The 57463-nt window shown below is 61.0% G+C and carries 57 protein-coding genes and 1 riboswitch (2 of these 58 only partly in view); of the genes, 11 read left to right on the top strand and 46 right to left on the bottom strand.

What is annotated here, in order from left to right:
* On the bottom strand, positions 1 to 757 hold the 5' portion of the coding sequence (locus tag BWP39_RS01430) for an 8-oxoguanine deaminase (RefSeq protein ID WP_096716594.1). 629 nt of this gene lie to the left of the window's left edge; 757 of the gene's 1386 nt are visible here — the first part of the coding sequence; the start codon lies at positions 755 to 757; the stop codon falls past the left edge of the window.
* A gap of 527 nt (positions 758 to 1284) precedes the next feature.
* Between BWP39_RS01430 and uraH the strand changes: the two genes are divergently transcribed.
* The 4 genes from uraH to BWP39_RS01450 all read left to right on the top strand — a co-directional run bounded on the left by uraH (position 1285) and on the right by BWP39_RS01450 (position 5367).
* Entirely contained in the window at positions 1285 to 1638 is a 354-nt protein-coding gene (gene uraH / locus BWP39_RS01435; protein ID WP_096716595.1) for a hydroxyisourate hydrolase, read from the top strand.
* Between the two features lie 225 nt (positions 1639 to 1863).
* Complete coding sequence (locus tag BWP39_RS01440) at positions 1864 to 3057, top strand: urate hydroxylase PuuD (protein WP_096716596.1); 1194 nt, start codon at positions 1864 to 1866, stop codon at positions 3055 to 3057.
* Between the two features lie 277 nt (positions 3058 to 3334).
* A complete protein-coding gene (locus tag BWP39_RS01445; protein WP_096716729.1) occupies positions 3335 to 4357 on the top strand; it encodes a ParA family protein in 1023 nt (340 codons plus the stop codon).
* A 50-nt stretch (positions 4358 to 4407) separates the two neighbouring features.
* Positions 4408 to 5367, top strand: a complete 960-nt coding sequence (locus BWP39_RS01450) for a PDDEXK family nuclease (RefSeq protein WP_096716597.1) — start codon at positions 4408 to 4410, stop codon at positions 5365 to 5367.
* Positions 5368 to 5685: 318 nt separating this feature from the next.
* Here the strand turns inward: BWP39_RS01450 and BWP39_RS01455 are convergent, their stop codons facing one another.
* From BWP39_RS01455 to BWP39_RS01550, 19 genes are all read right to left on the bottom strand, one after another.
* Positions 5686 to 6198: an ureidoglycolate lyase gene (locus tag BWP39_RS01455; RefSeq protein ID WP_096716730.1), complete on the bottom strand. Its 513-nt coding sequence runs from the start codon at positions 6196 to 6198 to the stop codon at positions 5686 to 5688.
* A 5-nt stretch (positions 6199 to 6203) separates the two neighbouring features.
* Positions 6204 to 7214, bottom strand: coding sequence for an allantoicase (gene alc, locus BWP39_RS01460; protein ID WP_096716598.1), 1011 nt, complete (start codon positions 7212 to 7214; stop codon positions 6204 to 6206).
* A gap of 91 nt (positions 7215 to 7305) precedes the next feature.
* Positions 7306 to 7827 (bottom strand): 2-oxo-4-hydroxy-4-carboxy-5-ureidoimidazoline decarboxylase, encoded by a 522-nt coding sequence (gene uraD / locus BWP39_RS01465; RefSeq protein WP_096716599.1) that lies wholly within the window; start codon positions 7825 to 7827, stop codon positions 7306 to 7308.
* Positions 7824 to 8774 carry an allantoinase PuuE gene (gene puuE, locus BWP39_RS01470; protein WP_096716600.1) on the bottom strand — a complete coding sequence of 317 codons (951 nt, stop codon included), beginning with the start codon at positions 8772 to 8774 and terminating at the stop codon, positions 7824 to 7826. The genes uraD and puuE overlap by 4 nt, the downstream gene beginning before the upstream one ends.
* A 155-nt stretch (positions 8775 to 8929) precedes the next feature.
* Positions 8930 to 9775 (bottom strand): aspartate/glutamate racemase family protein, encoded by an 846-nt coding sequence (locus BWP39_RS01475; RefSeq protein WP_207556527.1) that lies wholly within the window; start codon positions 9773 to 9775, stop codon positions 8930 to 8932.
* Between the two features lie 13 nt (positions 9776 to 9788).
* Positions 9789 to 11282: an NCS1 family nucleobase:cation symporter-1 gene (locus BWP39_RS01480; protein WP_096716601.1), complete on the bottom strand. Its 1494-nt coding sequence runs from the start codon at positions 11280 to 11282 to the stop codon at positions 9789 to 9791.
* 309 nt (positions 11283 to 11591) lie between these two features.
* The gene (locus tag BWP39_RS01485; RefSeq protein WP_096716602.1) at positions 11592 to 12308 is read right to left on the bottom strand and encodes a GntR family transcriptional regulator; all 717 of its coding nucleotides are present in this window, start codon (positions 12306 to 12308) and stop codon (positions 11592 to 11594) included.
* 368 nt (positions 12309 to 12676) lie between these two features.
* Positions 12677 to 13603 (bottom strand): muramoyltetrapeptide carboxypeptidase, encoded by a 927-nt coding sequence (ldcA, locus tag BWP39_RS01490; RefSeq protein WP_096716603.1) that lies wholly within the window; start codon positions 13601 to 13603, stop codon positions 12677 to 12679.
* 24 nt (positions 13604 to 13627) lie between these two features.
* On the bottom strand, positions 13628 to 14215 hold the full coding sequence (gene tadA, locus BWP39_RS01495; protein WP_235851362.1) for a tRNA adenosine(34) deaminase TadA: 588 nt from the start codon (positions 14213 to 14215) through the stop codon (positions 13628 to 13630).
* A 104-nt stretch (positions 14216 to 14319) separates the two neighbouring features.
* The gene (locus BWP39_RS01500; protein ID WP_096716605.1) at positions 14320 to 14727 is read right to left on the bottom strand and encodes a DnaJ family domain-containing protein; all 408 of its coding nucleotides are present in this window, start codon (positions 14725 to 14727) and stop codon (positions 14320 to 14322) included.
* A 446-nt stretch (positions 14728 to 15173) separates the two neighbouring features.
* Complete coding sequence (locus tag BWP39_RS01510) at positions 15174 to 15785, bottom strand: 2'-5' RNA ligase family protein (protein WP_096716607.1); 612 nt, start codon at positions 15783 to 15785, stop codon at positions 15174 to 15176.
* A gap of 54 nt (positions 15786 to 15839) precedes the next feature.
* Positions 15840 to 16667 carry an alpha/beta hydrolase gene (locus BWP39_RS01515; RefSeq protein ID WP_096716731.1) on the bottom strand — a complete coding sequence of 276 codons (828 nt, stop codon included), beginning with the start codon at positions 16665 to 16667 and terminating at the stop codon, positions 15840 to 15842.
* 57 nt (positions 16668 to 16724) lie between these two features.
* Positions 16725 to 18407: a tetratricopeptide repeat protein gene (locus BWP39_RS01520; protein ID WP_170043819.1), complete on the bottom strand. Its 1683-nt coding sequence runs from the start codon at positions 18405 to 18407 to the stop codon at positions 16725 to 16727.
* Positions 18408 to 18646: 239 nt separating this feature from the next.
* On the bottom strand, positions 18647 to 19075 hold the full coding sequence (locus BWP39_RS01525) for an ACT domain-containing protein (RefSeq protein ID WP_096716609.1): 429 nt from the start codon (positions 19073 to 19075) through the stop codon (positions 18647 to 18649).
* A 29-nt stretch (positions 19076 to 19104) separates the two neighbouring features.
* Positions 19105 to 19701: a DJ-1/PfpI family protein gene (locus BWP39_RS01530; protein ID WP_096716732.1), complete on the bottom strand. Its 597-nt coding sequence runs from the start codon at positions 19699 to 19701 to the stop codon at positions 19105 to 19107.
* Positions 19702 to 19802: 101 nt separating this feature from the next.
* Complete coding sequence (locus BWP39_RS01535) at positions 19803 to 20348, bottom strand: GNAT family N-acetyltransferase (protein ID WP_096716610.1); 546 nt, start codon at positions 20346 to 20348, stop codon at positions 19803 to 19805.
* Between the two features lie 11 nt (positions 20349 to 20359).
* The gene (locus BWP39_RS01540; protein ID WP_096716611.1) at positions 20360 to 21133 is read right to left on the bottom strand and encodes an ATP-binding cassette domain-containing protein; all 774 of its coding nucleotides are present in this window, start codon (positions 21131 to 21133) and stop codon (positions 20360 to 20362) included.
* Positions 21130 to 22104 (bottom strand): ABC transporter permease subunit, encoded by a 975-nt coding sequence (locus tag BWP39_RS01545; protein ID WP_096716612.1) that lies wholly within the window; start codon positions 22102 to 22104, stop codon positions 21130 to 21132. The genes BWP39_RS01540 and BWP39_RS01545 overlap by 4 nt, the downstream gene beginning before the upstream one ends.
* A gap of 83 nt (positions 22105 to 22187) precedes the next feature.
* Complete coding sequence (locus BWP39_RS01550) at positions 22188 to 23168, bottom strand: ABC transporter substrate-binding protein (RefSeq protein WP_096716613.1); 981 nt, start codon at positions 23166 to 23168, stop codon at positions 22188 to 22190.
* A 482-nt stretch (positions 23169 to 23650) separates the two neighbouring features.
* A riboswitch (cobalamin riboswitch) is annotated at positions 23651 to 23854 on the top strand.
* Positions 23855 to 23943: 89 nt separating this feature from the next.
* Here BWP39_RS01550 and BWP39_RS01555 point away from each other — a divergent pair.
* Positions 23944 to 25935: a TonB-dependent receptor domain-containing protein gene (locus BWP39_RS01555; protein WP_096716614.1), complete on the top strand. Its 1992-nt coding sequence runs from the start codon at positions 23944 to 23946 to the stop codon at positions 25933 to 25935.
* 127 nt (positions 25936 to 26062) lie between these two features.
* Here BWP39_RS01555 and BWP39_RS01560 read toward each other — a convergent pair whose 3' ends face one another.
* The 9 genes from BWP39_RS01560 to BWP39_RS01600 all read right to left on the bottom strand — a co-directional run bounded on the left by BWP39_RS01560 (position 26063) and on the right by BWP39_RS01600 (position 34893).
* Positions 26063 to 27259, bottom strand: coding sequence for a type II toxin-antitoxin system HipA family toxin (locus BWP39_RS01560; RefSeq protein WP_235851349.1), 1197 nt, complete (start codon positions 27257 to 27259; stop codon positions 26063 to 26065).
* Entirely contained in the window at positions 27256 to 27732 is a 477-nt protein-coding gene (locus tag BWP39_RS01565; protein WP_096716615.1) for a helix-turn-helix domain-containing protein, read from the bottom strand. Before BWP39_RS01565 ends, BWP39_RS01560 begins: the two co-directional genes overlap by 4 nt.
* A gap of 141 nt (positions 27733 to 27873) precedes the next feature.
* Entirely contained in the window at positions 27874 to 28668 is a 795-nt protein-coding gene (gene hisN, locus BWP39_RS01570) for a histidinol-phosphatase (protein WP_096716616.1), read from the bottom strand.
* A 63-nt stretch (positions 28669 to 28731) separates the two neighbouring features.
* Positions 28732 to 29118, bottom strand: a complete 387-nt coding sequence (locus BWP39_RS01575; RefSeq protein ID WP_268877159.1) for a TIM barrel protein — start codon at positions 29116 to 29118, stop codon at positions 28732 to 28734.
* A 111-nt stretch (positions 29119 to 29229) separates the two neighbouring features.
* A complete protein-coding gene (locus BWP39_RS01580) occupies positions 29230 to 30246 on the bottom strand; it encodes a glycoside hydrolase family 3 N-terminal domain-containing protein (RefSeq protein ID WP_235851351.1) in 1017 nt (338 codons plus the stop codon).
* Between the two features lie 2 nt (positions 30247 to 30248).
* Positions 30249 to 31295 carry a glycoside hydrolase family 3 N-terminal domain-containing protein gene (locus tag BWP39_RS01585; RefSeq protein WP_096716733.1) on the bottom strand — a complete coding sequence of 349 codons (1047 nt, stop codon included), beginning with the start codon at positions 31293 to 31295 and terminating at the stop codon, positions 30249 to 30251.
* A 188-nt stretch (positions 31296 to 31483) separates the two neighbouring features.
* Positions 31484 to 32065 (bottom strand): DUF1349 domain-containing protein, encoded by a 582-nt coding sequence (locus BWP39_RS01590; RefSeq protein WP_096716618.1) that lies wholly within the window; start codon positions 32063 to 32065, stop codon positions 31484 to 31486.
* Positions 32066 to 32104: 39 nt separating this feature from the next.
* Entirely contained in the window at positions 32105 to 33565 is a 1461-nt protein-coding gene (locus BWP39_RS01595; protein WP_170043820.1) for an amino acid permease, read from the bottom strand.
* Between the two features lie 38 nt (positions 33566 to 33603).
* Entirely contained in the window at positions 33604 to 34893 is a 1290-nt protein-coding gene (locus tag BWP39_RS01600; RefSeq protein WP_096716620.1) for an aspartate aminotransferase family protein, read from the bottom strand.
* 160 nt (positions 34894 to 35053) lie between these two features.
* Between BWP39_RS01600 and BWP39_RS01605 the strand changes: the two genes are divergently transcribed.
* Positions 35054 to 35962 carry a LysR family transcriptional regulator gene (locus BWP39_RS01605; RefSeq protein ID WP_096716734.1) on the top strand — a complete coding sequence of 303 codons (909 nt, stop codon included), beginning with the start codon at positions 35054 to 35056 and terminating at the stop codon, positions 35960 to 35962.
* Positions 35963 to 36003: 41 nt separating this feature from the next.
* Here BWP39_RS01605 and BWP39_RS01610 read toward each other — a convergent pair whose 3' ends face one another.
* The 4 genes from BWP39_RS01610 to BWP39_RS01625 form a co-directional block, all read right to left on the bottom strand.
* Complete coding sequence (locus tag BWP39_RS01610) at positions 36004 to 38223, bottom strand: xanthine dehydrogenase family protein molybdopterin-binding subunit (protein ID WP_170043821.1); 2220 nt, start codon at positions 38221 to 38223, stop codon at positions 36004 to 36006.
* The gene (locus BWP39_RS01615) at positions 38220 to 38681 is read right to left on the bottom strand and encodes a (2Fe-2S)-binding protein (protein WP_096716622.1); all 462 of its coding nucleotides are present in this window, start codon (positions 38679 to 38681) and stop codon (positions 38220 to 38222) included. Before BWP39_RS01615 ends, BWP39_RS01610 begins: the two co-directional genes overlap by 4 nt.
* 105 nt (positions 38682 to 38786) lie before the next feature.
* Positions 38787 to 39278: a RidA family protein gene (locus BWP39_RS01620; protein ID WP_207556529.1), complete on the bottom strand. Its 492-nt coding sequence runs from the start codon at positions 39276 to 39278 to the stop codon at positions 38787 to 38789.
* A 91-nt stretch (positions 39279 to 39369) separates the two neighbouring features.
* On the bottom strand, positions 39370 to 39810 hold the full coding sequence (locus BWP39_RS01625; protein WP_096716623.1) for a DoxX family protein: 441 nt from the start codon (positions 39808 to 39810) through the stop codon (positions 39370 to 39372).
* A 267-nt stretch (positions 39811 to 40077) separates the two neighbouring features.
* On the opposite strand from BWP39_RS01625, the gene BWP39_RS01630 reads away from it, so the two are divergent.
* On the top strand, positions 40078 to 40581 hold the full coding sequence (locus BWP39_RS01630) for a MarR family winged helix-turn-helix transcriptional regulator (protein WP_096716624.1): 504 nt from the start codon (positions 40078 to 40080) through the stop codon (positions 40579 to 40581).
* A gap of 90 nt (positions 40582 to 40671) precedes the next feature.
* A complete protein-coding gene (locus BWP39_RS01635) occupies positions 40672 to 41448 on the top strand; it encodes a DeoR/GlpR family DNA-binding transcription regulator (RefSeq protein ID WP_096716625.1) in 777 nt (258 codons plus the stop codon).
* Positions 41449 to 41769: 321 nt separating this feature from the next.
* Here BWP39_RS01635 and guaA read toward each other — a convergent pair whose 3' ends face one another.
* From guaA to guaB, 3 genes are all read right to left on the bottom strand, one after another.
* On the bottom strand, positions 41770 to 43353 hold the full coding sequence (gene guaA / locus BWP39_RS01645) for a glutamine-hydrolyzing GMP synthase (protein ID WP_096716627.1): 1584 nt from the start codon (positions 43351 to 43353) through the stop codon (positions 41770 to 41772).
* Between the two features lie 194 nt (positions 43354 to 43547).
* Positions 43548 to 44234, bottom strand: a complete 687-nt coding sequence (locus BWP39_RS01650) for a hypothetical protein (RefSeq protein WP_096716628.1) — start codon at positions 44232 to 44234, stop codon at positions 43548 to 43550.
* Between the two features lie 6 nt (positions 44235 to 44240).
* Positions 44241 to 45701, bottom strand: coding sequence for an IMP dehydrogenase (gene guaB / locus BWP39_RS01655; protein ID WP_096716629.1), 1461 nt, complete (start codon positions 45699 to 45701; stop codon positions 44241 to 44243).
* Between the two features lie 326 nt (positions 45702 to 46027).
* On the opposite strand from guaB, the gene BWP39_RS01660 reads away from it, so the two are divergent.
* Positions 46028 to 47002: a DMT family transporter gene (locus BWP39_RS01660; protein ID WP_096716630.1), complete on the top strand. Its 975-nt coding sequence runs from the start codon at positions 46028 to 46030 to the stop codon at positions 47000 to 47002.
* A gap of 34 nt (positions 47003 to 47036) precedes the next feature.
* On the opposite strand, the gene BWP39_RS01665 is transcribed toward BWP39_RS01660, so the two are convergent.
* Positions 47037 to 47369 carry an RnfH family protein gene (locus BWP39_RS01665; protein WP_096716631.1) on the bottom strand — a complete coding sequence of 111 codons (333 nt, stop codon included), beginning with the start codon at positions 47367 to 47369 and terminating at the stop codon, positions 47037 to 47039.
* Positions 47366 to 47803 (bottom strand): type II toxin-antitoxin system RatA family toxin, encoded by a 438-nt coding sequence (locus BWP39_RS01670; RefSeq protein ID WP_091013789.1) that lies wholly within the window; start codon positions 47801 to 47803, stop codon positions 47366 to 47368. Before BWP39_RS01670 ends, BWP39_RS01665 begins: the two co-directional genes overlap by 4 nt.
* A 100-nt stretch (positions 47804 to 47903) precedes the next feature.
* On the opposite strand from BWP39_RS01670, the gene smpB reads away from it, so the two are divergent.
* Positions 47904 to 48350 carry an SsrA-binding protein SmpB gene (smpB, locus tag BWP39_RS01675; protein WP_091013792.1) on the top strand — a complete coding sequence of 149 codons (447 nt, stop codon included), beginning with the start codon at positions 47904 to 47906 and terminating at the stop codon, positions 48348 to 48350.
* A gap of 132 nt (positions 48351 to 48482) precedes the next feature.
* Here smpB and BWP39_RS01680 read toward each other — a convergent pair whose 3' ends face one another.
* From BWP39_RS01680 to ppsA, 3 genes are all read right to left on the bottom strand, one after another.
* Positions 48483 to 49412, bottom strand: coding sequence for an SPFH domain-containing protein (locus BWP39_RS01680; protein WP_091013795.1), 930 nt, complete (start codon positions 49410 to 49412; stop codon positions 48483 to 48485).
* Positions 49413 to 49479: 67 nt separating this feature from the next.
* Positions 49480 to 49926: an NfeD family protein gene (locus tag BWP39_RS01685; RefSeq protein ID WP_096716632.1), complete on the bottom strand. Its 447-nt coding sequence runs from the start codon at positions 49924 to 49926 to the stop codon at positions 49480 to 49482.
* 147 nt (positions 49927 to 50073) lie between these two features.
* The gene (ppsA, locus tag BWP39_RS01690) at positions 50074 to 52479 is read right to left on the bottom strand and encodes a phosphoenolpyruvate synthase (RefSeq protein WP_096716633.1); all 2406 of its coding nucleotides are present in this window, start codon (positions 52477 to 52479) and stop codon (positions 50074 to 50076) included.
* A gap of 360 nt (positions 52480 to 52839) precedes the next feature.
* On the opposite strand from ppsA, the gene ppsR reads away from it, so the two are divergent.
* On the top strand, positions 52840 to 53655 hold the full coding sequence (gene ppsR, locus BWP39_RS01695) for a posphoenolpyruvate synthetase regulatory kinase/phosphorylase PpsR (protein WP_091013804.1): 816 nt from the start codon (positions 52840 to 52842) through the stop codon (positions 53653 to 53655).
* 15 nt (positions 53656 to 53670) lie between these two features.
* On the opposite strand, the gene BWP39_RS01700 is transcribed toward ppsR, so the two are convergent.
* The 5 genes from BWP39_RS01700 to fabZ form a co-directional block, all read right to left on the bottom strand.
* On the bottom strand, positions 53671 to 54453 hold the full coding sequence (locus BWP39_RS01700) for a TrmH family RNA methyltransferase (RefSeq protein WP_096716634.1): 783 nt from the start codon (positions 54451 to 54453) through the stop codon (positions 53671 to 53673).
* A 57-nt stretch (positions 54454 to 54510) separates the two neighbouring features.
* Positions 54511 to 55215 carry a ribonuclease HII gene (gene rnhB, locus BWP39_RS01705; RefSeq protein ID WP_096716635.1) on the bottom strand — a complete coding sequence of 235 codons (705 nt, stop codon included), beginning with the start codon at positions 55213 to 55215 and terminating at the stop codon, positions 54511 to 54513.
* Positions 55212 to 56390, bottom strand: a complete 1179-nt coding sequence (gene lpxB, locus BWP39_RS01710; RefSeq protein WP_096716636.1) for a lipid-A-disaccharide synthase — start codon at positions 56388 to 56390, stop codon at positions 55212 to 55214. The genes rnhB and lpxB overlap by 4 nt, the downstream gene beginning before the upstream one ends.
* Before the next feature lie 3 nt (positions 56391 to 56393).
* Positions 56394 to 57182, bottom strand: coding sequence for an acyl-ACP--UDP-N-acetylglucosamine O-acyltransferase (lpxA, locus tag BWP39_RS01715; protein WP_096716637.1), 789 nt, complete (start codon positions 57180 to 57182; stop codon positions 56394 to 56396).
* 100 nt (positions 57183 to 57282) lie between these two features.
* Positions 57283 to 57463: the end of a 3-hydroxyacyl-ACP dehydratase FabZ gene (gene fabZ / locus BWP39_RS01720; RefSeq protein WP_096716638.1), read on the bottom strand. 287 nt of this gene lie beyond the right edge of the window; 181 of the gene's 468 nt are visible here — the last part of the coding sequence; the start codon falls outside the window, past its right edge; its stop codon occupies positions 57283 to 57285.

Genomic DNA, 57463 nt, shown 5'->3' on the forward strand with positions numbered 1-57463 from the left:
GGCTATACGCGATGTCGTTGACGTTCTCCGCGAGGTGCGTATGCAGCGACACGCCATACTGCCGAGCCAGCGCCGCCGATTCGCGCATCAGATCGCGGCTCACCGAAAACGGCGAGCATGGCGCGACGACCACCCGCAGCATCGCGTAGCGGCCTTCGTCGTGATACGTCTCAATGAGCCGCTGCGTGTCCTTCAGGATGTCGGCCTCGCGCTCGACCACCGAATCCGGCGGCAAACCCCCGTCTTTCTGTCCCACACTCATGCTGCCGCGGCTCGCATGAAAGCGCATACCGATGCGCTGTGCGGCGGCGATGCTGTCGTCGAGCCGGCTGCCGTTCGGATAGATATACAGATGATCGCTCGACGTCGTGCAACCGGACAGCAGCAGCTCGGCCATCGCCGTCAGCGTCGACACCTCGATCATCTCGGGCGTCAGATGCGCCCACACCTTGTAGAGGCTCGTCAGCCAGCCGAACAACTCGGCGTCCTGCGCAGCCGGAACCGCCCGCGTTAGACTCTGATACATGTGGTGATGCGTGTTGACGAGCCCCGGTATCACCAGGTGCCCGTGCAGGTCGAGCACGTCGTCCGCTGTCTGCGGTAGTTCAGCCGTCGGACCAACCGCGACGATCCGGTTGTCTTCGATATACAGGCCGCCGTCGCGCAACTCGCGCCGTGCGCCATCCATCGTCACCAGTACATCGGCATGTTTGACCAGCATCGTCTTGCCGCGGGTGTTCTGCTGCGCCATCGTCATTCGTTTCTCCGCCTGATTCGTGCCGCTCCGGCAACTGCCGCAGCGACGGGTGCAAGGCGCACCGAACGCGATGGGGCGAGCACGCACCGTGCCGCCGCGTCCGTTCAGACGCCGGGGGCCCGGTTACCCGGCGTGCTGCGCCGTCTTCGGGACACGCAGCGGGGCTGCGCATGGGCATAACCTTCGCGGGCCAAAATTGCGCTGACAACACGCGCCGGTGCGATACCGGGATTCACGCTGCCGATATAGTGGGTCATTCTGGCGCCGGTACGATCGGTATGGCGCATAAATCGTGTCGTCACGCCGTTACTGCAGGGTTCAGCTTTCAGCAGACTGTCATGCGTCAGGCTTTATCTTTCCTATCGCTCGTGCGCGAATGCGTTCATCCTTTTTACAATGGCAGCCACGGCGCTCGCTTCGATCCGCCGACGGGTATGTAGCCACTGACGTGGAGCCTCGATCCGCCGCACACGCATCATGGATCGGGCCGTCGCTGAAACCTCGCATCGATACAAGGAAAATTGCGAATGGGAAAGCTCACTACCCACGTGCTCGATACCGCGAACGGCCGGCCCGGTGCCGGCGTCAAGGTCGAACTCTACGCGCTGGCCGGCGACATGCGCCGCCTGCTGAAAACCACCGTTACTAACCACGACGGCCGCTGCGATGCACCGTTGCTGGCGGACGATACCTTCGTGACCGGCGAATACGAACTCGTGTTCCATGCCGGCGACTATTTCGCCGCCGCGGGCGTGCAATTGCCGCAGCCGCGCTTCGTCGATCGTGTCGTGCTGCGTTTTGGCATCGCCGATGCGGGTTCGCACTATCACGTGCCGTTGCTCGTGTCGCCGTGGTCGTACAGCACGTATCGCGGCAGCTAATACGGCAGACAGCGCGGCAGATAGCGCAGAACCCGTCGCAGTTCGTGTCGTCCATGCATATTGCAGACGACGAGGAGACACCTGCGAAACGCCGAACGACAGCTGCATCCGAACGGCTACCGCATACCCCCATACGGCGCCAGACGCGCCTGACGCAGTCCGCGCGCCGGCCACCCGACGAGCCGCGCCGCAACGCGTACAACGAACAGGAAGTGGAGGAGTTTCATGGAAGGATTTATCACCGACTGGCTGAATCTCGCGATTCGCTGGTTTCACGTCATCGTCGCTATCGCTTGGATCGGCGAGTCGTTCTACTTCGTGGCGCTCGATAACAGCCTGAAACCACCGCAGGACGCGAACCAGCGCAAGCGCGGCGTGTTCGGCGAACTGTGGCACGTGCACGGCGGCGGCTTCTACAACATGCAGAAGTACACGGTTGCGCCGCCCGAAATGCCCGACGACCTGCACTGGTCGAAGTGGCCGTCGTACACGACGTGGCTCTCGGGCTTCGGGCTCTTCACCGTGCTGTATCTGTTCGCGCCGAACACCTATCTGATCGACAAGAACGTGCTCGATATGGGACCGGTCGTCGCGATCTTTTCGGCGCTCGGTTTTCTCGCGGCTGGCTGGATCGTCTATGACTCGCTATGTCGTCTGCTCGGCACGAGAGACAAACTGCTCGGCATAAGCGTTGGCCTGTATGTGCTGATCGCCATCTGGCTCGCGTGTCATATCTTCGCGGGGCGTGCTGCGTATCTGATCACCGGCGCGATGCTCGCGACGATCATGTCGGCGAACGTGTTCGTCGTGATCATTCCGGGCCAGCGCAAGATGGTCGATGCGATGTTGAAGGGCGAGACGCCGAATCCGATCTACGGAAAACGCGGCAAGCAGCGCTCGGTGCACAACACCTACTTCACGCTGCCGGTGGTGTTCGCGATGCTGTCGAACCACTACGCGATGACTTATACGCATCCGTACAACTGGGCCGTGCTCGCGATCATCATGCTGGCCGGCGCGCTGATCCGTCAGTTCTTCGTGATGCGGCATCGCGGCCAGGTGCTGTGGTATCTGCCGATCGGTGGTGTGGCGCTGATGGCTGCCGCACTCGCGTGGACCATGCCGAAGCCGGTCGTGCCGCAGGCGCAGGCAGCGAACCAGCCCACGCTGAAGGTGGCGGACATCGCACCGGTGCTGCAGCAGCGTTGCATCGCGTGCCATTCGTCGCATCCAACGATGGTGGGTAGCGCCCCCGCCGGTGTGATGTTCGATACGCCCGACGAGATTTCGCAGAACGCGCAGCGGATCTATAACCAGGCGGTGACGCTGAAGGCGATGCCGCTCGGCAACGTTACGCACATGACCGACGATGAACGGCAGAAGATTGCTGCGTGGTTTCAGGCAGGGGCGGAGAAGTAAGTGATGAGGTGATAGTCGCTAGTTTGTGATGGCCGGCGGCGGCGTTGATTCAAAACCGGCTGTGCGCACTGTGCAATACGCTGCAGAGGACGTGCGCCAAGCCGGACGTTTGACAACTCGCTGTGGACTAACCCAGCAGCGAGGACCGAAGCGTTAAGCCGTAAGCCCCTTCGTTCGATCACCACCGGTCGATCTATCGCACACGAAGACTTGTCAAAGTCCATTTTGGACATTAATATGTCCACTATTGACAATGCAACGGCCTATGGAGCGAGCGGTGGACATCAAATACGCGTACTGGAATAACAAGGGCGGCACTGGCAAGACGAGTCTGTGCTTTCAATCGATCGTTCGCTACGCAGAGAAACACCCGAAAAAGCGTATCCTGGCGGTCGACATGTGCCCGCAGGCTAACCTGTCCGAATTGATGCTTGGGGGGCTGAACAACAAGGGCAGCGAGAAGCTGCTGGAGCGACAGGGCTTGGTTCCCAGATGCAGCGTGGGTGGGTATTTCCAGCTCCGTCTGCCTGCACCGTACGCTCCGCCAGTGTTTAACGCGCACGATTTCATCACGAAGCCGAATAGCTACAACAAGGGTGTGCCCGCAAATGTCGACCTCGTCTGTGGCGACCCAATGCTGGAACTCCAAGCGAACGCTGTGAACACACTTGCCAACAATCAGATCCCTGGAACGAATCCGTGGATCGCGGTTGTTGACTGGCTGAAGGATTTCCTTGATCAGCTTGCCGACGAGTATGAGGTGGTCTTCCTCGACTGCAATCCTAGCTTCTCCCTCTACACGCAAATCGCGCTCTCCACGGCAGATCGTATCGTTCTCCCTGTGATGGCGGACGATTCCTCCCGTCGTGCAATTCAAAATGCATTCTCTCTCGTCTATGGTCTGAAACTACCGTCGGAAATCTACGCTGCCTACGCGTTCGCAACAAAGCTGAAGGAGGCCAAGCGTCCCCTTCCCAAAGTCCACCTGATCGTCAAGAACAGGCTGACTCAGTACATGGGCGCCGCTTCGGCCTACGCTGCGGTATTGCACGCGATCGAGAGCGACGTAGGCAAACTCTTGAAGTCAAACCCTGAGATATTCGACTTCAAGAAGCTAGACGCCGGGTTCACGGAAATTCGAGACTTCCAGACAACCGGCGTAGTAGCTTTCGCAAAGGGGCTTCCGTTTTCAAAGCTCCCCGTTGGCAAGCAAACCATCAATGGCCATCGTGTGCAGGTAAAGGAGGATTACCTCTTGAACGCCAAGACGGCGATGGACGACCTAGTCGCGAAGTTGTAATTTTTGGCTTACTAGCCGTAGAGCGGACATGGCAACTCAAAGGTGATCCGATGGCCGAGACTTTTCACTACCCGCCAGAGCTGTTTGAGCTACTCGTTGAGACCATCGCCCGTCTCAATCGAGCGAAGAAGGGTGTCGTGCTATTCCTGCGGGGCGCTGGCGTTGCCGACGAAGATCTCGCCGAGGTGGAACGCGCTGTAACGACAAGTCCAAGCTCCATCAACAAATTCGAAATCGTCCGCAAAGTGCTTACAAAGGTCAATGCGCGGGGCGACAGCGGTTTGCGTCCACGGCGCGAGATCATCAAACGCGTTGTGGAGTTCGAGAGCTTCGAAACTTGCTGGCCGGAAGACCAGATGAAAGCAAAGGGGCTCGTCGCAAGCGTCCGAGAGGCGGTTGACGCAAAGGACTCGTTCACGCGGATGAGACAAGAACGAGATGCAGAACGTGAAGCAACGCGGGCACATCAGCGCGCGGAGCAGGCAGTCGCGGCAGACCGGCGCGCCAAGATCGAAGAGGTGAATGCTCGACTTGCTGCGTTGTTCGGCATGGGCGACCAGCCCCATGAACGCGGCAAACTACTTGAAAGTGTTCTAAACGACCTGTTTAACGCTTATGGAATTCTCATCCGAGAGGATTTTCGCCGCAAAGACCCGGACACATCGACTGTGCTCGAACAGATTGACGGTGTGATCGAATTCGACGGCGCGGTACACCTCGTTGAAATGAAGTGGCTCAACTCGCCAGTTGGCATCGGTGAGTTCTTCCCTCACCTCAGTCGCTTGTTCCTCCGCGCGAACGCTCGCGGCATCTTCATCTCGTCCTCAGGTTTCACCGAGCCTGTGGTCAAGGAATGCGCAGGCGCGCTCGCTCAAAAGACGATGCTGCTCTGCTCGCTGGACGAAATCGTCATGCTATTGCAGCGACGCGACGACTTGATCTCATTCCTGAAGAAGAAGTCGCACGCTGCCATTGTCGACAAGAACCCCTTCCTGCACATTCTCTCGTAGCTCGTGTTGTCCGAGGATCTCCGCCGCAGGCGCGACTTGGGCCGCATTATGCGATCGGGACCGTGGCGACGTTGTAACGACTGTTCTCCGCGCCGCGCACTGATCGTTTAGCCCCGGCTGAACCCGGAAGTTCAAGGAAGGATGGTGTCCGCCCCGGAGCGCCCCTTCAGTTTGATGGGTGTAACAACGAAACCGTCGTTAACGTGACTGTATGGACCAACCTCCCAGCCCTACAACCCACCCTTCGGGTGTAAGCCAACAAGGCGCCCACCGCAGTCGCAATGGACGCCTTGTTTCACTGCGTTCGACTGCGTGACATCAAACCACGACCGCCTGCAACGCCTCCTCAGTCAACCACACCGATTCATCGAGATCCTGCTCGTTGAGATTGAGCCCATCACCACCCCGATCGACGACGACAAAATCGCTGACTTCGCCGAGCGCGATCAGCGGATGGTGCCACACGCCCTTCGCGTAATTCACCCCCTGCCAGCCGCTCGTGACGAACGCGCGGATCGCACCGGAATCGAGTTCGCCCGCCGGCGCAACGACAACCAGATACGGCTTGTCGTTCAGCGGCACGAACGCCTGGCTGCCGAGCGGATGTCGTTCGAGCATCTTCACTTCGAACGGCAATGTGCGCGGCTGGCCGCGAAACAGGTTCACGAGCGCACGACCGCCTTCATCGACGACATCGACGCGCGCAAGATCGTGGTAACGGATCGTCGTGCCGAGATTGATCGGAATCTGCTTTGCGCCGTCCAGTTCGATCACCTCGCCGAACGGGGCGAACGCGGTGCGGGTCAGCGGTTCGATAACGAGCTTGTTCATCGTGATCAGGCGAGCGTGCCCCACAGACGCAGGCGCGATACGCCGCCGTCCGGGATGATGTTAAAGCGCACATGCGTGACCACGCCGAGCGCTGCCAGTTCGCTTTCGAAATGATGCTGCCGATCCATCTGCAGTTTCTGTTCGCCGAGCAGCACGGGCCAGAACATCGCCTGCGTCACCAGTGAACTGTCGGTGCCGCCCGTCACGCGCGCGGCCTGGATCGAGCAGCGATCCGGATAGTTACCCTTGAAGTGCGCGGTATCGACTTCGATCTTGCGGATCACACCCGGCTGCGCGAGCGCGACGATCACCCAGTCGTTGCCCGGCTCGCGACGGCGCCGCGTTTCCCAGCCGTCGCCCATGTTGACGCCGCGACCCGGCATCAGCAGCGTCGAGGCGGCACCGAAGTGCTGGTTGTTCGCGCCGACCAGGTATGCGCCGTTTTCCATCGCCGCCAGATCGAACAACTCAGTGCGACTTGCACCGGCCCAGTCCACCTGCGGCTGGCCGTATACGCGCAGACGCGCGATGCCGCCGTCCGGATAGATGTTCACGCGCAGATGGGTCCACGCGTTCGCACCCGTCACGTCGAGATAGTGATGGCTGTTGCCCTGCAAGGTGGTCGACGGGACGATCTCGGTCCACTGCGTCGAAGCATCCGGTGCGCCGTCGACGACACGCGCCGCCTCCACCGATGCCGCCGGCGGAAAGTTGCCGGTGAAGTGGCTCGTGTCGAGATCAAGTCCTTTGATCACGCCCGGCCGCGCCAGCTTCACGACGCACCAGTCGTAGCCGCTCGAACGCTTGCGACGGGTTTCCCAGCCGTCCATCCATTTGCCGTTGTCGTCGTACTTGCCGGGAATGAAGACGGCCGGTTCCGGGTTCAGCATGCGTTCCTTCGGCGCGAAGAAATCGTCGCTGGCCTCGAGCGCCTGCGCGCCGAGACGCGGGTCCGCCAGGTTCACATAGCGACGCGTGAAGTCCGGTGCGTTAGGGTCGAGAATCGGGAGTGCCATCGTTGTCTTCCTTTCTGTCTATGGATGCCGGCGTCTGCGGCCGGCGGTTGCAATGTCGGGTCATGCGTGTGCGGTGCGTGACGCTCAGGATCTACGCTTCGATCAGATCGTCGAGCCTGAAGCGCGCGATCCGGTAGATCTGGTCGAGGCTCGCGCGCAATTCTTCGGCACGGGTGTGACTCACGCGCGCTTCGAAGTTCGCGATGATGCCGTGACGGTCATAGCCACGCACCGCGAGAATGAACGGAAAACCGAACTTCTCGCGATACGCCGTGTTCAGGCTCACCAGCCGCGCGAATTCTTCGCGCGTGCATTGATCGAGTCCGGCGCCGCTCTGTTCTCGCGTCGACTCTTCCGTCAGCTCGCCGCGCACCGCCGCCTTGCCGGCCAGCTCCGGGTGGGCGTTGATTAGTGCGAGCTGGATCGCTTCGTCGGCGCTTTCGACTGCATGCGTCATGGTCGCGTGCAGCGCGTCGATGCTCGCAAACGGCCGCGCGCCAGCGGCAACTTCGGCCACCCACGGCGAATGCTCGAAGATGCCGGACAGCGCCGCGACGAACGCGTCGGTTGAACTGTGATTGAGCTGGTCGAGTGTGTAATGCATCGCCTTCATGCCGCGGCCCCGCGGGAAAGGGGTTGATAAGGATGATGATCGCGCCAGTGCCGCGCGATATCCACGCGCCGTGTCACCCACACACGATCATGCTGTTCGATGTGATCGAGAAACCGCTGTAGCGCGCGGAATCGCCCTGGGCGACCGAGTAACCGGCAATGCATGCCGATCGACAGCATCTTCGGTGCTTCATCGCCCTCTTCGTAGAGCACGTCGAACGCGTCGCGCAGATAGGTGAAGAAATGATCCGCGGTATTGAAGCCCTGTGGTGAGGCGAAACGCATGTCGTTGGTATCGAGCGTGTACGGCACGATCAGTTGCGGTACGTTGACGCCGCCTGTCACTTCGACGTCGAGCCAGAACGGCAGGTCGTCGCCATAGTTGTCCGAGTCGTACAGGAAGCCACCGTATTCGGCGACGAGCCGGCGCGTATTCGGACTGTCGCGGCCGGTGTACCAGCCGAGCGGCCGTTCGCCGGTCACGCGCTCGATCGCTTCCATGCCGAGCCGCATGTGTTCCGCTTCGCGCTCAGGCGACATGTCCTGATAGTGAATCCAGCGGTACCCATGACACGCAATCTCATGCCCAAGCTCGACGAACGCGCGTGCGAGTTCCGGATGCCGCTCGATCGCCATGCCAACGCCGAACACAGTGAGCGGCAGGCTGCGTTCTTCGAATTCGCGCAGGATGCGCCACACGCCGGCGCGCGATCCGTATTCGTAGATCGACTCCATGCTCATATGCCGCGACGGATAGGCCGCCGCACCGACGATCTCCGACAGAAACTGTTCCGACGCCGGATCGCCGTGCAGCACGCAGTTCTCGCCGCCCTCTTCGTAGTTCAGTACGAACTGCACCGCGACGCGTGCGCGCCCCGGCCAGTTCGCCTGCACCGGATGGCGGCCGTAGCCGATCAGATCGCGCGGGTAATTCGAGTCGAATGACATGGTATGGACGAAAAGCGGTCTGGCGACGCAGTGAAAAGAGGCGTGGAACGCGGGATACCGACATGCATCCCCGACGTTCGAATACAGACGCCACGATGCAACGAGTGTAGCGAAAACGCCCGGATGCGCCCATACACACGGGCAGATAGTACGAGTCAGACCGGGTGTATGTGCGGCTGCCGCTGCGGCTCGGCGCCGGGTGCGGCTTCGCTCGCGTTTACCCGACCTGGTACGCCAGTTGGCCCGCTGGATGGCGCGCCGCCGGCCAGCCCAGGGCTGAAGCGCTCGAATTCACCGTCGTAGCGTTTCGGTAGCGGCCGCGCATAGTCACCGCGTTTGGCGGTCGCGAGGCGCAGCGCAACCAGCGCCTCGACCCATTTCACCGCCGCCGTCACGCCTTCGATCACCGGCGCGCCCAGCGCATCCTCGATTTCCGCGCACAGCTCAGCCATCCCCGCGCAGCCGAGCACGATCGCGTCCGAGCCGTCTTCATCGAGCGCGCGGCGACATTCGTCGAGAATGATCGCGCGTGCCGCCGAGCCGGGCCGGTCGAGATCGAGCACGGCGACGTCGGTGGCGCGTACGTTGCGGCAAAAGCGCGTCATGCCGTAACGCTCGGCGAGATGCCATGCCATGCCGCGCGTACGGGCCAACGTCGTCACTACCGAAAACCCCGGCGCGAGCACGCTCGCCGCGTGCATCGCCGCTTCCGCGATGCCGATCACGGGGCCGCGCGCCAGTTCGCGTGCGGCGTAGAGACCGGGATCGCCGAAGCACGCGATCACGTAGCCGTCGCAGCCTTCGCGCTCGCCCGCAGCGATTTCGGCGAGTAGCCCCGGCGTGGCGAGCGCCTCGTCGTAGTAGCCTTCGATCGATGGCGGGCCCATCGGCGGGCTCACGGCGATCAGCTCCGTGCCGGGCGCGACGACCTCGCGTGCACAACGCGCCATCGCGTCGGTCATGCGCCACGTCGTGTTCGGATTGATCAGTTTGATACGCATGTCTGCTCCTGCTTCAGTTGCGCGTGAACATCATGTAGAACCCCGCGCCGAGTGCCGCGCCAATAAACCACGAGAAATTCGCGAGCGCGTTCAGTCCCGGCACCAGCACACAGACAATCGCAATCACCGCTGCCGGCAACAAAGCCGCGACCGCCTTGTAGTTCACACCGCCGCGATACCAGTAGCTACCCGATTCGGACACGGTGTACAGATCGTCGAGCACGATCTTCTGCCGTTTCACCAGGTAGAAGTCGATGATCAGCACGCCGTACAGCGGCCCGATGAAACTGCCCAGCACGTCGAGCGTGTAGTGAATCACCTCGGGGTTGTTGAACAGGTTCCACGGTGTGATGAAGATTGACGCGACCGCGGCGAGCATGCCGCCCGCGCGCCAGCTAATCAGCCGCGGCGCAACGTTCGAGAAATCGAATGCGGGCGACACGAAGTTCGCCACGATGTTGATGCCGATCGTCGCGATCGTGAACGTCAGCGCGCCGAGTATCACCGCAGTCGGATAGTCGATGCGGCCGACCGTTTCGACCGGATCGGTGATCAGTTCGCCGAACACCGGTAACGTGGCCGCCGTCGTGATCACCGTGACGAGCGAGAACGCGAGGAAGTTGACCGGCAAGCCCCAGAAATTGCCGCGCTGTACGCTGCGAAAGCTCTTGCCGTAGCGCGAGAAGTCGCCGAAGTTCAGCATCGGCCCCGAGAAATACGACACCACGAGCGAGATCGCCGTGATCATCACCGGCACGACTTCGAGCCCGTGATACTTGACGCTGCCCAGGTTGATACCGATGTTGCGCCAGCCCGCGCGCCACACCATGTAACCCGCGAGTATGAACATCACGATGTAGACGGCCGGGCCGGCGAAGTCGATGAACTTCTTGATCGTCTCCATGCCGTTCCAGAACACAAGCGCCTGCAGTACCCAGAGCAACATGAAGCCGGCCCAACCGATCGTCGACAGACCCATGAAGCCGTGGTGATGCACGTCCGCATACGGGATCAGTTGCGGGACAAACTTCAGCACCACGATGACGAGCGCACTCGACGCCAGATAGGTCTGAATGCCATACCACGCAACCGCAATCAAACCGCGGATCACCGCCGGAATATTCGCGCCGAGCACACCGAACGTCGCGCGGCACGCGACCGGATACGGCACGCCATTCTGCTGGCTCGGTCGCGCGATCAGGTTGCACAGCACATTGACGATCGTGATGCCGACCAGCAACGCGATCAGCACCTGCCAGCTCGTCAGACCGAGTGCGAACAGGCTGCCCGCAAACACATAACCGCCGACGCTATGCACGTCCGACATCCAGAACGCGAAGATGTTGTACGCGCTCCAGGTCTGATGCCGTAGTGGTGCGAGATCTTCGTTGTAGAGACGTTCGCTGTAGCCGGCGGGCAGCGGCGCGTCTGGCCTGGAACTGCCTTCATCGAATGCCGGCATTGCGGTGTTGGCAGGGTTACCCGGTGCTGCACTGAACTGAGCCATGACTCCTCCTTGAGATGGGACCGTCGATTGCGAATCGAAGGGCATTGCATCCTGCATGCCAGCGGCCGGGCCGCTATAGCCGGGGCTGCGCGCCTGCAGGCGCCGCGGGTGTCTCCGTACGTACTGGTTTTTATCGCTCCGGTATGAGCGCGGACTCATACCGGAGCGCGTTCGCCTGCGTCTGGGCTGGACGTGGGCGTCCCTCCACGCGATGGACAGCATGCTTCGCTGGCCATCGCACGGCGGTGGTCGTTCAGTTCGAATTCAGTGCGACGCGCACCACGCCTGAGCGTGGCTGCGCGGAGTGCTTCAGATTGGCGCGGGCTTTGCGCCTCGTGTGCCGAACACCTCGTGCAGATCGGCGGCGCCGCGCGCAGGACGATCCAGCATCTTCAACTCGACGCTTTGCAGGTGACGCGCCATCAGCGCGGTGGCTCCCTGCGTATGGCCGGCGTCGAGCGCGGCCAGAATGGCTTCGTGATCTTCGACCGAGCACGGGCTCTGACCGATCGATTCGTACAGCGCCGAGATCAACGTCGAGCGTGCAACAAGCCCGTTCAGGCAGTCGCACAGCACGGTGTTGCCCGTTAGCGCAGCCAACTCCGTGTGGAACTCACCCGACAGGCGGATCCACGCGGAGAAATCGCGTGTCTCGAACGCCTTGCGCTCACGGCCGATCATGCTGGCGATGCTCTTCAACCGGCGCGTGCCGTGCCCGGTGCAGATCCGCTCGACGACCGCCAGCTCGATGATGCGGCGCATCTCGAACACCTCGTGCACTTCCTGCAGCGACGGACTCGCGACAAACGCGCCACGGTTCGGCTCGAGATCGATGAGCCGGTCGGTCGCGAGCAGCGCAAGCGCCTGGCGCACCGGCCCGCGCTTGACGTCGAACACCTCACACAACTGCGCTTCGGTCAGCTTGGCGCCCGGCGCGAGCCGATGTTCGAGGATCGCGTCGCGAATGCGTTCGGCGATGGCCTCGGGCCGGTTACCTGCGGAAGAAGCTGAAGTTCGGTCGGACATGATGTGCGTTCCGTTATGGAGAGCATCTTAGGTTGGACATTAAAATTGTCAACAATTTTTGCTGTGGATGATTGACGATGTGGCCTGACTTGCCCCTGTCATCGTGGGAATATGCCATTTTTTAGGGGAAAATCCTGGTCATCGAGGTGCGGCGATCTGCCATTTCATCCGATATTTTGTTGACAATATTTTATGTGGATCGTGTTTCGACGAGCGAACACGTATGGGTTTTCAGCGGGCGGTTAGTTGCGGTGGAGAGGAGTTCGCGACGTGCGTTATCCACCGCTCTGCTCTCGCAGCGAATAGCGCACATCAGCGAATCACGAAGACGCGGACAGAGGGAAGCCGCCCTACCGCCAGCCACCCGTTCAGCCCAGATGCGGATAGTTCGAGACAGTAAGCTGGAAGCCGTGCGGGTCGGCGACGAGGTGCGCATCGGCGCCGAATGGCAGCGTCACGATGTCGGCGATGTGGCCGAATTGCAGCCCGGTGATCACCGGAATGCCGATGACTGATCTCACCTGCTCGATCATCGCGTGCAGGTCGTAGCCGTTGTCGGTATCGAAGGGTCTGGCACCGGAGAAGTCGCCCAGCAGCAACGCCTGCTGGTGCGCCAGGATGCCCGACAGATGCAACTGATAAATCATTCGCTCGAGGCGGAACGGCTGTTCGTTGACGTCCTCGATATAGAGAATGCCGCCCTGCACCGGCGGCATATACGGTGTGCCCACCAGCGACGTGAGCACCGCGAGATTGCCGCCCCATAGCATGCCGGTCACGTCGGCGGACTGCGCCTGATGGACGTCGCTCGTCACCGTGAAAGTCGGCTTTGTGAGCGCATTCCAGAAGTGCTGCATCGTGAATTCGCTCGGCGTTTCCGCGCCGAAATCGCTGAGGAGCATCGGCCCGGCAAACGTCTTCACCCCCGCACGCGCATAGAGCGCAAGCTGGATTGCGGTGAAATCGCTGTAGCCGACGAGCGCAACCGGTGCGTCACGCAAACGGCGCTGCAACCCGTCGTAATCGAGCCCGTGCAGGATGCGCGTCGCCCCGTAACCACCACGTACCGCGAGCACGATATCGGGCAACGGCCGCGAGGCATCGGCGAGGCGGTTCAGATCGGCGGCCCGTTCGCCGTCGGTGCCTGCAAAGCGCTGATAGCAGCGCTGCGTCGCATCCAGCCCTTCGATGTGATGTCCTTGCGCGCGCAACCTTTGCAGCGCGCGATCCACCGCCTGCGAGTCGTACGGGTAGCCGGAAGGCGCGATCAGCTCGATGGTGCGATGAACGGTCATGGGCAAAGAAGGTGAAAGGTTGCGTTAACGGTCGGCGGGATCGGCGGGTGGCGCGTCCGGCAAACCAGGAGACTGCGCTGCCGGGTTTTGAGCTGCCAGGACCGCCCGAGCCGCCCGCGCTTCGCGACTCGCGCGCCGCCGGTCGGCGAAGAAAGTCTTCAGCGCAGCACCGCACTCGTCCTCCATCACACCGCCAAGCACCTCGGTGTGGTGATTGAGCTGCGGATTCGCAAACGCATCGACGACGCTGCCGCACGCGCCCGTCTTCGGGTCGCGCGCACCGAACACCACGCGCGCGATGCGGGCGTGCATGATCGCGCCGGCGCACATCAGGCACGGTTCGAGGGTGACATAGAGTTCGCAGCCCGGCAGCCGGTAGTTTTGCAGTGCCTGCGCCGCGGCGCGCAACGCGTCCATCTCGGCATGCGCGGAAGGATCGTGACCGCCGATCGGATGATTGAAGCCCGTCGCTATTACTTCGTCGCCGCGCACGAGCACCGCACCGACGGGTACTTCGCCGGCCGCGCGCGCTTCTTCGGCGGCCGCCTGGGCTAGCGCCATGAAGCGGCGGTCGCGTTCGGAAACAAGGGGGGAAGAGACAGCAGGCGGCACCGCCGCCGGAACATCGCGGCTCGCATCGGGGGAAGTGGAAAGCAGGTTTTGTGTGGCGCCATCAGCGGCGTCATCAGCCGCGGAGCCCGGCGACTGCGGGGCGTTCACGCCATGCCCACTTCGCCGCTGCTACCCGGGTCGGCGGAAACCCGCTCCGACAGGCGTTCGGCGATACGCCGGCAGTATTCGCGCGGCAGCACCAGGGGGCCGCCGCGCAGCGATTCGAGCGCCATATCGAGCGCGAGCATCGGGGCCTGTAGAGGGCAACGGGCAGCGTTGTCGCCCGCGGCATCGAGTTCGTCGCGCAGATCGCAGAGCGCCCGCAACTGCTCGACGGCCGGCGGCACGAAGCCCGCGTTCTTCAGGATGCGGTTCGCGATACGGACCTCCTCCGGCACGAGCAGGTCGTCGTCGAGCGCGAGCGGCTCCCGGGCACGAGGCAAATCGTCGAACTCGCCACGCGCGGCTGCGGCGGCAATGCGCTGTTCGACTAACGCATCAAGCAATTTCATCGGTCATCCACTACGTTGCGGCTCGCGCATTTTATCAGGGAGCCGCCCCGCTGGGCGTCTGTGGCACCGTGCGCGGCCTCTAGCCCGGCGGTCATCCCCCGGAAAGCGTGGCCCGGCGGGCTGTCCAGGCCGTTCGGCACGTCGGTGAATAACCGCCGCAGGGCCGCAAACAGCCTGTAAACTCGCGAAATCGACCCGGCCTGCGGGCCTTGCAGAAGCTGTGGGCCATCAAGTAACGGAGGAACTCCAATGAAGCGGTTTTTCCGCCCAGCACTCGCGATAGCCGCCGTATCGGCCGCCCTCCTGCTCTCCGGATGCGGGGTTTTCTGCGGCGGCGCGGGCGGCAGCGGTGGTGGCTTCGCAGGCGGCTGTGGAACGGGCATGCGCTTCTGATCGATTGCGTCGACTGGGGGCGCAGTCCTCAGCCTGTGGACCACCTGCGGCCGCTAACGCGCAGGAAGTTCGTCGCCAAGCGTCCATTGACCCAACACCTCATGCCGCGAACGCCCCAGCAGGCTATGGATGAGAAAAAATTCCCGCACCGGCCAGCTGATTCTGTGCACAACTTGCCGCGCCACCGGCGGCGTGTCGTAGAGCAGCGTGACGTGTGGCGTGAAATTCGCGGTGCGTCTTTTCGCCTCGCTGAATCCGATCGCCGCCCCCAGCGATTCGCGAAACGCACCCAGCGCCGCAATGCCAGGCGCCGCGGGCGCGGCACGCAGCACCAGCGGCTTGTTGTCCGCACGGCGCGCAAAATACTCCACGCGATCGAACTCGACATCGAACGGCGCTGTGCCCGTGCCGACCTGCGCCGCGGCGAGACGCAACAAATCGACGATTTTTTGCGGTAGCCCGAAGTGATCGCCAAGCCAGAAGAGCGTGATGTGCAACCGGTCGCGGGCAATCGGTCTGCTCGTCAGCCCCGATGCGATCCGCAAGCGCTCGACCAGCCGCTCGATACGCGCAGCGGCTTCATCGTCGGGACGGATCGCGAAGAAGAGCCGGTCCGTCGGCCCCGGCAGATTGTCGAACCCGTCCAGCAAAAGCTGTGTCGCCACGACGTCTCCTCGATGTGTTCACACTACCGTATGTGTCTGGCGATGCCGCAATGATCAGATCGACATGACCTGTGCGAGCGCGTTCATCTGTACGCCGTCGGGCAACGCCAGATCGTCGAGCACCGAAAAATGCGTGCATGCCGATACCGGCAGATAGACCGCCTGCTCGCCGTGCATATTGCACGCGTGCGCATAGTCGCTCGAATGGCGCACGAGTTCCGGCAATTCGGCCGCGCCTACGCTCACCGTCATCGGTACGCCTTTACCGATGTGGCGCAGCGGGCTATACGCGGCAATTTCAATCGCAGTCAGTTGCAGCTTGTCGTTCAGCCACGACAGGCCGATCGGTTCGAGATCGACCAGCGCGCTAATCGGCATCGCGTAGCTGATCCCCGCATGCGCGCGATACAACGCGGCCAGTTGCCCACCCGCCGAATGCCCGCTCAGGCATACCGGGCGTCCACCGAAACCGGTAATGCCAGTGTCCGCTGCAAGCTGATCGAGCAGACGGCCGATCTCGTCGACGATCTGCGTCATCGAGGCGACGGGCGCCAGCGTGTATTCCACCAGCACGACATTAAAGCCACGACCGAGCGGCCCGCTCGCGATGAAGGCGAAGTCTTCCTTGGTGCAGTTCTGCCAGTAGCCGCCGTGAATGAAGACGAAGGTTGGCGCGTCGGGCCGGCCGCACGGCAGCCAGTCGAACCGTTGACGCGGCTGCGCGCCGTAGCAGATATCACGTTGACCGGGCACCGCGCGATAGAGCGCTTCGCTTTGCGCCTGAAATCGCGCCATCGTGCCAGGGAAATCGGCGGCGGCCTTGACGTTGTTGTAGGCCGTGTCGAGCGTGGCGCGGTCCATGCCGCGGTAAAGCGAAGTCATTTCGTGCGCCTCCGTGCGCAGGTCATCCGGCAATGCGTGCAAACGTCTTCATGCAGACTACTCATCGCGAGAACCCGCTTGTGCCTGCGCCACCCGGCTGCCGAGCGCCGCCACGACCTGCTGCACGACCTCGTCCCAGTCGCCGGGACGGCTCTGGCGAAACAGACGCAGCGCCTGCGGATACCACGGCGAATCGCTGCGCGGCTGCATCCAGCGCCAGTCGGTCCAGTACTTCGACAGCAGCACCCAGCACGGTTTGCCGAGCGCACCGGCCAGGTGAGCGACGGCCGTATCGACGGTGATGACCAGATCCAGTTGGGCGATCACGGCCGCCGTGTCCGCGAAGTCCGCAAGATCCGGCCCCACTGGAGTAAGCGGCAGATGCGCGGGCGCGCGAGCGGCTTCGTCCTCGGCCGCACCCTTCTGCAGGCTGATGAAACGCACACCCGGCACCGACCACAACGGCGCGAGCGTCGCAAGGCCCGGCAACGACCGGGCGTCGTCGTTCTGATGCCCCGTGAAGCCGCGCCAGACGAGCCCCACCTTGAAGCCCCCGGCGGGCAAACGGTCGCGCCAGCGCTCGAGTCGCGCCGGCGGGACATGCAGATACGGCAAAGATGCAGGGATCGTGTCGACCGTCGTACCGAGATGCATCGGCAGACTCATGAAGAACGACCAGTAGTCGTACGTCCGAGCCGGCTTGAGCGATGTCGTGACCTCGTCCACGCCATCGACCGTTGCGAGCAGTGTCGCGAGCGGCTCCGGGCAGATCAGCGCGAGATGCTGCACGCCTCGTGCCTTCAACAGCGGCGCATAGCGCGCGAACTGCAGATAGTCGCCGTAGCCCTGCTCCGGCCAGATCACAAGCGACTTGCCGGTCAGCGCCTGTCCCTGCCACTGCGGATAGTCGAGTTGCGGGATGTCGGTGCGCGACGTTCTGCCCACATGGTAGCGAAACTCACCATGCGGCCAGCCCTCCTCGTAGCGCCCCTGGCCGAGCAGCAGTATCGCGAGGTTCCAGTGGGCATCGGCGAAATCGGGCCTGCTATCGAGCGCCTCGCGGTACATCGTCTCGGCTTGTGCCGAACGCTCGAGCAATCTGAGCGCCGTGCCGAGATCGTTGCGCGCGGCGACATGCGTGGGTTCGAGCGCGAGTGTCTGGCGCAAGGCCGGTTCGGCTTCCTCGGGACGATCGGTGCGCAACATCAGCAGGCCGACGTTGTAGTGCGCGTGCACATAATGTGGATCGATTTCGAGCACCCGGCGATACGCCTCTTGCGCATCCGAAAACCGTTTGTCCCGCGTATAAATCGTGCCGAGATTGTTCAGTGCGCCAATCGCGTGCGGATCGATTTCGATTGCGCGAAGCAGCGCCGCTTCTGCTTCGGCGAACCGCTGACGCTCCATCAACACGTTGCCCAGGTTGTAGTGACCGGGCACGTGAAGAGGCGCAAGGTCGACGGCGCGGCGGCACATCGCCTCGGCTTCTTCGAGACGGCCTTGCTTCGCGACCAGATTGGCGAGATTGGCGAGATAGACAGCGTCTTCGCTCTGCGCGAGCGCCTGGCGTATCAATGCTTCGCCAGCGGCCGGGTCCCCTTCGTCGGCACGTATCAGGCCGAGCAGATGCAGCGCATCGGCGTGCTGAGGTTCGTGCGCGAGCACCTGGAGATAGCCGTCGGCGGCCTCCTGGAAACGGCCGGCCTGATGCGCGGCATAGGCGGACAGGAAAAGGGACATGAGTGAGGACGCGTGCGTATGCGTGTTGCTTCGATCAGGGGAGCATCGCCCGATGACGCTTTCGCGATCATGCGAACGGTGCAGCCATTCATCGACGTCGATATTTGCGGATGCGTGAAGTCTAGCAGCAGATGTGCGGCGTGTTACCCGGTGCCGCATATCCCGCAATTACAAACGTGATTGATCAAAGGCTGGATGAATCGGGTTCGCACGAGTGTTGCCCAAGATTGCGAGGCCAGTCAATTCGCGTCGGGTGTCGCTTTCTGCTGTGCCCGACGCTGCAAGCGGGACAACTGCGCCAGCGCCTGCGCCGCAGACTCGACGGGCACAAAAATATGATCGTGAAAGGCCGCTGCGACCACGTTGCAACTGATACCCGCGTCACCGAGTGCTTGCGCGAACGCTGCGGTTAGACCCACTGCGTGCAGGTCGGAATGCACCGTGAGCGTAATCCACGCTGCGCGAAACAGGACCGGTAGTCCTGCTCGTTGCGCCGCCGCTTCATCGACGATCAGCGTCAACCCCTCTTGCTCGCGGAATGTCGCGAGCGGAGCCAGATCGTTGATATCGGCATCGAAAGGAACTGACGAAAACACGTAAACGCCCTCGTTCAACTCAGGACGTATGGACGCGAGCAGCTTGTCGAGATCGGTGATGGGTTGGCTCAAAGGTTCCTCTGTTTGTCAGCTTGTCAGCTTTATAAATACGGGGAAATGTTCGCCAATGCGCGCTCCACGTAAGTCTCTTTTTCCCCGACCGGCGCGACATAGTGGATCGCACTGCGCGCCGCGTCGACACCTTCCAGTCGCGCGATGAACCAGGCGGCCAGATACTGCGATGACAGGCACCCGCCGGCGGTCGCCACATTTCCCTTCGCCACGAACGGCTGATTGAGCACGGCCACTCCCGCTTCCTCGACCCACGGCTTCGTGGTCACGTCCGTACAGGCTGGAACGTCGCCCAGCAAGCCGAGCTTCGCGAACATCAGCGTGCCGGAACACTGCGCACCGAGCAACTGGCGCGCCGGATCGAGTTTCAGTTGCGACATCAATGCCGTATCGGCGACGACTTCGCGAGTGCGTACGCCACTGCCAGCGAGCACCGCATCGGCGTCGCATGCCTCCTCTAGCGAGGCTTGCGCCTCGATCACCACGCCGTTCATCGAACGTACTCTGGCCGACGGGCTGGCGATCGAAACACGCCACCCAGGCTTCTTGACGCGATTCAGGATGTTCAGCGCGATCAGCGAATCGAGTTCGTTGAAGCCTTCGAAGGTCAGGATGGCGATATGCATGAGAACCTCGTGCGGATGGAGCCGTGGTATTGCGTCATCGTAAAGCCGACGATCAATCTTCAAACTATTGCCGTGGATACGTCCCACCGTCTTGACTGCGATTACTTCCACTCCCGCCTGAGAAGCCCATATACCCACGAATCCGATACCTCGCCATCCACGATGCAATCTTCGCGCAGCGTACCTTCGCGGACAAAACCGAGCTTCTCCAGCACGCGACCCGATGCCGTGTTGCGCGTGTCCGCCTCGGACTGAACACGGTTCAGGTCCAGCGTATCGAAGGCCCACTGCAACACCGCGCCGGCCGCTTCGGTGGCAAAGCCCTGGCCCCATGCCGCCTGATCGAGGCAGTAACCCATCTTCGCGCTGCGATTGTCCGGATCCCATCGAGACAAGGCGCACCAGCCGATGAACACACTGTCGGCGGCACGCTCGATGGCGAGCCGCGCACCGGTGCCTTCCTGCTCGAACTGCCGGCAAACCTCGATGAAGCGCTCCGCCTGTGCGCGGGTTTTCCAGGGCGGTGAGTCCCAGTAGCGCAGCACATGCGCGTTGCTCTGCAGCGCGAAGATGGCGTCCGTATCGGCTTCGGTGAAAGGACGCAATAGCAGACGAGCGGTATGCAGCGTGGGGGTGGGCAAGGACATCGCGACCCCACTCACCGCCCCACCCCACCCGCATTCGCATACGTATCCCCCACCATCAGATGCACGATCTCGTCACCATTCGTCCCAGCCACGAGACGCTCCCCGGCAACCTCGCCACGCCGTAACACAACGATCCGGTCGGCAATAGCAAAGATATCGTGCAGGTTATGCGAGATCAGGATCACGGACACGCCCTGCTCTTTCAACGCGGCGATCAACTCCATCACCTTGCGTTGCTCAGGTACGCCGAGCGCCGCGGTCGGTTCATCCATGATCAGCACACGCGCATTCCAGTAGATGGCGCGGCCGATTGCAATCGCTTGCCTCTGCCCACCGGAGAGCATCTTCACCGGCCCTCTGAGCTTGCGTTCAGGAATCACGATATCGAGCCGCTCGAGCACTTCACGTGCGACCTCGGCCATGCGCAACCGGTCGATCACCTCGAGCCCAAACTGGCGACGCGTCGGCTCGCGCCCAAGGAAAATGTTGCTGCCCACATCGAGGTTATCAGCGAGCGCGAGATCCTGATAGATCGTTTCGATCCCCTGCGCACGCGCATCCTGCGGGTCGCGCAGTTGCAACGGCGCACCGTCGAACAGCAACTGCCCCGCATCGGCATGGTAGACACCGGAGATGATCTTGATCAGCGTCGACTTGCCGGCGCCGTTATCGCCCGCCAGTGCCAGCACTTCACCGGCCATCAGTTGCAGCGACACGCGCCGCAGCGCTTCCACACCGCCAAAGCGGATCGAGATGTCACGCGCTTCGAGGATCGGCGTGCTCATTGCGCACCTCCGAGCCGTTCCTTGTACTGATCGATCAGCACCGACATGATGATCACGATGCCGACCACGATAAATTGCCAGAACGCGTTGACGTCGATGAACACCAGTCCGAACTCGATCACCGCAATGATCAGCGCGCCAATCAATGTGCCGATGACATTGCCGGTACCGCCAAACAGACTCGCCCCGCCGATCACAACCGCCGCAATCGAATCGAGCAGCATCGGTTCGCCCGCATTCGCAGCGCCCGCAGCAAAGCGCGCCGTATAAACGATGCCGCCAATCGCGGCAAACGCCGCAGCGATCAGATAGATCATCAGCAGATGGCGCTTGACGTTGATCCCGGCGCGAATCGCCGATTGCGGATTGCCGCCGATCGCATACGTGTACTGGCCAAAACGCGTCTTCGACAGCACCCAGTGCATGATGAGCAGCAAAACAACCGTCAACACGACTGGCGTCCAGCCATGGCCCAGCCAGACCAGACCGGCATTGTCCACGGCCACGGTCATGCCGCTTCCCGCTGCGAGAAAACCCGCACCGCGCGCAACCCCATACATACCGAGCGTGCCAATAAAAGCAGGTACGCCAAGCCGCGCGATCAATACGCCATTCACGAGCCCCGGAATCGCGCACACCGCGACAGTCAACGGAACGGAAAACAGCATGACCCACGGCGAGCCGCCACCCAGTAACGTAAATTGCGCGACACACACGGCGGCGAGTCCCATCACGAAGCCCACCGACAGATCGATGCCCGCCGTGATGATGACAAATGTCTGGCCGATCGCGAGCAGTAGCGGAGCACTGGCTGCGAGTCCGATCGATTGCAGGTTGTAGGCGTTGAAGATGAACGAGCGATGATCGGATATCTGCGCCCACGCTTCAAAGAACACCAGTAGCGCGCCCAGGAAAAGCCAGGGCCACACCTTGCTGATCAGGGCGAGTCTGTCGAGCCGTGAGTTATCCATCGAATCTTCCGGGAAATCGGCAGTAATGCCCGCGTATGCACATCGGCACACGCGGGGGCAGGTTCTCGTGCGAGAGCGCCTGCCTAGTTCGAATAGATGTACTGCTTCATGTCCGGCTGGTCGATGTTCGTCTTGTCGAGCACGACAAAGCCCGTGCTCTTGAACGACGGAATCTTCTTGCCACGTATCAGGTCGGCCGCGTACTTCACGCCGTAATAACCGATCTCATCGGGACGTTGTGCGATCGCGATGTCGACGAGCCCGCTTTTGATCTGCTGATCGACGCCAGGCACCGCATCGAACACGACGACCTTCACGACGCCCTGCTTGCCCGCAGCCTTGACACCTTGAGCAGCGCCGCTGCCGGAGAAAGTATTCGCGCCGAACACGCCCGCCAGATCGGGGTTGCGCGCCAGAACCGCAGCCACATGCGACGCGGCGCGATTTGCATCGTCTTCGTTATATTGCGTTTGCAGCACCTTGATGTTCGGGTGCTTCTTCATCTCTTCCAGGAAACCTTCGGCACGCGCATCGGTGCTTGAGATTCCCGGCTTGTTGTTTTCGCAGTAGACCGTTCCCTTGTCGCCGATAACCTTCGCAAGCGATCGCGCGGCCACGCGTCCGCCTTCCAGGTTATCCGATGCGATATACGACAGCGGAAAGTCCGCGTCGCCCTTGCCGGTCTGATAGTGGCCATCGCCGATATACGTGTCGACCGTGATGACCTTGATGCCTGCGTCAGCGGCTTCTTTCAGCGGTCCGATCAACTGCTGCTTGTCGACGGGCGAGATCAGCAGGACGTCAGGGCGTTTCGCAATGAAGGCCTTGAGAATCGGCACCTGCTCGGTGGTATTCCATGCTTTGGGCACCTGGAACAGCAACTGCACATGCTCTTCGTTTGCAGCGCGTTCGGCACCGCGATGCATCGTGAAGTAGAAAGGATCGGTGACACCCGGCAGCAATGCGACCACGGGATTCGCGGCATCCGCGTGTGCCGGCCCAGTGAACGAACCGCCAACGATCGCCGCCAGCGCGACCAGATAGTGGGAAACGATGCGCTTCATTCTTGTCCTCCTCCTGTTGAGTCCGACGAACGGTGCATAACCTCACTTCTTCCGACTTGCTTCGACCTTCGCGAAGCAACTGCGTCCGGCAAGTGGGCCAGTATACTGGCGAGCATCAACAGCGAGCCTGGTGTTTTCCTGCATCGTTTTCTCCATCGTCGCACCGCGAGGCCAAGCCCGTTCGATAACGGTCGGTGTGTTCGCCCTACGCAAAACAGCGCCCGGTATTCACGCGCGTATGCCATTCTTTTCGCTGACCGGTTCGTCGATACACACGGAGGTGCGTGCTGTTTCGAGTTGATCCTCGATCGCTTCGACGACATGCAGAAATTTGTTCAGGGGGACGGACTATCCCCCGAACAGGGGAGTGTGATGGGGGTAGGCGCGCCGCAAGGATCGCGGTGCAGAGGGGGACGTTGCAAAAGCGCGTCGTAAAAGCCCTGCGTTTGCCCGAAAAGATTGACTGCGTCGCTCGGGAATCGTTACGCTCTCGCCTCGATGGTTCCCGTGATAGGGATAAAAGGGAACGCAGTAGTCGCGTCGGTGGTTCGACGCTTCGAGTCTGCGGCTGCCCCCGCAACTGTAAGCGGCGAGTCCGTGCCACTCATGACCACTGGGAAACCGGGAAGGTCGGCACCGGGCGACGACCCGTGAGCCAGGAGACCTGCCATCAACCGAGGTCCTGCAGCCGCGCCGGGCGGGGTGTCCCGAAGCGCGAGCACCGCATGATGCGGTTGCGTGTTGCAAGGACGGCTCCGACCTCTGGATCTGTCACATGGCTAGCATTATTAGAAAACGCGCTTCCTTTCAGGAAGCTTTCTCTTGTCACGTTGCGGGCGTTGCGGGGATTTCCGCTGCCCTCGCCCTCTCGCTGGGCGCATCGATCGCGCACGCGGCTGACGATTCGACGTCGTCACCGGCGCCGCAATCTTCCCCCGACACCACGACTACGCTGCCGAACATCGTCGTCACCAGCGATACGCAGCATCTGCCGCAATCGTTCGATCAGCGCTACGCGACGACCCACGTTCTGACGCGTCAGGATCTCGACCGCCTGTCGCCCGCCGATCCCAGCATCACGCAGGCACTGGCTACGCTTCCCGGCGTTACGGTTGCACAGAATGGCGGGCCCGGTTCGACGGCGTCTGTCAGCATTCGCGGTTCGTCAGGTGCGCAGGTTGCCGTGTTTATCGACGGCATCCGGGTCGGCTCCGCCACCACGGGCACCGCCGCATGGGCCGATTTGCCGGCCTCGGCCTTTGAGCGCGTCGAGGTCATTTCGGGGCCGGCGGCCGCATCGTTCGGTGCGAACGCGATGGGCGGTGTCGTGCAGCTGTTCACGCGCCATTCGGCGAATCAGCCCAACCAGACGACGATCTCGACCGGTGGTGGCTCGAACAAGACCTTCGATACGCAGATCCGTACGTCCGGCAGTATCCCCTCGACGGGTCCGCTTGCTGCGCTTGCCGGGCTCACGTATTCGCTGGGACTGCACGACTACAACACGGCTGGGATCGATACGACCCAGCCTTACGCATACGGTCACGAAGCGGGCCGCAATCCCTACCACGCGCAGGATATCGACGGCCGGCTCGGCTATGCGCACGGTGACTGGTCGATTTCCACGTTCGCGCTTTATCACCGGTCGGATCTCTCGTACGACAATGTAGGCGGCGACAACCGGCAACTCGATCACCAGCTGACGACGGGCGTCGCATTCCACTGGGATATCGCACCGAACACGCAGTTCGACCAGTCCGTCGGCTACGCGAACGACCGCCAGTTTTACTACACCAACAGCCCGGGTATTCCGAGCGACAGAATCGACTCGACGCGCCTCAGCACATCGACCTCGCTGACTCATCAGGAAAAGGGCTTCAACCTGTTCGGCCTGCCGCTGTCGGGCGAAACGAAGCTTGCCTACGATTTCTCGCGCGAACAGGCCTTCCTGCCCGTCGACATCCCGACCGGCGTGCCGACGCGCAACGATTCCGCGGTGTCGCTCCATCAGTCGGCCACGCTCGGTGCGCTCACGGTGTTTCTCGCGGGACGCCATGAGATTGTCGAAGGCCAGTCGGTCAACACGGGCAATGTCGCCGTGTCGTATGCGATCACGCCGGTGTACACGGCGCGACTGTCATACGGCAACGCGTTCCGTCTGCCGACGTTCAACGATCTGTACTACCCGCAATTCGGCAACCCGAATCTCCGGCCCGAGCGCAGCGATTCAGTCGAAGCGGCGCTCGACGCGGCCACTTCGTTCGGCAGTTTCTCGGTGGCGATCTACAACACGCGCGTGCATAACCTGATTGCGTATAACTCGGCTACGTTCGCGCCGGATAACATCGGCGAGGCGCGCATCCAGGGCATCGACCTCTCGTACAAAGGCACGATCGGCAAGTCCACGCCGGTCAGTCTTGCTGTGGGTATTCTGAATCCGCAGGACATCACCGACCGCAGCTGGCTCAATCGTCGCCCGCGTCAGACGGTCAACCTGAGCGTCGATCACACCTGGGATGAGTTCCACCTGCATGCGCTCAGCACGGGCGTCTCCGTGCTGTACGGTGGGACGACGTTCGACGATCAGTTCAATGCGATTTATCTGCCGTCTTATACGCGGGTCGATTTGCGCGCTTCATATCGGGTCAACTCGCATCTCACGGTGTCGGCGAATCTGTCGAATCTGTTCAACCGGCAGTATGTGACGGCGTATGGATATAACTCGCTCGGGCGGACGGCGTTTGGGAAGGTTGCTTATACGTTTTAGGTTTGTGAAGTAAGGCCGGCCGCGGTGGTGCTCCGGTCGGCACTTATGCGTGTGCGGCGAGGCGAAAAGCAGGCTCCATCTGCTGCTGCTCTCTGCTGGAGATTGAAAGAGAGTCGGCAATCGTCCGTCATTGCGACACAACCTGAATCTGGTTCGACATGATTTCTGCTGCCTGCCCGGCGGAAATCCTGAAGTAAGGTGCGACGGACTGCGCCAACGCCAGATCCATGGCGTTGTCCGCCTCACTGATATTGAGTTTCAGCCCGTGTGCGTGGGGAACCGGGTTCATATCGAATGCGGGAGCAAGTGCCCAGCCCCTGCCCGGTTGCAGCAAGAAACCGTGATTACGCAAGTGATCATCGGTATTCGACACAAGCAGGTTGAAGACAATGCGTGACCACAACTCTCGCAGATCGAGGTCGGTACTCGCACCGTCAGTCATCAACACCTGCGCGATTTCCAGGTAGCTGGCACCCGTCGAGGCATCGTCACCATCCTGATGGCCGGTCAGGTTCATCGCGGAAGCGAAGTGGCGACGCCGCCCCGGCGCCGTACGATCGAACCGCTTGACCAGGAACGTGTGGTGAGCGCTGCCGAATCGCCTGATCAGGGCCTCTGGCACGTTGAGCCCGCAGACTCTGGCCAGCGTGTGTACGACCATTTCCCAGGCTCCGACGTTGTGGTCGTCGCGCACACTGGGAAACTTGGCGATCCAGAGGTGTCCTGTCGGATCGACCACGCTAGCTTTCGGACGTGCGCCGCCCAATGAACCGCCGGGTGCAATCAGCATGCGCAGCCATTCGTCGGCTTCGCTCGCCGTGTTGTCTGTGTCGCGCTCGAGAGCGAGGCTCGCAGCCTCAAGCGCGCGCAATTGTACGAAAGGAGGGGCTGCAACATCGTGCTGATCATCGAGGAACGGCCCTTCATCGTCGCGTCGAAAACGCAACGCGCCGGCACGATAGCTATCGTGCACGCCCAGCAGGTAGTCCGATTCATAGAGCCGCGCCTTGGGGTCGGCCTGACCGGCGCGTTGAGCCCGCTCCAGCCTTCGGCGCATCAACAGGCGTCCCCATCGGTCCGGGCTAGCGTCGCTGAATGCGCCGAACGTCTCTTGTCCCTGCGGCGGATATTGCCGACCCGCAAACCAGCCCAGCCGCGGGTCGAGATTGAGACCTGCCAGATCCAGCCGGCTCAGCACTTCGCCTTCGAATTCGTATTCGAAGACTTCCTGGGTGGCAGCGGGACGTGCGTATAGCCGCCCCAACCTGATTGGCTCGGCGAGGCCGTCCCAATCGCCATAGACGGCAATCAGCCCGTTGCTCATTTCGCCGGTCCCTTTTTGTTCGGCTTCGGCGTTCTGATCAGAGAGGCCAGGCTTTCGGCGCTGACGAACGTGTCGTCCGCAATCCAGTTGCTCGCTGCTGTCGGTTCTGTCTTCGTGGCAGGCGCTGACGGAGAAGCACTACGTCCGGGCGCTGCGGGTACGGCTTGCTTTGCCGTACGTGCGCGTCGCGGTAACGCGGCGTCCTGGAGGTTCCGACCGAGCGGGTCATCCCTCAGTAAGAGATCCAGGTCCTTTTCCGCACCCAATACCTGCATGACAGCCAGGTAGGCGCCTATCGTGACCCCGGAACTCCCTTTTTCCAGACTCCGCAACGTCACGGGTGTCATCCCTGCCCGCTCCGCGACCTGCTTGCCGGTCAGGCGTCGGCGCAGGCGGCCGAGGCGCAAACGCTCCCCGAGCTGCTGCAAGCGCAGCTCGGTTGCGGGTAGCAGAGGAGCAGTTTTTTTGGCCATAAGGTTAATATTACTACCTTAATTTGCGGAAAAGGAAAGAATAATATCTCTTAAATTTCCGTGTGATGACCAGATTGATGTTCGTATCTTGCGCAGCGTGCTGGCAATAGATATACGCCGTTCTATGAATCTCCTGAGCGCTCAAGCACCACCATTGAGCAGCCGCAGTGCCTCGGCGTGGAGATCCGGCGTCGCCGACACCAGGACCGGGCCACCTGCTTCGGCCCGCTCACCATCGAGCCTCGTTACCACACCACCGGCCTTCTCGATGATGGGGATCAGCGCCACGATGTCATAAGGCTGTAGCGAAGGCTCGACCGCGAGGTCGATGTGGCCTGCAGCCAGCATCGCGATTGCGTAGCATTCTCCGCCGTAGCGGGTCATGCGCACGGACGCAGCCAGCCGGTCGAACCCTTGCCTGATGTCACCGCGATAATGTTCGGGCGAGGTTGTATGCAGGATCGCCTGTGACAGGCGGCCGACGTTGCGCGTGGCCAGACGCTCGCGCTTGCCCGCGCGCTCGCTCCATGCGCCGTCAGAATCGGCCCAGAAACGTTCGCCGGTGAAGGGCTGACTCATCATTCCCAGCTCGGCACGGCCGTTGATCGTGAAGCCGATCAGCGTGCCCCACACAGGAATGCCACAGATGAAAGGACGGGTTCCATCCACGGGGTCAAGCACCCAGCAGCAGGGACCACTGCCCGTTTTGCCCAGCTCCTCCCCGAGGATTGCGTGATCGGGATATCTAGCCGAGATCTCAGCGCGAATCGCAATCTCGGCCTCACGATCTGCCTCGGTGACAGGGTCGAAGGTATAGCCCTCCTTGAACTTCGTGTCGACCGCCAGTTCGGTCCGGTAGCGCGGCATCGTCTGGGCATCGGCGATGTCTGCGAGGTGGTGAAGGAACACAATGTCGGGTAGTGTTGGCAAGGCCATGAATGTTGGAATGTTGGAATACGAGGTGTCTGAGGATACGGGCCGACTCGCCAGACTGCACAATCACGCAGCAGGCTGAACCAGCGTATCCATCAGCGCCTTCAGCTCGCGCGCGACCAGATAACTGTTCTGTTGCTGTTGACGCTTGCAGAACAGCTCACAGCTCCACCAGCCTTCATATCCCGTTGCCTTGACGGCGTCGGTCCAGTCCTGAAGATCCAGCACTCCGGTGCCCGTTGGCACGTCCCGAAGCACGCTCTCGTCCGGTATACCCCCGTCGAAACGAAGTGAATCGCAGACATGCACGCCATAGATCACACCCTTGTCGAGCTTCGCAACGTCGTCGGGTGTGACCCCTGACGTATAACAATGCCAGTAGTCGATCACGATCCTGACGTTCCCGCGCTCGGCTCTTTCAATCAATCGCAGCGATTTTTCAAGCCCACTCACTGGCGCCTACGACAGTGTCTCCAGATACAGGAGAGGGAGCAGATTCACTCTTAGGCACTAGCTCGATGGAAAACCGGGGAACCTGCGCTGCAGCGCTCCCCGTTCTACCAGTCAAACGAAGTGGTAATCAGCCAGCTTGTGAACGGCTGCGGCTGCCGCCTTAAGACGTGTCGCGTCAAGCTTGCCGTTCTGAACGGCTTTCTCGATGGATACCGCAATTTCATCGATGTGCGGCACGGCCTTGGGCGACAACAGGACAAGGTCTGCGCCGGCTAAAAGTGCATCGACTGTGGTGTCTCCGAGGGACCGGTTCCCAATGGTGGCCTTGTGGTCGATGTCACAGGTCATGACCAGTCCTCCAAAGTCCAGCTCCCGCCGCAAGAGCGCGATCAGCTCAGCCGATAATGATCCTGCGGTCACAGGCTGGACTGCCTCGAAGCGCGCCGGCCCCATCATCACCGCGCTCACGCCCTCTTCGATTCCAACCCGGAATGCACCCCATTGAGCCCGCAGTTCATCCAGTGAGGAAGGTACCGTTGCGTCCAGTGAGCCTGGATGGCCTCGCAATACAGGATGCCCTGGGAAATGCTTCAGAGTCGTCTTCAAGCCTGCACGGCGAGCACCGCGAACATATGCACGCACCATGCGCGATGCGGTCTCGGGATCGTCGGCCAATGTACGGCCCTCGAGCCACGGGTTCTTTCCTGTCAAAACGTCAGCGGTTGGAGACAGGACGAGATTGATACCAGCGTCGACCACTCCACATGCCGCCTCAAAAACGACCTGTTCCAGTTCGGACTCTGACATTCGTTGCGCGGCTTCACGCGATGGCAGTGGTGCGCATACCCCTTGCAATCGATGGACGGCAGCGATATCGGCGTCAGCTGCCAATATCAGTTTGCCTGCACGCGTCGTCACCGTTCTGATCGCATCCTGCCAGGCACCGAGCGTTTCCCGCTTGAGCCTCTGTTCGCTCATTCTGCCGGTGACGTATTCGTCCCCCGTCTCCCCGAACAGGAGGCTCCTGCCACCATTGTCCAGGAAGCGAGCGATATGATCGTCGATGTCCAGCGTTTCAAGCACCGGAAACAGCATGGCATGCGCGAGGCGAGACACTTCGCTGGTCACGGTTACGTGCTCCTTGCGGTAAGCGTCCCGACGTCGCGCCCCGTCTCCAGGTTTCGCGCCAGCGAGCGCACCCGGTGAGCCGCTTCAGCAAGCCGCTCCTGTGCAAGCGCCCCACTCTTTACGGCTTCGACGATCGTCCCGACGATGACGTCAAGACCCGATTGACTGGAGACAAGCAACAGGTCGGCGCCGGCACCCAGCGACGCGACTGCCGTCGCCGCGATTGTCCGGCCGCGCAGGATACCGGGCGCGTCAATGTCGTCTGAGACGATCAGGCCTTGGAAAGCAAGCTCTCCCCGCAGAAACGACAGCGTGTCGTGCGAGGTGCTGGAGGGTTTGTCGGCATCGATGGCTGGCACCAGCGCCGGACCTGCCATCACCGCGCTCACACCTGCATCGATTACATCTCTGAACACGCCGATCGTGGGTTGCAGTTCATCCAGGGTGGCCTTGACCACCGCCTCATGCAATGCCGGATCGAGCTCCGTCACAGGATGCCCAGGGAAGTGCTTCGCTGAAGCAGCGACACCGGCCGCCTGCGCACCGCGCACAAACGCGCATGCGATACGGCTCACTTCAGCCGCATCGGCGCCAAGGTTTCGGCGCGCGAGCCACGGGTTGATACCGGTGACCACGTCGATTATCGGCGCCAGGAACAGATTGACACCCAGACCCCGGGCCGCTGTCGCTACCGCGGCCGACTGCTTTGTAATTTCGTCCGCGGAAAGGCTACGCGCCGTTTCGAAGTCCGGTAGAGCCGGTGCCAGCCGATGCAGACGCTGAATGCCGCCGAGCTCTTGATCGATGGCCACGATGACGCCGCTTCCGGCATGACGTCGCGCGAGTTCAACGACATGTTCGAAGTTGGCAGCGGTCTCATTCGCACGCCGTTCGTCACTCATGGCACGCGCGACATACTCCTCGCGGCTTTCGCCGAGGAGGATGGAGACGCCACCGTTATCGAGGTAACGCAGAACCACGTCGTCGAGTTCAAGACCGCCAAAGGCCGGGAGCAGGACCGCGTGAGCGTCCTGAATAAGATCGTTCAAGGAAATATCTCCAGTCGGGTAAAGGTGCGCCATCCAAAGCGCCCTGTGGTGCGCGCATCGATCGTCGCTTGCTATAGCAATTTATCGCTCAGTATAGATCGATATATGGATGCGTCAAGGGCGAATGCGCGCAAAATGACGCTCGATTATGCTCGATCTGGAATCAATGAACCACATCGCCGGGCGGGCTATTCGTCGTGGAGGCTCCGGTCGATTGCCGGCCCCACCTGAAAATCGCGAAATGTCGCTTCAAAGCCAGCTCGCTCCGGAGAGGAGCACATCACGCCTACGTCGATGCTTTCGGTAGGCGGAAAATACGCCAGTCTCGCGAGTTGCCACCGCTTGTCCGATTCGCGTAGATATTGAATCCGTACGGCTGAACCGTGCCTCGTCAAGCGCAATCGCAACGCGTTGGCCGAGCTCGCCAGAGGCTGCATCGACCAGTCGGAATAGTTGTTGGTAACGACGACAGACATGCAGAGTTGACCATCGGAGAATTCTGTCCCGGCTTTGATCCAGTGCGCCTCGCTTTGACGCATCATCAAACCGGCCTGGTCGTACAGAACCTCGTAGCGAGCATCGACCGTGACCTCTGCGGAAAAATCTCCTGTCACGGTGACGTATCCAAAATGACCCGTATCGCGCCAGAAGTCATAGAAAGTCCCGCGCCAGAAATCTGTCCGATCAGCGGTTTTGACCCACAAGGCGCCGGAGCGAATCTCAGATGCCTGCGGCGCGTTAAGCCAGTTCAGCTCATGCAAACTTGCCATATGTCACCTCGTTTTCATCGGTGCGTGATCGAAGCCGATCTACAGCCTCGCTTGCCGGGGCCCTGCGACACCACGGTCCAACCTGCCCCTCAACGAAGCCAGCCACCAGATAGCGCCCATTGCGAGTGCTGCAAGTGTGGTGATGGCCGCGTCATGATTCTCATCGGGTAACGTCAGCGTGACGATGACGACCAGGGTCCATGCCCCACCGGTCACGATCATGGGCACAAGCCAGCGACCAAGATCGAACACCCCTTGCGGCGCACTCGGCATATCGCCGCGGCGATGTGCCAGATAAGCGGCGACCAAGGTCAGAAAGTAAGTCAGGTAGTACGTCAGACCCACCATCGAGTAAATCACCGTGACAAATCCACCGCTCGCGAGATTCAGCACTACCGCAATGACCGTGATCAGGACAATTGCGCCTACGGGCGTACCGAACCTCGGATTGACGGACGACAGAAACCCCGAGCCAGGTAGCATCTTGTCCCGCGACAACGCAAACGTCATACGCGTCGCCACCGCCATGTTCGCAATCAGGCAGGCGAGAATCGACGCGAACGCTACGACAACCATCACACTGCCCGCGACGCGCCCGAGTTGCAACCGGACCAGATGTATGACCGGGTTCTCCGAATGCGCCAGAAGTTGCTCTACCGACCCCGGAATGGCCATTCCCAGCAAAGCGAACACGACGATACCGAGGACACTCGATACTACAACCGCCCTGATCATTGCCCGAGGCGCGGTCTTGCGAGGATCCCGGGTTTCTTCGGCAAGGTCGGCGGCACCTTCCCATCCCAACAGCACGGAAACCGGCAGAAGCGTTGCAAGTGCGATCGTAACGAAATGAATTGGCTGCTTGCTGACAGGATTAGTGTCGACCAGAATCCCCAATCCCTGCGTGTGAGGAAAAAAGAAGAAGACTCCTCCGATCAACGCGAGCGTCAGTACGACTGTGCCGATGAGCTCGATACATGCCCCCAGGTCGTTCATTCGTGTTGCGATCCTGATGCCGAACACATTCAGGACACCGACGACAACCGTTGCGCCGATACTCAACAGTTGAATCTGCAACTGCGTCGGGTTGGGCCATATCTCCGGTGCAAAAACGCTCCCGATAGCCGCCGACGTCGCGGCGGTACCCGCAGCAAACGAGATGAATGCCACCCACCCGGTGAACCAGCCGAAGTGATTCCCGGCCAGCCGGCTCGACCACTGGTAGGCATAGCCCGTCAGTGGAATCCGTCCCGCGAGGTGCGAATAAACCATCACGATGCAGAACACCAGCGGGATGACGACGAGCCACAGCAGAATGCCCACGCCACCCACCCGGGTAAATGGATCCGAGAAAAGGGTGACCACCCCTGTGTTGATCGAAACCATCGAGAACGCAAGGGCGAAGGACGTGAAGGATCCCATCGTGCGATGCAGCTTCTGCTGATAGCCAAGCGTGGCTAGATCCGCATCGTCGGAGGCTACCTGCTGCTCATCGCTCACTTCCGGGGCGCGTGCATCGTACGCTGTGGAGGGGACACTCATTTGACGTTCTCCTCGATCATTCCCAGCACCTCGTCGAGGACATCAAGGGCGCGCGCAAGCAAAGGACGCTCGATGTCCAGCGGCGGCTTGATCTTGATGAGATTGCCCAGGCCGGCGTAGCGACTTTCGCCGAACAGCACGCCACGCTCAACGCCGAGCCGATACACCTCCTGCGATTCGTGACGCGCGGGCGTCTTCTTTTCCCGATCGGTGACGAGCTCGAACGACACCATCAGACCCGGGCAGCGGACCTCGCCAATCAGCTTGCGGCGCTTCTGCATCTCGAGCAGTCGCTGGGTGGCATATTCGCCCGATTCCTTTGCTTTCGCGCAAAGGTTGTCTGCCTGAATGGCTTCAATCGTGGCTACGCCTGCCGCGAGCGATACGGGGAAGTGACCAAAAGTGAGTGCCTCTTCCCCTTCATCGAACCACGTGAGACGCTCATCGGCGAGAATACCCGCGAGCGGGAAACCACCCCCGACGCCCTTGCCGAACACAATGATGTCGGGCAAAACATCGTAATACTCCGAGGCCCACATCGTGCCCATGCGGCCGAAGCCTGTCTGAACCTCGTCCAGAATGAGCAGAATGCCGTGGCGGTCGCAGATTTCGCGTACCCCCTTGTAATACGAACGCGGAAATTCTATGTGACCGCCATTTCCCTGTATCGGCTCCATCATCACCGCGGCGACAGGACCGTCGACCCCTTTGGCGATGGCGTCCTCGAGGAGCCCAAGGCACAACTGCGACTCCATCTCGGGATCCATCCCTAGGCGACTGCGATACGGATAGGGATGCGGAACCCGCGTAAATCTCGGCTGGATCGGCAGGAACGGATTGTTCGGATGGGGCCAGCTGGCACCCAGTGTCGCCAGTGAGCGACCGTGATACCCGTCCTGCAGAACGATAAGGTTCTGCGCACCCGGACGATTCTTGAAGGCCAGCTTCATCGCCATTTCTCCAGCGAGGCTGCCATGCAACGCAAACCCGATCTGGTTCAGATTCCCCGGGGCGATCTCCTGCAGTTTCTTGACCAGCGCGCGACGCGGCAGCGAGTCGAAGTTCGGCCGGATGTGCATCATCTCGCGGGTTTGAGCGATCGCCGCCTCGACCACCCGTGGGTCATTTGCGCCGAGGTTGTTGGACCACGCCTGCGCCGTGCAATCGATGTACTCCTTGCCCGTGTCGTCCCACACGAGAGATCCCCGTGCGCGTACGAGCGTGATTTTGTCCGAGGACTTCTGGCCAGCAACTTCTTCCGTTGTGAATGCGTCTTTTCCACTCATGTCTCTATCTCCTGTTTCGCGGGGCGCCAGAACTGCGCCTTCGATCGAATCCTAGGAGGTGTAAACGCTGGCTAGAATGATGAAAAAAAAGTGTATATATTGGAAATACCAATAAATGATGGCGCGGTCCCGACGTGGCACTGCGATGATGGAGTTTTCGATGCATAACTTTGGGTTCGATCTGCGGCAATTGCGTGCCTTCGTGACGGTCGCCTCCGAACTCAACTTCCTTCGGGCCGCGCAGTTATTGCACGTGTCGCAGCCGACACTTTCGCAGACCATCCGGCAACTGGAAGGAACCCTCGGCGTCTCCCTTTTCAATCGCAACACCCGCAACGTTGCGCTCACGCAAGCGGGCGAAGAACTGGTCAAAGACGCGAAAAAGATTCTGGACTATGCGCAGAAGTTCATCGAGAACGCGGACGATCACGTTCGGGGAATACGCGGCGTACTCAATGTGGGGTTCCTGACAGGCACAGGTGTTGATCTGATGCCCGAGGTATTGCGTGCCTTTGGTGAAAAATATCCAGAGGTCCGCGTGCTGGTCAAAGAGTTCGACTTCTCAAAGCCGGAGGCAGGCATCAATGAGGACATGGATGTCGCGATACTCCGACCACCGGTTAGCACCGAGGGCGTTGAACTTGAGATCCTGCTCGAAGAGACGTGCGTGGCATGCCTGCCTCAGGCTCATCGTCTGGCCAAGGCCGCTAACCTGAGTATTTATGACCTTCTGGACGAGCCCATTGTCGCGGCGCCCAGTCAGGGTATCTGGCGAAACTACTGGATTGCTGACGACTACCGTGGCGGGCGGGGAGCTAAGGTCGTTCACGAAGCCGCAACAGTGGAGAGCGAACTTCAGGCAGTGGCATCAGGACGCGGCATCAGCATCACTGCATTGTCGACAGCCCTCTTCTATTCGAGGCCCGGTGTCGTTTTCCCGCCCATTCGCGACATGCCGCCCTGCCGGATAGCGGTCGCCCTGCCTCAGACGGCCACGAAGGCGGCGCGCAATTTTGCTGATATTGCGGTGAATGTCGCTGAAGCGCACCGTGCGCGCGAAGCCGTCTGAGCGGCTGGTCATCGAGTGTCCCAGCAAGCTAAGTCTTCAATTCAGTAGTTCGTCTTGAACTCTGCGGGGGTAAAGGGTGTCTTTCGAAGTCGAACACCGGTCGCATGGAATACTGCATTACTGATTGCAGGCGCGACGGTCAACGCGACCGGCTCGCCTGCACCGACCGGCGGCTGATCAGGACGGTTCAACAACGAAATCGTGATCTCCGACGGTAATTCGCTAAAACGCAGGATGGGGTAACTCGTCCAGTCCAGCGACAACATTGCCTTGCCGTCAAAGTGCACTTCTTCCTTGAGCGAACGGCTAAGCGCCTGAACCACGCCCCCTTGTATCTGGTTGCGTAGCCCGTCAGGATTCACAATCAAACCGCAGTCGTGTGCGACAAACACACGTGTGACACGAATCTCGCCACTGTGAGTGTCCACCGAAGCCTGGCACACCATCGCTACATAAGCTCCACCTGGCTCAAGTTGTGCGAGCGCAACCCCAACACCCTCGCGAACCGTGGCACCACGCCTGTTTGCATTGGCACGACGCGTAGCCCAGTTCGATATCGCTCTCACCTCTCGAAGAACCGCGATCGCGCGCGTGTCGCTCAGATGTGCGAGGCGTAACTCGACTGGATCGCGCGAAGAAAGGCTGGCTAACTCATCGAGAAACGACTCATTCGCGAATGCATTTGCCACTGCTCCGAGACCACGCATTGCTGAAGGACGCAGGGCGCCATCGGGTAGCCAACGTACTGCGACCCTTTCGTCAGTAAAGTGGTAAAGCGTTCTTGCACAATCGTCTCCGCCGTAGCGAATCGGCTTGGGTGACAGCCCCAGCATTCTGCCCGGCAACAGGTTTCCCGCATTACCAAACGGCCGCGAGATGTGCGTCGGGGTGGATACCAGGTATGCCCAGCTATCGACCCTTCCTGTTGCGTCGATACTGCCTTTAACCTGAATTTCCATTGCGGGACCTTTGGGATCCCAACCGTGTTCGTCATGCCGCATCCATTGCACGCGGACGGGGCGTTTAAACGCCTGCGAAAGAACCGCGGCTTCGGCCGACGCGTCGTCCGCGCCGTTATGACCGTAGCATCCGGAACCTTCCACCCAGACAAGACGCACTTGGCTTGCTGGCAGATTGATCAAGGCAGCGATGGCGTCGCGCGTCCCAAACGAACTTTGGGTCGCGGACCATACGACCGCAGAGTCATTCCTGACATCTGCGACCCCACAGGAAGGTCCGATCGACCCGTGAGTTTGATACGGTGTCCGATAGGTGACGCTCAGGCGCTTCGACGCCTTGTCAAAAGCGTGACTGGCATCGCCAGCTTGACGTAATTCCTCAGTCTCCCCCTGCTCCGCACGCATCGTGTCATATATCGCCGAACTCTCGATCGAGTCTTGCGGCAACGTCCATTTGACTACGAGCGTCCGCGACGCGGAGACCGCCTGGAACTCCTGCTCGCAGACGACCGCAACGAAGTTATGTTTGACGAAAACAGCGATGAATCCCGGCAGATCAGCCACGCTGTTCCGATCCACGTCTATCAACGTTGCGCCACTGAGCGGCGGATGAATCACGCGAGCGTGCACCATGCCCGGTAGCCGTAGATTCTGAAGGTACGCGTGAGTACCGGCCACCTTCTCCGGCAGATCAATCCGCTGAACCGGCTTGCCAATTACATTAAAAGCGGATGCTCGCTTTAACGTTGCCTCTTTATCGACCGGCAGTGTCGCCCATGCTGGCGGGATCACATCGCCATATGCAACCGCGCGTTGCGGATTTGAGGTTACGCGGACATATCCGTCCCGGGTACTCAACTGACTTATCGGCACCGCCAGCGCGTTCGACGCCTGTTTGACCAGAAACATCCGGGCCGTCGCGCACGCGCGGCGTACCGGTAGTGCGCTGTTCTTGATCGTCATGCTGCCAAACGTCCCTCCCTGATCGACAGCAATGGCAGTGTCGCCCATTGTCACCGTCACACTCGCAACCGATATGTCGAGTTCCTCAGCAACGAGTTGCGCGAGTGCCGTCTGCACGCCAGTGCCAAGTTCCACCTTCCCTGCGTACAACGTAACCGCGCCATTCCTTGCGATCGAGAGCCATGCGCTTATATGTCCCGCGTCCTGCGATTTCGGCGCTTCGGTTTCACTGCCTGTAACCGCATACGCAGGCGAAATCGACCGTGGCATGAACAACGGAAACGAAAACGATATGGCGAGACCACCGCCCATTTTCAGAAGCTGCCGGCGGCTGGTCATACCGCCCCTCCTTTGGCTGCATCTTCCACAGCGGCGAGAATGCGGAAATGAGTCCCGCATCGACAAAGGTTGCCGTCCAGCGCCGCAACGATCTCATCCCTTGTTGCATGAGGTGTCTTATCGAGCAGAGCCGATGACGTCATGATCATGCCGCTTATGCAGTAACCGCATTGTGCAGCCTGGTGTCTCACGAATGAGGAAATCAACGGGTGCGGTGGATCGCGTCTTGCAAGCCCCTCGACTGTCGTGACGGGTTGTGTAACTGCCTGCACCGGAATCACACAAGAACGTATTGCCGCATTGCCGAGATGCACCGTACACGCCCCACATTGAGCAAGCCCACAGCCGAATTTGGGTCCGTTTAGGTGCAACTCATTGCGCAAAACGTAGAGCAACGGTGTGTCAGGACTCGACGCGACCTCATGTGGCGCTCCATTGACAACAATAGTCTGCGGCATGCTTGTCTCTCGGATGGATGAGTGCAATGCGAGGGGTTCCAGCGGCTTTTCCCTGAAGTCAGGTGTTGCTTGACCAACGACCTGCGCGTGTCGATTGGTTGTCGCTCAGTTTGCACTTACGCACTGACCCGTCCTGCACTTATCGCCGACGACAGCCACACCTTCAATTTCGATCTTCCATCCAGGTTGCGCCAGATCCTTGATCGTGATCAGAGAGCTCGCAGGGTAATTGCCGTCGGGAAAGTATTTTTTCCTCAACTTGACGAACGTATCTCCATCCTTTTCGTCCTTGATGAAGACAGTCATCGTCGTAATATCGGCGTTCGTACCGCCTGCTTTCTTGAGCGTCTTCGAGAAGTTCGAGAAAATCAGTTCGATCTGGGCATCCAGATCGTTCGATATGTCCTTCCCGTTCGCATCCCTGTTTCCGCCTTCCCCCGCCAGAAAAACCATGTGACCGCCATCAGTGACAACGGCTGTCGAGTACGCACGGCTTTTCTCGAATGGACCGCTGACGTAGTCTGCGGCGAAGCTTTGGGTGAGTCCGGCTGACATCAGGATGAACGACAGACACACACTCATGGACAGATTTTTCACTTTCCTGACTCCTGGTTAACCACCATTTGAGTACTGTGATTTACGGCTCCGCACGATCCTCTTCCCTGCATCAGCCTCTATGTCTCTTCGATCACTTTGGGCCATTTTTCAGCCTCGCATCGAGTGAAACCGCGCCAGGACCGACCACAACCACATAAAGAAGGCCACCGATGATCGATATGTTCTTCAGAAAGTTATAGAGCTGATCATCGAACTGCTTCGCGTCAACGCTCCAGAACGGATGGAAGATGAATGACGTCGGAAGCGTAAAAATGATCAATGCCAGCGCTGCCCAGCGAGCCTTGTAACCCACCGCCAGCAGACTTCCACATCCGATTTCGATCGCCAGTGCCACCAGAATGCTGAGTGTGGGAAATGGCAGATGTTTGATCGTTGCATAGCCCACCATCCCGTCAAACCCGATCACTTTCAGGACACCGCTAACCAGAAAGAGAATGGCGAGCAGAACCCGTGCAACACCCAGGGAGGTGTCGGAACCCGCTGCATTGACCTTCAGTCCATTTGTTTCCATGCTGTTTCCTATGCCTTCCTAAATGTATGAACATCGCTTGATCCATGGAGCGTTTTTATCTTTGCCACTCATATACATGAAAAATCATTCAATCCGGGACCAAGTGTATACTTGAACATTCATATATATGCACCAGGGTATACCCGGTCACACTACTGCGGGTCATAGCTAATTTTCCGCGTGGCACGCCCTATCACGGAACTATCCGATCCACGGGACATTGACATATACTTGCATACGCATATATTTCGTGGAGGTAACCGGGAAATGAAAAAGCAGCGTCCCTCGCAGATCACAGTCGATCATGATCTGGAGCGAGCCGTACCGTACCTTGTGGCGCGCGCAGGAAGCCGGATGGGCAACGCTTTCTCGAAAGCGCTCAAGCCATACGATCTGAGCTTGAGCGAGTGGCGCGTGTGTGCGTCGCTCGGCCATATGCCTCATCAGCGACTCTCAGAGCTGGTCCCGCGAGCATGTATCGATCAGTCAGCACTCTCACGCATCGTGGACAGGCTGATTGAACAAGGGCTCGTTTCCCGAGAGAAGAGCAGTGACGATGGCCGCGCCGTGCAACTCGCGTTGACGAGGAAAGGCGTCGAGCTAACGAGCGAAATCGTTCCGCTCGCACAGCGCTATGAGACTGTCGCGCTGAACTGCTTTAGCGCGGCAGAAGCCGAAATGTTGCGTGAGCTGCTAGCAAGACTCTTTCACAACGTAGAGTCCCCGGCCGCCTTTGACGTCCATCCGGAGTCGACCGGCTCCAGTGCGTAACGGGTCTTGTTAGCGCGTCTTGGACGGTCTCGCTTTTCCGCCCTACAATGCTCGTTATTGCTCACTATCGGCCATTCATCAGACTCTACGATGCTCACTTACGAAGCCCTTCCGGACGAGCGCCGACGTCACATACGCTCATTGCTCGCGTCGAAAGGCAAGGTATTTGCCGCCGATCTGGCAACAGAATTCGAAGTCTCTGAACACACTATCCGGCGCGATCTGACCGACCTCGCAAAAGCGGGGGCTTGCAAACGGGTTTACGGAGGTGCAGTTGCTCTTCCACCCAATGGCGGGAACCTGCAGGATCGAATGGAACGGGAGCCAGAGCGAAAGGACGCTCTCGCGGTTGCAGCAGTCTCTTTGCTCGCCGATAACCAGTGCATTTTTCTCGACACCGGCAGCACCAACCTGTCCATAGCGCGTGCTATTCCACCGGACCTTAACCTGACCGTTGTCACCAATTCACCGGTTATCGCTTCTGCTCTGCTCGAGAAGGACAACGTGACATTGATCGCGTTGGGCGGTCAGATCGACAAGACGATTGGCGGTACCGTGGGCGTGCTCGCGGTCGAGGCCATTCAGCGGATGACGTTTGATCTCGCGTTTCTGGGAGCATGTGCAATCGATCCGCAAGAGGGGTTGACCGCCTTCAGTCTGGAGGACGCATCATTCAAACGCGCGGTGCTTGCGAGAAGTGGCACGATCGCGATAGCGGTGATCAAGGAGAAGATGATTAGCGTCGCTACGCATAGCGTCGCTTCTGTGGATGCTATCGCGACGATCATCGTCGAAAAGGATGCGCCGAAGAAGCAGGTCAAGGCCTTCGCTGATAGCGGGATGCAGGTGGTAGTGGCGTTCCGGTGACTCGATTGTGGCAAGTTGCAACGGCTGGCGATGACCAATCACTCCGAGTCCCTGCCGACCCTTTATCTCGGGTTTATGCGCTTGAAAGAGGATGTCATCGATGTAGCCACGAACCTGGTCGCTATGGGCTTGCGAATCAACCACAGGAGAAGGTTTCATCAGTTGTTCCTGCAAGTCCTGGAGAACCTCTACCTCTCGCCGCCCGTTGACGATGCTCCGGCGTGCCAGATGTTGCCAGACCAATTGAGAAAAAAGCCCGCTGCGATACGGGCTTAGGTGTGTCTTATTGCGAGGTCCTGCCGGTACGTGCCAAACGCCGGTTCACTCCCACTCAATCGTCGCCGGCGGCTTCCCCGAAATGTCATACACCACCCGATTAATCCCCCGAACCTCATTAATAATCCGGTTCGACACGCGCCCCAGCAGTTCATGCGGCAGATGCGCCCACTGTGCAGTCATGAAATCAAGCGTCTGCACCGCACGCAGCGCGACGACATATTCATAAGTCCGCCCATCGCCCATCACTCCAACGCTCTTCACTGGCAGGAAAACCGCAAACGCCTGGCTCGTCAATTCGTACCATGACTTGCCAGTCGCTTCATCGATCGTCGTACGCAACGTTTCGATAAAAATCGCATCCGCACGACGCAGCAGATCCGCAAATTCACGCTTCACTTCACCAAGAATCCGCACACCGAGCCCCGGCCCCGGGAACGGATGGCGATACACCATCTCCGGCGGCAGACCGAGCTTCACACCGAGTTCGCGCACTTCGTCCTTGAACAGTTCACGCAGCGGTTCGAGCAACTTCAGGTTCAGCGTCTCCGGCAAACCGCCGACGTTGTGATGGCTCTTGATCGTCTGCGTGGCCTTCTTGCCCTTACCTGCCGATTCGATCACGTCCGGGTAAATCGTGCCCTGCGCAAGCCACTTCGCGTCGGTCAGCTTGCCAGCTTCCGCCTGGAACACTTCGACGAATTCCGCGCCGATGATCTTGCGCTTCGCTTCCGGGTCGGTGACGCCGGCGAGCTTCGACAGAAACGGGCCGCTCGCATCGACATGAATCACTTTCACGCCAAGGTGGTCGGCGAAGGTCGCCATCACCTGCTCGGCTTCGTTCAGACGCAGCAGGCCGTGATCGACAAATACACACGTGAGCTGGTCGCCGATCGCGCGATGCAGCAGCGCCGCCGCCACCGACGAATCGACACCACCCGACAGCCCGAGAATGACGTGCTCGCTGCCGACCTGTTCGCGAATCTTCGCGACCGCCTCGTCGACGTAATGGCCCATCTCCCAGTCGGGTTGCGCAGCGCAGATCTTCAGCACGAAGCGTTCGAGCATCGCGCGGCCTTGCGCCGTGTGGGTGACTTCAGGGTGCCATTGCACGCCGTAGAAATGGCGGGTCTCGTCGGCCATCGCCGCGATCGGACACGATTCGGTCGATGCCATCAACTGGAAGCCCGGCGGCATGTCGAGCACCTTGTCGCCGTGGCTCATCCACACCTTCAGCATGCCGTGGCCTTCCACCGTGCGGAAATCCTCGATGCCGTCGAGAAAACTCGTGTGATTGCGGGCCCGCACTTCCGCGTAGCCGAATTCGCGCAGGTGGCCGTTATCGACCTTACCGCCGAGCTGTTCGGCCATCGTCTGCATGCCGTAGCAGATACCAAGCACCGGCACGCCCAGTTCGAACACCGCTTGCGGTGCACGCGGCGTGTCGGTATCAGTGACCGAGCTAGGACCGCCCGAGAGAATCACGCCCTTCGGCTTGAACTCGCGGATGAACGCGTCGTCGACGTCGTACGGATGAATCTCCGAATACACATGCGCTTCGCGGATGCGACGCGCGATCAGTTGGGTGACTTGCGAGCCGAAGTCGAGGATCAGGATCTTGTCATGCATGGCAGCGGACGAAATAAGAGTGAGGGGATACGGAAAGCCGCGCAGCGCGCGGCGTTAATCTGGATGTCGGCTGCGAACCGGCAAGTTGTGTGGTGGTCTGCGCGCCGGGAGTGGATGGCACACGCAGTGATGCAAACGGCGCGCGCAGACGGAATACGGGAGCTTTAGCGAACGGTCTCGGGCAGCGGCGCGCGTCAGCCATGAAATGGAGGCCGCGGCGGGCTGGCCGCCTCGGCGGTTGCATCGCGTGTGCCGCTCGTGCCAGCTTCACTACCGGTACTCGAATACGCACCGGGCCGTGCTGCAGCAGCGAGATCCGGCTCAACGCGCTGACCTGCTGCGGGGGCGGCCGAAGCCACCGGCAACGCAGGTTCAGCGGCAGGTTGCGCGCCATAGCCTGAACCCGAGCGATCGGTACTGCGCGCTTTCGCGGCTTGCTTGTCAGCGCGTTCCGCAGCCGCCGTTTCAGCGCCCCGCGAGCGATCGCGACGCCGTACAGCGCCCGCCAGTCGCACACCGCCAAGCCCGACGATGAGCAGCACCGCTGCCGCGAGCACCGACACCAGTTGCCCAAAGCCGGTCAACGACGGCGTACGCAAACCGAGCAACCACACCAGCATCAAAACACCAGTGAGCCAGTTCACATGCCCGACGACACGTGCCGCCGTAGTAGTGAGCGCACCATCGATGGAAGCATGCAGCGCCAGCCACGCGAGGCCGATCAGCGCGATACCGAACGCCTGCCCAATCAGCGCAGGCTGCACCTGGACCAGTTGCATCGCGTTGTACAGCGACGCCCATGGCGTGAGCAGGAAGAGCAACCCGAACGCGAGCAGCAACAGGGCATCAACGATTAGTACAACGCGCAGCAGGGCTTTCATCGGCGGTTAGTCCACGTGGTAGTTGGGCGCTTCCTTCGTGATCTGCACGTCGTGCACGTGCGATTCGCGCATGCCGGCCGCGGTGATCTGAACAAACTCGGCCTTGTCGTGCAACTCGTCGATCGTGCGGCAACCGCAATAACCCATGCTCGCCCGCACACCGCCGATCAGCTGGAACAGGATCGCGCCAACCGAACCCTTGTACGCGACGCGGCCTTCGATGCCTTCCGGCACGAGCTTGTCGATGTTCGCCGAGTTGTCCTGGAAGTAGCGGTCTGCAGCGCCGTCCTTCATCGCACCAACCGAACCCATGCCGCGATACGACTTGTACTGACGGCCCTGATACAGGAACACGTCGCCAGGTGATTCTTCGGTGCCTGCGAACATGCTGCCCATCATCACCGAGTTCGCGCCCGCTGCGAGTGCCTTGCTGACATCGCCCGAGAAACGCACGCCGCCGTCTGCGACAACCGGCACGCCTGAACCCTTCAGTGCTTCGGACACATTGGCAATCGCGCTGATCTGCGGAACGCCCACACCAGCGACGATCCGCGTCGTGCAGATCGAGCCCGGGCCGATACCGACCTTCACGCCGTCTGCGCCGTATTCGACGAGCGCCTTGGCCGCATCGGCAGTCGCGATGTTGCCGCCGATCACTTCCACGTGCGGGAAATTCTTCTTCACCCAGCGAACACGCTCGAGCACGCCCTTGCTGTGTCCATGCGCGGTATCGACGACGATCACGTCCACACCGGCCTGCACGAGCAGCGACACGCGCTCTTCATTGTCCTCGCCGACACCGACAGCCGCGCCTGCGCGCAGCTTGCCGTGTTCGTCCTTGCAGGCGTCCGGGTGTTCGGTCTGCTTGGTGATGTCCTTGACGGTCATCAGGCCGCGCAGTTCGAATGCGTCGTTGATGACCAGCACACGTTCGAGCCGGTGGCTATGCATCAGCGCTTTCGCTTCGGCGAGCGGCGTGCCTTCTTTCACGGTAACGAGGCGATCGCGCGGCGTCATGATCGTGCGGACGGGCTCGTCGAGGCGGGTTTCGAAACGCAGATCGCGGTTGGTAACGATACCGATGAGTTGCGCGCCTTCGACAACCGGGAAACCCGAGATGCCATGCTGCTGCGACAGCGCGATCACGTCGCGTACCTTCATTTGCGGCGGCACGGTGATCGGATCACGCACGACACCCGATTCGAAACGCTTCACCTTCGCCACTTCGCGAGCCTGTTCGGCAGGCGTCAGATTCTTGTGGATGATGCCGACACCGCCCATTTGCGCCATCGCAATGGCAAGACGGGCTTCGGTGACGGTATCCATGGCGGCGGATACCAGCGGCATATTCAGAGAGATGTTGCGGGTCAGCCGGGTTTTGAGGCTGGTGTCGCGCGGCAGAACATCGGAGAAGGCCGGGACGAGGAGCACGTCATCGAACGTGAGTGCTTTTTGGATCAGACGCATGGCAAATCCTATAGGCGCAAAAGTGGATTATACGCGATACCTCCCTGGTTTTCACTGCACGAACAGCAGCTTAGCGATTTTCCCGGCTTTTTTTGCTCGTGCGCAACGCTCCGATTTCGCTTCTCCGTTCGCGGCCGGTTCGATCGGGTTTCGTTTGCTCGTTCGGGCACAGGGCGGCGATTCCGGCTGACGGCAGATCTCGGCAGAACCATCGGGGACAGAGCGAAAGCGCCGCAGTGCAGGATTGAACAAGACCCTTCGCGCTCATGCCGCTAACCTGCGCCCCATCGTTCTTCCTTATCGGCCGGTTTATGTCGGAGCAGTCAATGCAGCGCGGAGTCGCCTACGGTGTCATGGCCGGAGCGTTATGGGGCATGGTTTTTCTGGTGCCGCGGCTGCTCGCCGATTTTTCGCCGCTACTGCTGAGCGCGGGGCGTTACACGATGTACGGCATCGTGTCACTGGTCGCCGCGCTGCCCGCGGCACGCTCGCTGCTGCGCCGGCTCACCCGTGCCGATCTCATCGCGCTGATCAAGCTCGCGCTGATCGGCAACCTGCTCTACTACATCCTGCTGACGGGCGCCGTGCATCTGGTCGGCATTGCGCCGGCCTCGCTGATCGTCGGCGTGCTGCCGGTTACCGTCACGCTGCTGGGGCGGCACGATCGGGGCGCTGTGCCGCTTGCGCGGCTCGCATTGCCGCTGGCGATGGTCGTGGCAGGCATCGCGTGCATCAACGTCGATGTCTTCACGGCCGCCGAGGCCGGCAGCACCGGGCTCGGCGCCAAACTCGCCGGACTTGCCTGCGCGACCGGCGCACTCGCGTGCTGGACGTGGTTTGCCGGCGAAAACGCACGCTACCTGAGGCGTCTGGAGCATTTCAGCGGCAACGAGTGGTCGGTGCTATGGGGGGTGGTCACGGGCGCGCTCGGTGCGGGGTTATGGCTCGCGATCGCCGTGTTGCCGTCCAGCAGCGCCCAGGTGCCGCTCGCAACCGATCGCTGGCACCTGTTCTGGCTGCTCAACCTCGGCCTCGCCATCGGCGCGTCGTGGCTCGGCAATGGGCTCTGGAACGCAGCGTCGAAGCGGCTCCCGCTCACGCTATCCGGCCAGTTGATCGTCTTCGAGACGTTGTTTGCCCTGCTCTACGCGTTTATCTATGACCACCGGCTGCCACGCCCGCTGGAAGCGGCTGCAATCGTTCTGCTGGTGGCGGGTGTGAGCTGGTCGGTGCGCCAGCATGCGGGGAGCGGCTCACAGGGCGCTTCGATTGAGGACAAAGCGCAGGCGCAGGCCCACTGAATCCGAGTTCCCGCGTGCGATCAGGCACGAAGGCCTAACGCGAATCCTTCGACAACCACTTGCGCCCTTCGATCGACCCTTCGCGACGCGTTTTCTCAACCCGCCGCTGGCGCGCGGTCTTCGGATCGACGGTAAGCGGCCGGTAGATCTCGACACGGTCGCGATCGGCCAGCACGGCGTCGAGCGGCTTCAATTTGCCGAACACGCCGACCTTCTGCTTCGTCAGATCGATCTCCGGATACCGCTGCAGCAGGCCGCTCGCGGCAATGGCCTGCTCGAGCGTCGAGCCGGCCGGCAGGCTGACCGGCACGAGCGTCTGCGCCTGCGGCAGCGCATAGCAGACCTCGACGGACAGCAACGTACTCATGACTTGCCGTACCGCTGATCGGCACGTTTCACGAAAGACTCGACGAAGGTGTTCGCGATGTGGCTGAATACCGGGCCGATGATCTTTTCGAGGATGATGTTCGCGAATTCGTAGTGCAGTGCGAACTCGATCTTGCACGCGTCGGCGCGTAACGGTGTAAAACGCCAGTAGCCGGTAAACTTCCGAAACGGCCCGTCGGTGAACTCCATATCGATCCGCGTAGGCCGCTGCTGGGTGTTGCGGGTCGCGAAATGCTGCTTGATGCCTTTGAAGTTGATATCGATCCTCGCCTCCATGCCGCCCTCGTCCTGGCGGCGAATGTCGACGCCGCCGCACCAGGGAAGGAAATTGGGGTAGTCGGCGACGTCGGTGACGAGGTCGAACATCTGTTCCGCCGAATGGCGAATCAACACGGTTTTCTGGACATCTGCCATAAATTGAACAGCACGCGGCGAGGTGGGCTGGCGCGGCGGGCCTTTCCGGGCTCCGCTTTGCTAAAATCGCAATTTTAAACGAGTTAGGCACTTTCCATTAATGAGCATCATTGACAACAGAAAAGCCTTCTTCGATTACTTCATCGAAGACCGCTACGAAGCAGGGCTCGTGCTCGAGGGATGGGAGGTCAAGGCGCTGCGCGCCGGGCGCGGCCAGATCCGGGAAGGCTACGTGGTGATCCGTAACGGCGAGCTGTTCCTGATCGGCGCGCACATCAGCCCATTGCCGGAAGCGTCGACCCACATTCACCCTGACCCGGTCCGCACCCGCAAGCTGCTGCTGCATGCGGAAGAAATCAGCAAGCTGATCGGCAAGGTCGAGCAGCGCGGCTACACGCTCGTTCCGCTGAACTTCCACTACAAGGGCGGCCGCGTCAAATGCGAAGTCGGTCTGGCGAAGGGCAAGAAGACGCACGACAAGCGCGATACCGAGAAAAAGCGCGACTGGGAACGCGAACGGGCGCGACTGATGCGCAATCCGACGTGAGGGTCTGCCGCCGGCCGCACTGCGGCACGGTTGCCGTTATGGCCGCACAACCCCCCATCATGAAACGGGCCCGCAAATGCGGGCCCGTTGTCTTTCTACCGGCTGAATCGCAGCCGCGTACCGTGTAGCCAGTTAGCGCACGTCTGTGCTCTTCCCCTTGTTCACAATGGTCAGCGCCGACGCGATCATCGTGCTCATATCCGCGAGATTGCCGGGGACGATCAGCGTATTGCCCTGCTTCGCCAGATTGCCGAACGCATTGACGTACTGCTCCGCGACCTTCAGGTTCACCGCTTCCATACCGCCCTGCGACTGGATCGCCGCCGCAATTTTCTGGATCGCCTGCGCATTCGCCTCGGCGACCGCGAGAATCGCCGACGCCTGACCCTGGGCCTGATTGATCGCGGCCTGCCGTTCGCCCTCGGACTTCTGGATCGACGCTTCCCGGCCGCCCGATGCGATATTGATCTGCTCCTGCTTACGCCCTTCCGATGCCGCAATCAGCGCGCGCTTTTCACGCTCGGCGGTGATCTGCGCCTGCATCGCGTGGAGAATTTCCTTCGGCGGCGTCAGGTCCTTGATCTCGTAGCGCAACACCTTGACGCCCCAGTTCGCCGCCGCCTGGTCCAGCGACGACACGATGCTGTGATTGATGAAATCGCGTTCCTCGAAAGTCTTGTCGAGTTCGAGCTTGCCGATGACCGAGCGCAGCGTGGTCTGCGACAGCTGCGTGATCGCGAACACGAAATTGCTCGATCCGTACGACGCCTTCATTGCATCGGTGACCTGGAAGTACAGCACGCCATCTACCTGCAGCTGTGTGTTGTCGCGTGTGATACACACCTGGCTCGGCACTTCGAGCGGAATCTCCTTGAGCACGTGCTTGTAGGCGATCCGGTCGATGAACGGCAACACGATGTTCAGACCCGGCGTCAGCGTGCCGTGATAGCGGCCGACCCGTTCGAGTACCCATGCATGCTGCTGCGGCACGATCTTGACGGTCTTCGCGATGAGCGTGAAGACGATGAGCAGCAGGATTACCCCGATGATGGTCAAATTCATGGCTGTACCTCAGTAGTTCGAATAATGGTTCGCCAGCAAGCCGCAGCTGCACCGGCGAATCTTGCTATCACACCTGTTCGGGCTGCTTTCGCGCCGCCACGATCAGACGGCTGCCTTGCAGTGCAGTGATCTCGTAGAGCCGCGCGTCTTCGGGCTCACCCGGCGCAAGCTCGACGTCCCATTGCGCACCGCGGTAATTCGTTCGCGCGCGGCGATCATGCCATTCGGTGACCGTCACTGTGGCACCGATGTCGAGATTCACATCCGGATTCGAAGCAGCATCGATACGTGTACGTCGACCGCCGAAACGCGAGCGGCGCAGCAAGATCACCGCGACCAGCGCCACCACCGCCCCGCACGTGAACTGCCAGTGCGGCGCAGCGCCAGCCCAGTGCGCCAGCGCGCCGGCCACACAGCCCAGCGCGATCATCAACAGATAGAACGTGCCGCTCAGCAACTCCAGCACGAGGAGCGCGCCCGCTGCGCCCCACCACCACAGTGCGCCTATCTCCACATCGGTCTCCCAAAACAAAACACCCCGGCTCTACCGGGGTGTTTATAGCACGAACCACATCTTATTTTGTGGTCGTGAATGGCGGCGTGTTACTGCCCGTCGCCTTACGCGACATCTTGCCGCGTACAGTTCATCACCTGATCGTACTCAGCGTGCACTCGACTTTGCCAGCGCCTGCCACGTTTCGATGATCGTGTCGGGATTCAGCGAGATCGAAGCGATGCCCTCATCGGTCAGCCATTGCGCGAAGTCCGGATGATCCGACGGGCCCTGGCCGCAGATGCCGACATACTTGTTCAGCCGCAGACAGGTTTCGATCGCACGTTTGAGCATGAACTTGACGGCCGGGTCGCGTTCGTCGAAATCGACGGCTAGCAGCTCCATGCCGGAGTCGCGATCGAGGCCCAGCGTCAGCTGCGTCAGGTCGTTCGAACCGATCGAGAAACCGTCGAAGAATTGCAGGAATTCTTCGGCAAGAATCGCGTTCGACGGCACTTCGCACATCATGATCAGGCGCAGGCCCTTCTCGCCGCGCTTCAGCCCGAACTTCTCAAGCAGACCAACCACGCGTTCCGCCTGCTTCAGCGTCCGCACGAACGGCACCATGATCTCGACGTTGTCGAGGCCCATTTCTTCGCGCACCTTCTTCAACGCGATGCATTCCATGTGGAACGCTTCGGCGAAGTCTTCAGCGATGTAACGCGATGCGCCACGGAAGCCGAGCATCGGATTTTCTTCGTCCGGCTCGTAACGCGAACCGCCGATCAGCTTCTTGTACTCGTTCGACTTGAAGTCCGACAGACGCACGATAACGGGCTTCGGATAGAACGCCGCCGCGATCGTCGCAATCCCTTCGGTCAGCTTGTCGACGTAGAACGCACGCGGCGATGCGTGACCGCGCGCAACGCTTTCGACCGCTTTCTTCAGGTCCTGATCGATGTGCGGATACTCGAGAATCGCCTTCGGGTGAACGCCGATGTTGTTGTTGATGATGAACTCGAGCCGCGCGAGACCGACGCCTGCGTTAGGCAGGTGCGAGAAATCGAACGCGAGTTGCGGATTGCCGACGTTCATCATGATCTTCACCGGGATCGGCGGCAGCTCGCCGCGCTGAACTTCGGTGATTTCGGTTTCGAGCAGGCCGTCGTAGATCTTGCCTTCATCGCCTTCCGCGCACGACACGGTGACGAGCGCGCCGTCCTTCAGCAGATCCGTCGCATCGCCGCAACCGACCACCGCCGGCACACCCAGTTCGCGCGCGATGATCGCCGCGTGGCAGGTACGTCCACCGCGATTCGTGACGATCGCCGATGCACGCTTCATCACCGGCTCCCAGTTCGGGTCGGTCATGTCCGCGACCAGCACGTCGCCGGGCTGCACACGCTCCATCTCCGACGGATCGTGAATCACGCGCACGGGGCCCGCGCCAATCTTCTGGCCGATTGCGCGGCCGGTGACGATGACCTGCGACTGGCCCTTCAGCTTGAAGCGCTGTTCAGCCTTGCCTGCGGCCTGGCTCTTCACCGTTTCAGGACGTGCCTGCAGGATGAAGATCTTGCCGTCGCGGCCGTCCTTGCCCCATTCGATATCCATCGGGCGCTGGTAATGCTGCTCGATGATCACCGCGTACTTCGCGAGTTCGATCACGTCTTCATCAGTGATCGAAAAACGGTTGCGCTGTTCGTGTGCGACATCGACGGTCTTCACGCGGCCCGCTTCGCCGGCCTTCGTGAATTCCATCTTGATCAGCTTCGAGCCGATCGAGCGACGGATGATCGGGTATTTGCCTTGCGCGAGCGTGGTCTTGAAGACGTAGAACTCGTCCGGATTCACGGCGCCCTGCACGACCGTCTCGCCGAGACCGTAGCTCGACGTGATGAACACGGCGTCCTTGAAGCCGGACTCGGTGTCGAGCGTGAACATCACGCCGGCAGCACCGACGTCCGAGCGAACCATCCGCTGCACACCCGCCGACAACGCGACTTCAGCGTGCGTGAAGCCCTTGTGGACGCGGTAGGAAATCGCGCGGTCGTTGTACAGCGACGCGAACACGTGCTTCATACGATCGAGCACGTCTTCGATACCGACGACGTTCAGATAGCTCTCCTGCTGGCCCGCGAACGAAGCGTCCGGCAGATCTTCCGCCGTGGCCGACGAGCGGACCGCGAACGACAGTTCTTCCGGCGAGCTTTGCTTGAGCGTGTCGAAACCGACGCGGATCTCCTCTTCGAGGCGCGGTTGCAGCGGCGCGTCGACGATCCATTGACGGATTTCCTTGCCCGCTTCGGCGAGCGCTTTCACGTCGTCGACATCGAGCGTTTCGAGACGTTTGGCGATGCGTTCGGTCAGTGTGTTGTGATGCAGGAAATCGCGGAAAGCGAGTGCGGTGGTCGCGAAACCGGTCGGCACGCGCACACCTGCTTGCGCGAGCTGACTGATCATCTCGCCAAGCGACGCGTTCTTGCCACCGACGATTTCCACGTCGGTCATCCGCAACTGCTCGAACGGAATTACATACGCCTGATCCTTTGCGACGTTAACAGCGTTAGTCATACAAGCCCCTAAGTGTGGAAGAAATACACGGCTGCGCAAGTGGGCTTGAACGCGTGCGCTTATAAGAAGCGGTCGACGCGCCTTGCACAACCTGTTGGAGAAGCAATCGCTTTGCTCTACGACCCGAGTGAGGCCGGAGCGCAACAAAAACGGAAATTTCGACGCTTTTGGAAGCAAACCGCGCAAATTACCGGCAAAAAGAACGGTGTTAGCCGAATATGGGCAGCGGTTCGCCTGCAATTGCTTATCCAACAAGTTGCCGCTATTCTACCGTGCCGACTCCTGAAATGTGACAGTCGGACGAGAATTGCGCCTCGAAATTCCGCGCGCTTACACGCATTTACGTTTTTCCACCCGCCGATGCCGCCCACCGTATTCATCGTCTCCGACGGTACCGGGATCACTGCCGAAACCTTCGCGCATTCGATCCTCTCCCAGTTCGACCAGAAATTCCGCCTGGTTCGCGTGCCGTTCGTCGACTCGACGGAAAAGGCGTATGCGACGCTCGAAAAGATCAACGAGGCGGGCCAGGTTGAAGGGCGGCGGCCAATCGTGTTCACGACGCTCGTCAACAGCGCGTCGAACCAGATCGTCAAAGGCTCGAACGCGCTCGTGCTCGACATGTTCCAGACCTTCGTCGAACCGCTCGAACAGGAACTGGAGCTGAAGTCGAGCCACGCGATGGGCCGCGGCCACCAGAACGCCGACACCGAGGAATACAAGAACCGCATCGAGGCGATCAACTTCTCGCTCGCACACGACGACGGCCAGTCGAACCGCAATCTCGCCGATGCGGACGTGATTCTCGTGGGCGTATCGCGCAGCGGCAAGACACCGACGAGCCTGTACCTCGCGATGCAATACGGTGTGAAGGCGGCCAACTATCCGCTGATTCCCGAAGACTTCGAGCGCGGCAAACTGCCTACACCGTTGCTGGCGCACCGCCAGAAGATGTTCGGGCTATCGATCGATCCGCAGCGGCTTTCGGAAATTCGCAACGAGCGCCGGCCCGGCAGCAAGTACGCGGCGCTCGAAAACTGTCGCTACGAGATCAATGAGGCGGAGGGGATGATGCGACGCGAGAGCGTCAAGTGGTTGTCGTCGACGCACAAGTCGATCGAAGAAATCGCGACGACGATCCTGCAGGAAATCAAGCTCGACAAACCGGCGTACTAGCGCCCAAACAATGACTCAGACAGCGCGCTGCTGCCGGCATTGCTCGAACAGGCATATCGCGGCAGCCGCTGCAACGTTCAGCGACTCCATACCGCCCGGCTGAGGGATCGTCACGCGGCGTGTGTGCGCATCGCGCCACGGCGCCGAGACACCCGCCCCTTCATTGCCGAACACCCATGCAAGCGGTCCCGACAGGTCCGTGTCATAGATCGCGTCGGCACCGTGCGAATCGGTCATCACGGCAGGCACTGCAAGCCGCTCGATCAGCGCCGGCGCCTCGACATCTTCATGGATTTGCAGCAGGAAATGCGCGCCCATTCCCGAGCGCAGCACCTTCGACGACCAAGCATACGCGGTACCTGGCGCACAGAACACATGGGCCACGCCGGCCGCCGCCGCACTGCGCAGGATCGAGCCGACGTTGCCTGCATCCTGCACGCCGTCGAGCACAACGCAGGTCTGTGTCACACGCTCGGGCAACGGTGCAACGAGCCGCTCGACCAGCAGCAGCATCCCTACCCCGTTCACGACATTCGACAGTTGCCCGAATAACGCGTCCGGCAGCGTCACGACGCGCTGTTCATCGATCCGCCCAACGATCGCCTGCGCTTCGACGTGATGCAGCGCGCCTTCGGTCACGATGCAGGTTTCCGGCTGCCCGGCTACGTCGAGATACGCACTCGCGAGATGAAACCCTTCGAGCAGCGCATGCCCACTACGGCGCTGCTGATGCGTCGAACCGGCCAGCGTCTTCAGACGTTTGTAGAGCGGATTGTCCCGCGACGTGATGGCTTTCACAGGCAGCGCAAACGGTAGGAAACGACAGGAATAGAAAAACCGCCGATGGCGGCGGGATCAGAAAGGCGCTTCGTCGGGCGCCTGCGCCGCGACGGGCGCGACAACGCGGCCACCGAAGCGCAGATGCGCTTCACGCACCGGTGCAAACGAGCGCCGGTGATGCTCGCACGGCCCATGCTCGCGCAGCGCCGCGAGATGCTGCGGCGTGCCGTAGCCAGCATGCGCATCGAAACCGTAGTACGGAAAAGTTTGATGCAACTCGAGCAGCATCCGGTCGCGCGTGACCTTCGCCAGAATCGATGCCGCCGAAATGCTCGGCACCAGCGCATCGCCGCCGACAATCGCCTCGCTGCGCACATTCAGCACCGGACAGCGATTGCCATCGATCTTCGCGAGCGTGGGTACGATCTTCAGGCCTTCGACGGCACGCTTCATCGCGAGCATCGTGGCGTGCAGGATGTTGAGCGTATCGATTTCTTCGACCGAGGCGGATGCGACGCACCAGGCCAGCGCGTGTTCGACGATCTTGGCGTACAACTCTTCGCGCTTTTTCGCGCTCAGTACCTTCGAATCGTCGAGCCCGAGGATGCGATGCTGCGGATCGAGGATCACTGCGGCCGCAACCACCGGCCCGGCGAGCGGTCCGCGCCCTGCTTCGTCGACGCCGCAAACCAGCTCGTCAGGCGAGTCGAAGGCGAGCCCACTCTGCTCCGCGACCGCTGCCGTAGCGGAGCGTCGGCGCGCAGGCCGGGTAGCCGTCACCGCGACACCCTGCGTGCGCCGAGCACGCTCACGACGGCTTCTGCCGCACGCTGCGCGGTGTTCTGCCTCAACACGTGATGCATCTCCGTGAAAATTTCCGTCAGCGTGCGTCGGTTCGTTTCGTCGCGCAGCTGCTGTAGCGTCGCGTCGGCGAGCGCTTCGGGTGTCGCGAAGTGCTGCAGGATTTCCGGCACCACGAAGCGGCCAGCCAGAATATTCGGCAGCCCGACATACGGCAGATAGCCCTGGCGACGCATGATCTGCCCGGTCAACCAGGGCACCTTGTACGAGATCACCATCGGTTTTTTCAACAGCGCCGCTTCGAGCGTCACGGTGCCGCTCTTGACGAGAATCGCGTCGGCCGCGGTCATCGCCAGTTGCGACTGGCCTTCGGTGAGCGTCAGCGCAAGCTGCGGATGCGCATCGACGAGCGGCTGCAACTGCGCGCGCAGCGTCGGCGTAGCCGCTGGCATCACGAAGCGCACACCCGGTTCGCGCTGCTGCATCAGTGCCATCGCCGCGAAGAACGTCGGGCCGATCAAATCGATTTCCGAGCGCCGGCTGCCCGGCAGCACGGCGATCACCGGCCCGCTTTCCGGCAGCCCGAGTGTGCGGCGCGCACCAGCGGTATCGGGTTCGAGCGGGATTTCATCAGCAAGCGGATGGCCGACGTACGTCGCGGCAACACCGGCCTTTTCGAGCAGTGCGGTTTCGAATGGAAACACGCACAGCATGTGGTCGACGGCTTTGGCGATCTTCTTGATCCGGCCGCCGCGCCACGCCCAGATCGACGGACAGACGAAGTGAATGGTCGGAATGCCCGCGTCTCGCAGGGCATGTTCGAGGCTGAAGTTGAAATCGGGCGCATCGACGCCGATGAACACATCGGGCGGTTCAGCGAGCAGTTGGCGCTTCAGGTCGTTACGGATGCCGAGAATTTCGGGGATGTGTTTGAGCACTTCGACATAGCCGCGCACCGTCAGCTTTTCCAGTGGCCAGTGCGCGTCGAAGCCGGCTGCGGTCATGCGCGGACCGCCAATGCCGTAGTACTGCGTACCCTCGGGCAGGCGACTCGCCAGCCCGTCGAGCAGCGACGCTGCAAGCAGGTCGCCGGACGGCTCGCCGGCCACCATGGCGAGCCGCGGGGAACGAAAAGGACCCGGTTGCAGTGCCATCGCCTAGCGGATGATGCCGCGTTGCGAGACTTCGACGAAGTCGGCAAACGCCTTCACGGGCTCATCGCCATCGCCGCCCGCTGAGGCGAGTTCGCGCAACTGCACTTTCGCCTCTTCGAGCGACAGGCCGTTCTTGTACAGCACGCGGTACGCCGTGCGTAGCGCGGAAATCGCATCCGGAGAGAAGCCGCGGCGACGCAGCCCTTCGACGTTGATGCCGTGCGGCTCCGCCTTGTTGCCCGCGGCAATCACGAACGGCGGGACGTCCTGCACGAGTGCCGACGCGCCGCCCAGCATCGAATGCGCACCGATGCGCACGAACTGATGCACGCCCGACATGCCACCGATGATCGCGAAATCGCCGATCGTCACGTGTCCGGCCATCTGCGCATTGCTCGACAGGATCACGTTGCTGCCGACATGACAGTCGTGCCCGATGTGCACGTACGCCATGATCCAGTTGTCGTCGCCGAGCGTCGTCACGCCGCCGTCCTGCACGGTGCCGGTGTGGATCGTCGTGAATTCGCGGATCGTGTTGCGGTGACCGATCTCGAGCCGCGTCGGCTCGTCCTTGTACTTCATGTCCTGCGGCCGTCCACCGACCGAGGCATAGTGACCGATGCGGTTGTCCTCGCCGATCGTCGTATGACCTTCGATCACGCTATGCGAGCCGATCGTCGTGCGTGCGCCAATCGTCACGTGAGCGCCGACGATCGCATAGGGTCCGATTTCGACCGTTTCGTCGAGCGTTGCACCCGGCTCGACGATCGCAGTGGGATGAATCCTGCTCATGCGTCCTCGCTACTGTTGCCGTTGGGTTGTCTCGAAGCCGCTCTGCCACCCTGCCGCTTCTCGCGCCGGCGGCATCCGCCTGCCGGCATCGACAACGAAATTACTGACTGTCGCTATCCGACTGCCGGACCGCGCACATCAGGTCGGCTTCCGCCGCCACCACACCGTCCACTTCCGCGCGCGCCTTGAACTTCCAGATGCCGCGCATGTGCCGCTCGAGTGTTGCGTGCAGCATCAGCTGGTCGCCCGGCTCGACGATGCGCTTGAAGCGCGCGTTGTCG

Origin of the sequence: Paraburkholderia acidicola (assembly GCF_002362315.1) — a bacterium.
GTDB classification, from domain to species: Bacteria; Pseudomonadota; Gammaproteobacteria; order Burkholderiales; family Burkholderiaceae; genus Paraburkholderia; species Paraburkholderia acidicola.

Coding starts and splice junctions, on each gene's coding strand:
- uraH (WP_096716595.1), top strand. CDS start 1,285: ATGGGAAAGCTCACTACCCACGTGCTCGATACCGCGAACGGCCGGCCC.
- BWP39_RS01440 (WP_096716596.1), top strand. CDS start 1,864: ATGGAAGGATTTATCACCGACTGGCTGAATCTCGCGATTCGCTGGTTT.
- BWP39_RS01450 (WP_096716597.1), top strand. CDS start 4,408: ATGGCCGAGACTTTTCACTACCCGCCAGAGCTGTTTGAGCTACTCGTT.
- BWP39_RS01455 (WP_096716730.1), bottom strand. CDS start 6,198: ATGAACAAGCTCGTTATCGAACCGCTGACCCGCACCGCGTTCGCCCCG.
- alc (WP_096716598.1), bottom strand. CDS start 7,214: ATGGCACTCCCGATTCTCGACCCTAACGCACCGGACTTCACGCGTCGC.
- uraD (WP_096716599.1), bottom strand. CDS start 7,827: ATGAAGGCGATGCATTACACACTCGACCAGCTCAATCACAGTTCAACC.
- puuE (WP_096716600.1), bottom strand. CDS start 8,774: ATGTCATTCGACTCGAATTACCCGCGCGATCTGATCGGCTACGGCCGC.
- BWP39_RS01475 (WP_207556527.1), bottom strand. CDS start 9,775: ATGCGTATCAAACTGATCAATCCGAACACGACGTGGCGCATGACCGAC.
- BWP39_RS01480 (WP_096716601.1), bottom strand. CDS start 11,282: ATGGCTCAGTTCAGTGCAGCACCGGGTAACCCTGCCAACACCGCAATG.
- BWP39_RS01485 (WP_096716602.1), bottom strand. CDS start 12,308: ATGTCCGACCGAACTTCAGCTTCTTCCGCAGGTAACCGGCCCGAGGCC.
- ldcA (WP_096716603.1), bottom strand. CDS start 13,603: ATGACCGTTCATCGCACCATCGAGCTGATCGCGCCTTCCGGCTACCCG.
- BWP39_RS01500 (WP_096716605.1), bottom strand. CDS start 14,727: ATGAAATTGCTTGATGCGTTAGTCGAACAGCGCATTGCCGCCGCAGCC.
- BWP39_RS01515 (WP_096716731.1), bottom strand. CDS start 16,667: ATGACTTCGCTTTACCGCGGCATGGACCGCGCCACGCTCGACACGGCC.
- BWP39_RS01520 (WP_170043819.1), bottom strand. CDS start 18,407: ATGTCCCTTTTCCTGTCCGCCTATGCCGCGCATCAGGCCGGCCGTTTC.
- BWP39_RS01530 (WP_096716732.1), bottom strand. CDS start 19,701: ATGCATATCGCCATCCTGACCTTCGAAGGCTTCAACGAACTCGATTCG.
- BWP39_RS01535 (WP_096716610.1), bottom strand. CDS start 20,348: ATGTCCTTGCCCACCCCCACGCTGCATACCGCTCGTCTGCTATTGCGT.
- BWP39_RS01540 (WP_096716611.1), bottom strand. CDS start 21,133: ATGAGCACGCCGATCCTCGAAGCGCGTGACATCTCGATCCGCTTTGGC.
- BWP39_RS01545 (WP_096716612.1), bottom strand. CDS start 22,104: ATGGATAACTCACGGCTCGACAGACTCGCCCTGATCAGCAAGGTGTGG.
- BWP39_RS01550 (WP_096716613.1), bottom strand. CDS start 23,168: ATGAAGCGCATCGTTTCCCACTATCTGGTCGCGCTGGCGGCGATCGTT.
- BWP39_RS01555 (WP_096716614.1), top strand. CDS start 23,944: ATGGCTAGCATTATTAGAAAACGCGCTTCCTTTCAGGAAGCTTTCTCT.
- BWP39_RS01560 (WP_235851349.1), bottom strand. CDS start 27,259: ATGAGCAACGGGCTGATTGCCGTCTATGGCGATTGGGACGGCCTCGCC.
- BWP39_RS01565 (WP_096716615.1), bottom strand. CDS start 27,732: ATGGCCAAAAAAACTGCTCCTCTGCTACCCGCAACCGAGCTGCGCTTG.
- hisN (WP_096716616.1), bottom strand. CDS start 28,668: ATGGCCTTGCCAACACTACCCGACATTGTGTTCCTTCACCACCTCGCA.
- BWP39_RS01590 (WP_096716618.1), bottom strand. CDS start 32,065: ATGGCAAGTTTGCATGAGCTGAACTGGCTTAACGCGCCGCAGGCATCT.
- BWP39_RS01600 (WP_096716620.1), bottom strand. CDS start 34,893: ATGAGTGGAAAAGACGCATTCACAACGGAAGAAGTTGCTGGCCAGAAG.
- BWP39_RS01605 (WP_096716734.1), top strand. CDS start 35,054: ATGCATAACTTTGGGTTCGATCTGCGGCAATTGCGTGCCTTCGTGACG.
- BWP39_RS01610 (WP_170043821.1), bottom strand. CDS start 38,223: ATGACCAGCCGCCGGCAGCTTCTGAAAATGGGCGGTGGTCTCGCCATA.
- BWP39_RS01615 (WP_096716622.1), bottom strand. CDS start 38,681: ATGCCGCAGACTATTGTTGTCAATGGAGCGCCACATGAGGTCGCGTCG.
- BWP39_RS01625 (WP_096716623.1), bottom strand. CDS start 39,810: ATGGAAACAAATGGACTGAAGGTCAATGCAGCGGGTTCCGACACCTCC.
- BWP39_RS01630 (WP_096716624.1), top strand. CDS start 40,078: ATGAAAAAGCAGCGTCCCTCGCAGATCACAGTCGATCATGATCTGGAG.
- BWP39_RS01635 (WP_096716625.1), top strand. CDS start 40,672: ATGCTCACTTACGAAGCCCTTCCGGACGAGCGCCGACGTCACATACGC.
- guaA (WP_096716627.1), bottom strand. CDS start 43,353: ATGCATGACAAGATCCTGATCCTCGACTTCGGCTCGCAAGTCACCCAA.
- BWP39_RS01650 (WP_096716628.1), bottom strand. CDS start 44,234: ATGAAAGCCCTGCTGCGCGTTGTACTAATCGTTGATGCCCTGTTGCTG.
- guaB (WP_096716629.1), bottom strand. CDS start 45,701: ATGCGTCTGATCCAAAAAGCACTCACGTTCGATGACGTGCTCCTCGTC.
- BWP39_RS01660 (WP_096716630.1), top strand. CDS start 46,028: ATGCAGCGCGGAGTCGCCTACGGTGTCATGGCCGGAGCGTTATGGGGC.
- BWP39_RS01665 (WP_096716631.1), bottom strand. CDS start 47,369: ATGAGTACGTTGCTGTCCGTCGAGGTCTGCTATGCGCTGCCGCAGGCG.
- BWP39_RS01670 (WP_091013789.1), bottom strand. CDS start 47,803: ATGGCAGATGTCCAGAAAACCGTGTTGATTCGCCATTCGGCGGAACAG.
- smpB (WP_091013792.1), top strand. CDS start 47,904: ATGAGCATCATTGACAACAGAAAAGCCTTCTTCGATTACTTCATCGAA.
- BWP39_RS01680 (WP_091013795.1), bottom strand. CDS start 49,412: ATGAATTTGACCATCATCGGGGTAATCCTGCTGCTCATCGTCTTCACG.
- ppsA (WP_096716633.1), bottom strand. CDS start 52,479: ATGACTAACGCTGTTAACGTCGCAAAGGATCAGGCGTATGTAATTCCG.
- ppsR (WP_091013804.1), top strand. CDS start 52,840: ATGCCGCCCACCGTATTCATCGTCTCCGACGGTACCGGGATCACTGCC.
- lpxB (WP_096716636.1), bottom strand. CDS start 56,390: ATGGCACTGCAACCGGGTCCTTTTCGTTCCCCGCGGCTCGCCATGGTG.
- lpxA (WP_096716637.1), bottom strand. CDS start 57,182: ATGAGCAGGATTCATCCCACTGCGATCGTCGAGCCGGGTGCAACGCTC.